Origin of the sequence: Colwellia sp. MB02u-6, from assembly GCF_014077095.1 — a bacterium.
Taxonomy (GTDB): Bacteria; Pseudomonadota; Gammaproteobacteria; order Enterobacterales; family Alteromonadaceae; genus Cognaticolwellia.
The window spans coordinates 1-57,671 of record NZ_JACGVG010000014.1; the positions used below are offsets into that span (position 1 = coordinate 1).

The 57,671-nt window shown below is 38.2% G+C and carries 41 protein-coding genes and 2 pseudogenes (1 of these 43 running past the window's edge); 12 read left to right on the plus strand and 31 right to left on the minus strand.

Going from position 1 to position 57,671, the window contains the following annotated elements:
• Nucleotides 1–427: 427 nt before the first annotated feature.
• From H4J46_RS00055 to H4J46_RS00070, 4 genes are all read right to left on the minus strand, one after another.
• Entirely contained in the window at nucleotides 428–883 is a 456-nt protein-coding gene (locus tag H4J46_RS00055; RefSeq protein ID WP_182231565.1) for a polymer-forming cytoskeletal protein, read from the minus strand.
• Nucleotides 873–1,913, minus strand: a complete 1,041-nt coding sequence (locus H4J46_RS17460; protein WP_182231566.1) for a M23 family metallopeptidase — start codon at nucleotides 1,911–1,913, stop codon at nucleotides 873–875. The genes H4J46_RS00055 and H4J46_RS17460 overlap by 11 nt, the downstream gene beginning before the upstream one ends.
• 876 nt (nucleotides 1,914–2,789) lie before the next feature.
• Nucleotides 2,790–4,973: a bifunctional diguanylate cyclase/phosphodiesterase gene (locus H4J46_RS00065; RefSeq protein WP_182231567.1), complete on the minus strand. Its 2,184-nt coding sequence runs from the start codon at nucleotides 4,971–4,973 to the stop codon at nucleotides 2,790–2,792.
• A 399-nt stretch (nucleotides 4,974–5,372) separates the two neighbouring features.
• Nucleotides 5,373–6,137 (minus strand): Crp/Fnr family transcriptional regulator, encoded by a 765-nt coding sequence (locus H4J46_RS00070; protein WP_182231568.1) that lies wholly within the window; start codon nucleotides 6,135–6,137, stop codon nucleotides 5,373–5,375.
• Nucleotides 6,138–6,474: 337 nt separating this feature from the next.
• Between H4J46_RS00070 and dnaK the strand changes: the two genes are divergently transcribed.
• The 8 genes from dnaK (at nucleotide 6,475) to H4J46_RS00110 (ending at nucleotide 18,545) form a co-directional block, all read left to right on the plus strand.
• Nucleotides 6,475–8,367, plus strand: coding sequence for a molecular chaperone DnaK (gene dnaK / locus H4J46_RS00075; RefSeq protein WP_182231569.1), 1,893 nt, complete (start codon nucleotides 6,475–6,477; stop codon nucleotides 8,365–8,367).
• Between the two features lie 471 nt (nucleotides 8,368–8,838).
• Entirely contained in the window at nucleotides 8,839–10,227 is a 1,389-nt protein-coding gene (locus H4J46_RS00080; protein ID WP_259365610.1) for an ATP-binding cassette domain-containing protein, read from the plus strand.
• A 655-nt stretch (nucleotides 10,228–10,882) separates the two neighbouring features.
• Entirely contained in the window at nucleotides 10,883–11,488 is a 606-nt protein-coding gene (gene betI / locus H4J46_RS00085; RefSeq protein ID WP_182231570.1) for a transcriptional regulator BetI, read from the plus strand.
• Complete coding sequence (gene betB / locus H4J46_RS00090) at nucleotides 11,479–12,942, plus strand: betaine-aldehyde dehydrogenase (RefSeq protein ID WP_182231571.1); 1,464 nt, start codon at nucleotides 11,479–11,481, stop codon at nucleotides 12,940–12,942. Before betI ends, betB begins: the two co-directional genes overlap by 10 nt.
• An 80-nt stretch (nucleotides 12,943–13,022) precedes the next feature.
• On the plus strand, nucleotides 13,023–14,708 hold the full coding sequence (gene betA, locus H4J46_RS00095; RefSeq protein WP_182231572.1) for a choline dehydrogenase: 1,686 nt from the start codon (nucleotides 13,023–13,025) through the stop codon (nucleotides 14,706–14,708).
• Nucleotides 14,709–14,892: 184 nt separating this feature from the next.
• Nucleotides 14,893–16,110: a BCCT family transporter gene (locus tag H4J46_RS00100; protein ID WP_182231573.1), complete on the plus strand. Its 1,218-nt coding sequence runs from the start codon at nucleotides 14,893–14,895 to the stop codon at nucleotides 16,108–16,110.
• Between the two features lie 19 nt (nucleotides 16,111–16,129).
• A complete protein-coding gene (locus H4J46_RS00105) occupies nucleotides 16,130–16,834 on the plus strand; it encodes a TorF family putative porin (RefSeq protein WP_182231606.1) in 705 nt (234 codons plus the stop codon).
• A 385-nt stretch (nucleotides 16,835–17,219) separates the two neighbouring features.
• Nucleotides 17,220–18,545, plus strand: a complete 1,326-nt coding sequence (locus H4J46_RS00110; RefSeq protein ID WP_182231574.1) for an aspartate aminotransferase family protein — start codon at nucleotides 17,220–17,222, stop codon at nucleotides 18,543–18,545.
• Between the two features lie 320 nt (nucleotides 18,546–18,865).
• Here H4J46_RS00110 and H4J46_RS00115 read toward each other — a convergent pair whose 3' ends face one another.
• Entirely contained in the window at nucleotides 18,866–19,735 is an 870-nt protein-coding gene (locus tag H4J46_RS00115; RefSeq protein ID WP_182231575.1) for an MYG1 family protein, read from the minus strand.
• A gap of 245 nt (nucleotides 19,736–19,980) precedes the next feature.
• Entirely contained in the window at nucleotides 19,981–20,763 is a 783-nt protein-coding gene (locus tag H4J46_RS00120; RefSeq protein ID WP_182231576.1) for a phytanoyl-CoA dioxygenase family protein, read from the minus strand.
• Nucleotides 20,764–21,206: 443 nt separating this feature from the next.
• Between H4J46_RS00120 and H4J46_RS00125 the strand changes: the two genes are divergently transcribed.
• Nucleotides 21,207–22,490: a lytic murein transglycosylase gene (locus H4J46_RS00125; RefSeq protein ID WP_182231577.1), complete on the plus strand. Its 1,284-nt coding sequence runs from the start codon at nucleotides 21,207–21,209 to the stop codon at nucleotides 22,488–22,490.
• A gap of 180 nt (nucleotides 22,491–22,670) precedes the next feature.
• Here the strand turns inward: H4J46_RS00125 and H4J46_RS17590 are convergent.
• From H4J46_RS17590 to H4J46_RS00140, 4 genes and pseudogenes are all read right to left on the minus strand, one after another.
• Nucleotides 22,671–22,856: pseudogene (locus H4J46_RS17590) on the minus strand (phosphate ABC transporter substrate-binding protein); the annotation flags it as partial.
• A gap of 450 nt (nucleotides 22,857–23,306) precedes the next feature.
• On the minus strand, nucleotides 23,307–24,104 hold the full coding sequence (locus H4J46_RS00130) for a hypothetical protein (protein ID WP_182231578.1): 798 nt from the start codon (nucleotides 24,102–24,104) through the stop codon (nucleotides 23,307–23,309).
• A 1,062-nt stretch (nucleotides 24,105–25,166) separates the two neighbouring features.
• Entirely contained in the window at nucleotides 25,167–26,294 is a 1,128-nt protein-coding gene (locus H4J46_RS00135; RefSeq protein ID WP_182231579.1) for an aminotransferase class V-fold PLP-dependent enzyme, read from the minus strand.
• Nucleotides 26,295–26,889: 595 nt separating this feature from the next.
• Nucleotides 26,890–27,426, minus strand: coding sequence for a hypothetical protein (locus H4J46_RS00140; RefSeq protein ID WP_182231580.1), 537 nt, complete (start codon nucleotides 27,424–27,426; stop codon nucleotides 26,890–26,892).
• Nucleotides 27,427–27,779: 353 nt separating this feature from the next.
• On the opposite strand from H4J46_RS00140, the gene H4J46_RS00145 reads away from it, so the two are divergent.
• Nucleotides 27,780–28,322: a TrmH family RNA methyltransferase gene (locus tag H4J46_RS00145; protein WP_182231581.1), complete on the plus strand. Its 543-nt coding sequence runs from the start codon at nucleotides 27,780–27,782 to the stop codon at nucleotides 28,320–28,322.
• 119 nt (nucleotides 28,323–28,441) lie between these two features.
• Here H4J46_RS00145 and H4J46_RS00150 read toward each other — a convergent pair whose 3' ends face one another.
• From H4J46_RS00150 to nhaA, 6 genes are all read right to left on the minus strand, one after another.
• Nucleotides 28,442–28,912 carry a DUF1499 domain-containing protein gene (locus H4J46_RS00150; protein WP_182231582.1) on the minus strand — a complete coding sequence of 157 codons (471 nt, stop codon included), beginning with the start codon at nucleotides 28,910–28,912 and terminating at the stop codon, nucleotides 28,442–28,444.
• A 220-nt stretch (nucleotides 28,913–29,132) separates the two neighbouring features.
• On the minus strand, nucleotides 29,133–30,359 hold the full coding sequence (locus H4J46_RS00155) for an FAD-dependent monooxygenase (RefSeq protein WP_182231583.1): 1,227 nt from the start codon (nucleotides 30,357–30,359) through the stop codon (nucleotides 29,133–29,135).
• A 304-nt stretch (nucleotides 30,360–30,663) separates the two neighbouring features.
• Nucleotides 30,664–33,228: a TonB-dependent siderophore receptor gene (locus tag H4J46_RS00160; protein ID WP_182231584.1), complete on the minus strand. Its 2,565-nt coding sequence runs from the start codon at nucleotides 33,226–33,228 to the stop codon at nucleotides 30,664–30,666.
• A gap of 897 nt (nucleotides 33,229–34,125) precedes the next feature.
• Nucleotides 34,126–34,989 carry a S9 family peptidase gene (locus tag H4J46_RS00165; RefSeq protein ID WP_182231585.1) on the minus strand — a complete coding sequence of 288 codons (864 nt, stop codon included), beginning with the start codon at nucleotides 34,987–34,989 and terminating at the stop codon, nucleotides 34,126–34,128.
• A 402-nt stretch (nucleotides 34,990–35,391) separates the two neighbouring features.
• The gene (locus H4J46_RS00170) at nucleotides 35,392–36,261 is read right to left on the minus strand and encodes a prohibitin family protein (RefSeq protein WP_182231586.1); all 870 of its coding nucleotides are present in this window, start codon (nucleotides 36,259–36,261) and stop codon (nucleotides 35,392–35,394) included.
• A 42-nt stretch (nucleotides 36,262–36,303) separates the two neighbouring features.
• A complete protein-coding gene (nhaA, locus tag H4J46_RS00175) occupies nucleotides 36,304–37,518 on the minus strand; it encodes a Na+/H+ antiporter NhaA (protein WP_182231587.1) in 1,215 nt (404 codons plus the stop codon).
• A 255-nt stretch (nucleotides 37,519–37,773) separates the two neighbouring features.
• Here nhaA and H4J46_RS00180 point away from each other — a divergent pair, with 255 nt between their 5' ends.
• Nucleotides 37,774–38,244, plus strand: coding sequence for an Lrp/AsnC family transcriptional regulator (locus tag H4J46_RS00180; RefSeq protein WP_182136577.1), 471 nt, complete (start codon nucleotides 37,774–37,776; stop codon nucleotides 38,242–38,244).
• A gap of 420 nt (nucleotides 38,245–38,664) precedes the next feature.
• Here H4J46_RS00180 and H4J46_RS00185 read toward each other — a convergent pair whose 3' ends face one another.
• The gene (locus tag H4J46_RS00185; RefSeq protein WP_182231588.1) at nucleotides 38,665–40,251 is read right to left on the minus strand and encodes a hypothetical protein; all 1,587 of its coding nucleotides are present in this window, start codon (nucleotides 40,249–40,251) and stop codon (nucleotides 38,665–38,667) included.
• Nucleotides 40,252–40,727: 476 nt separating this feature from the next.
• Between H4J46_RS00185 and H4J46_RS00190 the strand changes: the two genes are divergently transcribed.
• On the plus strand, nucleotides 40,728–41,003 hold the full coding sequence (locus H4J46_RS00190) for a hypothetical protein (protein ID WP_182231589.1): 276 nt from the start codon (nucleotides 40,728–40,730) through the stop codon (nucleotides 41,001–41,003).
• Between the two features lie 748 nt (nucleotides 41,004–41,751).
• Here the strand turns inward: H4J46_RS00190 and H4J46_RS00195 are convergent.
• The 14 genes and pseudogenes from H4J46_RS00195 to H4J46_RS00260 form a co-directional block, all read right to left on the minus strand.
• Nucleotides 41,752–43,980: a YjbH domain-containing protein gene (locus H4J46_RS00195; protein ID WP_182231590.1), complete on the minus strand. Its 2,229-nt coding sequence runs from the start codon at nucleotides 43,978–43,980 to the stop codon at nucleotides 41,752–41,754.
• A 570-nt stretch (nucleotides 43,981–44,550) separates the two neighbouring features.
• Entirely contained in the window at nucleotides 44,551–46,506 is a 1,956-nt protein-coding gene (locus H4J46_RS00200; protein ID WP_182231591.1) for a nucleoside-diphosphate sugar epimerase/dehydratase, read from the minus strand.
• 578 nt (nucleotides 46,507–47,084) lie between these two features.
• A complete protein-coding gene (gene galU, locus H4J46_RS00205) occupies nucleotides 47,085–47,969 on the minus strand; it encodes a UTP--glucose-1-phosphate uridylyltransferase GalU (RefSeq protein WP_182231592.1) in 885 nt (294 codons plus the stop codon).
• A gap of 21 nt (nucleotides 47,970–47,990) precedes the next feature.
• Nucleotides 47,991–48,995 carry an NAD-dependent epimerase gene (locus H4J46_RS00210; protein WP_182231593.1) on the minus strand — a complete coding sequence of 335 codons (1,005 nt, stop codon included), beginning with the start codon at nucleotides 48,993–48,995 and terminating at the stop codon, nucleotides 47,991–47,993.
• A 14-nt stretch (nucleotides 48,996–49,009) separates the two neighbouring features.
• Complete coding sequence (locus tag H4J46_RS00215) at nucleotides 49,010–50,176, minus strand: nucleotide sugar dehydrogenase (RefSeq protein WP_182231594.1); 1,167 nt, start codon at nucleotides 50,174–50,176, stop codon at nucleotides 49,010–49,012.
• A 15-nt stretch (nucleotides 50,177–50,191) separates the two neighbouring features.
• Entirely contained in the window at nucleotides 50,192–50,758 is a 567-nt protein-coding gene (locus tag H4J46_RS00220) for a sugar transferase (RefSeq protein WP_182231595.1), read from the minus strand.
• Between the two features lie 63 nt (nucleotides 50,759–50,821).
• Nucleotides 50,822–51,814 (minus strand): SDR family oxidoreductase, encoded by a 993-nt coding sequence (locus tag H4J46_RS00225; protein WP_182231596.1) that lies wholly within the window; start codon nucleotides 51,812–51,814, stop codon nucleotides 50,822–50,824.
• Entirely contained in the window at nucleotides 51,815–52,915 is a 1,101-nt protein-coding gene (gene rfbB / locus H4J46_RS00230) for a dTDP-glucose 4,6-dehydratase (protein ID WP_182231597.1), read from the minus strand.
• Between the two features lie 18 nt (nucleotides 52,916–52,933).
• On the minus strand, nucleotides 52,934–53,809 hold the full coding sequence (gene rfbD / locus H4J46_RS00235; protein WP_182231598.1) for a dTDP-4-dehydrorhamnose reductase: 876 nt from the start codon (nucleotides 53,807–53,809) through the stop codon (nucleotides 52,934–52,936).
• Nucleotides 53,810–53,843: 34 nt separating this feature from the next.
• Complete coding sequence (gene rfbC / locus H4J46_RS00240; RefSeq protein ID WP_182231599.1) at nucleotides 53,844–54,392, minus strand: dTDP-4-dehydrorhamnose 3,5-epimerase; 549 nt, start codon at nucleotides 54,390–54,392, stop codon at nucleotides 53,844–53,846.
• Complete coding sequence (gene rfbA, locus H4J46_RS00245) at nucleotides 54,393–55,268, minus strand: glucose-1-phosphate thymidylyltransferase RfbA (RefSeq protein WP_182231600.1); 876 nt, start codon at nucleotides 55,266–55,268, stop codon at nucleotides 54,393–54,395.
• A gap of 137 nt (nucleotides 55,269–55,405) precedes the next feature.
• A pseudogene (locus H4J46_RS00250) lies at nucleotides 55,406–56,605 on the minus strand (nucleotide sugar dehydrogenase).
• 58 nt (nucleotides 56,606–56,663) lie between these two features.
• Nucleotides 56,664–57,428 carry a glycosyltransferase family 2 protein gene (locus H4J46_RS00255; RefSeq protein ID WP_182231601.1) on the minus strand — a complete coding sequence of 255 codons (765 nt, stop codon included), beginning with the start codon at nucleotides 57,426–57,428 and terminating at the stop codon, nucleotides 56,664–56,666.
• Between the two features lie 90 nt (nucleotides 57,429–57,518).
• Nucleotides 57,519–57,671, minus strand: partial view of an adenylyltransferase/cytidyltransferase family protein gene (locus tag H4J46_RS00260; RefSeq protein ID WP_182231602.1) — the 3' end only. The gene runs 270 nt beyond the window's last position; only the last 153 of its 423 coding nucleotides appear in the window; its start codon lies off the right edge, out of view; its stop codon occupies nucleotides 57,519–57,521.

The window sequence follows — 57,671 nt, forward strand, 5'->3', positions numbered from 1 at the left end:
AATGAGCTAGCATCACCTTATCAGTATTATACCGATGAAGATTTAACCCATCGTCTGCTATATGTTGAAGCCTCGCGTGGTTGTCCGTTTAAGTGTGAATTTTGTTTATCGTCTTTAGATAAAACAACCTATTATACTATCCATGACCTATTATACTATCTATGATCTATTGTACTATTCATAATCGATACTGCTTAAAATAAAATATTGTCAGTTTATAGTAATCACCATTTAACTTTAAGTCGCTAAGCAATTTGGCTAAAATTAAACTAATATGCAAAATTAGTTGATTGAAATAAAAATATAACTCTATTTTTTGGCTTTTGCTAATACATTTAAATCTGTAAAAATAGACAAATTTTAAAATCTGAAGCAGTGTTTTTCAACGAATCAGCTCGTCGACTTATAACTGAGATTGAGGAGAAGTTTATTTTTCTTGTAGCATTTTTTCTGCACTGAGTTTGTCACTCGGTTTTGCGCTTTTTTTGGCCATTGCTAGCTCAGTTACATTTTCGCTTATATGATTGATTTTACCTTCGATAACAGCGCCAGCCTCTATGCTGATAACCTCATGTTGAATATTACCACGCACTTCTGCCGTTTTCTCTAGTATCACCTTCTGCGCCTTGATAGATCCGGTAACTCTACCCTTAATAATGGCTTCTTCAGCACAAATAGCTCCTTCAACTAAGCCATGAATACCAACCGTTAAATGCCTCACATGTATCTCGCCTTCAATTCTACCGTCAAGTTGGATCACTCCTTCGCTAGATACGTTACCAACAATATTGACGTCAGGACTAATAATCGAGGGGATTTTGTTACTATTTTTACTGAGTTTATTTTCTACCGCTACGTCTTTACTTTTGTTTTTAGAGAACATTTTTCAAAGCCTTAATGAGTGAAAGAGGGTTGATCTGTTTTTTATTAAAAAGAACTTCATAATGCAAATGGGTGCTGGTGCTGCGCCCACTACTGCCCATTAAACCTATAACATCATCCTTGCTGATTTCTTGCCCTTTCTTTACTTTTATTTTATGTAGATGACCAAAGCGTGTCATAAAACCATTGTGGTGATCAATTTCGATAAAACGGCCATAGCTACCGTTTCTTCCTGCCCGACGCACAGTGCCGTCAGCCGCAGCAAATATTTCAGTTTTTATCCAACCTGCCATATCAATGCCTTTATGCATTGCAGGGTGTTTAAGCATCGGGTCTTTACGAATACCAAAAAGACTGGAAATATAATAATCTTTTGCCGGAAAAATTACCGGTATATTACTTAGTGCCGCTTCTAGCTCGGTTAAACTGAGTAATTTCTCTATCAAGTTTTTATTATCAATATCAAGTTCTTGGGCTAGCACTTGGTTTAGTGGACCGCCCTGCCCTAAAGCAGGAGCTGTCCATTGCTTAAGCACAGATGCACTAGACACGCCCGCCAGTTTCATTGCTTGCTCAAGTACCTGCTTACGTTTGCTTATTTGCTGTTCTAATTGGTGATAACTAAATTGCTGTTTTTGCTTCAATTGGGCAATGTCAGTCTGGCTTTGCTGCATAACCGACCATATGGGATCATCAGTTTTACTTGTTGTTTCTGAGTTAAGGTCAATATCAGGAGGAGTTGCATCACTAGTTTGCCCAATAGTTTCATGCTTAGGATCAACTATGGCTGTAGGTAGTGAATCCAATACGTTTTGCAGTAATTCTTGTTGCTCTTGTACTTGTAGTAACTGCTGCTGCAACTGGCTCTGTTTGTCTTGATATTTCAACACTAACTGGTCTAAAGATTTTTGTGACTGGTACAATTGATCTTGGCTTTGTGACACTTGATCGTTAAGTGAAAAATATTTTAAGCTACTAAACGACAGCCAAGTAAAAGTTAAAGCAATCAATAGAACAAGGCTAAGTTGCACTTTAGATGAGGCTTTAATGTATCTTATTTCACCATTTTGACGAACAATAAACTGTCGTTTTGGAAATAAGTATTGATAGATTCGATTTGTAGTTTTTATAATTTTTCTCAGTGCTTGTTATATTATTTGCTAGCTGAAATAGTAAAACTCGACAAAAGCGAAAGAATTACTAAGGTATTGATAACAGCAGCATGAAAAAATTTTGCCGCATTACTAACACAACAGTTGTCAAAAAATCATTTATCCTAATCTGCGCCTAGACGCTATAATAATTCCTTTTAATTAGTGGCATGTCGAAAAATGATATATCGCGAGGCGTTTTCGAAGCGTCTAGTTCCTGCTTATGTTTAAACTATTGACCATCTTTGTTAACTCTTCTGACAGATAAGATGGCTAAATAAACATTTGTTCAGTTATACGTGCTAGTTCTATGTTTACTTATACATTTAACCATACACTTAGTTACATGTATAACTATAAAAGTTACATGATTAAACCGCTTTTTCTCTTCAGTATCAAGAATTTTTAACCTTAGGCTTATCACCTTGCTGTATTTTTTGCACTTAAGGCTTAATTCAAGAGACCTAGTTAATCAAACATATTCACTGTTTAGAGTGTATCAGTAAATTAAAACTGTTTCTTAAAAATAAAAAAGAGCTTTATAAACCTAAAAAAGACACTCAAAAACAAGAAGAAACCTGCTAAATAACAAGTAATTAAAGCGCTTGTGAGTGTGTAATACTTAAAGGTACTTCAGTTCGTCACTCAACAGAGCTATCTACAACAAGTCATAGTGCTTGTCGTCATCAACAGCAAAATAAAAATTTAGCATCAGTGGTTAAAGTGAACCGTGGATAATCCCAAGTAAATGGCTATTTATATCTCCCAACTCGCATCAGGATCCCAACTTGCCTCGGGCTTCCAATTAGCTACCCAGGCTTGAACATCACTGGTTAGCATAGGTTTGGCAATAATATTACCTTGTGCTAATTCACAGCCCAATTGTAATAGAGCCATGCCCTGTTCAATCGTTTCTACACCTTTTGCAATCACGCCACGTTTGAATGGTTTAGCTAAGGCTATTATACCTTCAACAATGGCGAAGTCATCGGCATCATGCAACATGTTTCGCACAAAGCTCTCGTCTATATTAATGACGTTGGCTGGTAATCGTCTAAGGTAAGTGAGGGACGAATAGCCTGTGCCAAAATCATCTAAGGCAAATTTTACACCCAAGGCCATACAGGCTTGCATGATTGTTGATACATGATAAACATCATCTAAAGCATTTTTTTCCAGTATCTCTAGCTCTAAATAGCCGGGTTCAACATCGGAGTGGGCTGCTAATAGTGCTGTTAACCTATGGGTAAAGTCAGGTTGCCGCAATTGTAATGCTGAAATGTTTACACTTGTACTAATAGGGAGATTAAGCCCTATTTTTTGCCACTGGCTAATTTGTGTTAGTGCGTTATCAATCACCCACTCACCAAACTCGATACTCATGGTGTTATTTTCCATGGCAGGCAAAAAATCAGCTGAGTTTAATAGCCCTCTTATCGGATGTTGCCAGCGTATAAGCGCCTCAACCCCTATTACCGCGCCTGTTTTCATATTTACCTTAGGCTGATAGTAGAGTACAAATTGATCATTATTTAATGCACTTTGAATAGCCTCTAGGCTTTCTCTTTGCACTCTCACAGCCTTATCTTGAGCCATATCGAGTAAGTGATAACAATTTTTACCTGATTTTTTAGCCACGTACATAGCTTGATCAGCATAGCGCATGAGCTGGTCGGCATCGACACCATCGTTAGGGTAAAAGCTGACGCCAATACTAGCTGATATATTTAAGACTAGCTTACCCATTAAAACCGGTTCAGACGCTGCCAATAACAACCGATCTAATACCGGTTTACAATCTTCAACTCTGGCTAGATCCGCTAATACGGCGACAAATTCATCACCGCCAATACGCGCTAAAGTATCAAATTCACGCAATACCTCTTTCATACGAAGTGAGAGCACTGTCAATAGTTGATCACCTACATCATGTCCATGAGTATCATTAACGGCTTTAAAACCGTCTAAATCTAGAAATGCGACAGCGAGTGACAGCTGATGACGGTCGCGCTGCAACATAGCTTGAGATAATCGGTCAGCAAGTAGCTTTCGGTTGGGTAGGTGTGTAAGTAAATCGTAATGGGCAATATGCTCTAATTGACTCTGGTATTCTTTCATCGAAGTGATATCTGTAAATAAGATAACATAGTTACTTATTTGACCATCAATACCTCTGACCGAACTAATGTTGAGCATTTCAGGATAAACGTCACCATTTTTACGACAGCTCCATATATCACCAGACCAAAAGCCATCATTCAATACGGTTTGCCATATATCGGCATAGAACTCTGGTGATTGTCGTCCGGATTTAAAAATACTTAAGTTCTGTCCAATGGCTTCTTCACGGCTATAACCCGTTACCGTCGTAAAAGTCGCATTGACGTCAATGATATTGCCTGTGGCGTCGCTGATGCAGGTACCTTCACGGGCATGGCTAAATACACTGGCGGTAATGGCTAACTCATCGGCTAGCTTATCTTTCTCTTGATTGGCAAGCATTAACTCACTTGCTCTCTTGTCTTTTTCCTTATTTTGAACAGCAAGTTCTTTATTAGCAAGGACTAACTCATCGGCTCGCTTATCTTTCTCTTGATTAGCAATAACTAACTCATTCGCGCGCTTATCTTTCTCTTGATTAGCAATAGCTAACTCATCCGCGCGCTTATCCTTCTCTTTATTGGCAAGGACTAACTCATCCGCGCGCTTATCTTTCTCTTTATTAGCAATAGCTAACTCATTTGCTCGCTTGTCTTTTTCCTTATTTTGAAAAGCAAGTTCTTTATTAGCAATAGCTAACTCATTTGCTCGCTTATCTTTCTCTTGATTTTGAAAGGCAAGTTCTTTATTGGCAAGGACTAACTCATGCGCGCGCTTATCCTTCTCTTTATTGGCAAGGACTAACTCATCCGTGCGCTTATTTTTTATCCAACCAAACATTTTCTAACTCCTGTTATCAAAAAAACATGTGCTAGATTTTGTTTAACCATTGAAGTAAATATTGATTTTCGGATCGCGGTCTGTTGTTTTTTATGAGCAACTTGAACGCTTTGTGTAACATTTCATCATTCTGAGTCTACTTTAAGTTGATTGAGAATAACGAATGTATCGGTGAATATCTGTTCAAAATAACCATTATTATCCATCTAGTTATTCTTCTAGTGTTATCAAGAGCCTTCACCTTAATAAAGATCACCCGCTTTAATGTACTAAAAATTAGCATAGAAAAAAGTCATAACAATAACCAGTAAAACCTTCTGCTCGATATTAAAGTGATAATGGCTTGGCTAAGTCATTAGTCATTAGTCATTAGTCATTAGTCATTAGCCGTTATCGCAGTCAGCGTTTAATAGATGGCGAATTAGTTAAGTCTTGACTGTATTTAGCCGCTTTTTCTAAAGCTTCTAAATCTTTAACAATCAGTTGATTACGTTTTTTATCAATGGTGCCAGCTTTTTTCCAGTGCTGTAATTGTTTATTGATTACTTGCCTGACTGAGCCTGTCATTCGCGCCAAGGTTTCATCGTTTAAGCCATTAACTAAATGATGCTGATGTTCTTCTGTTTTAGCGCCGGTATAAAACTTAATTTTATTAATATGCTCTAAAATAATACGGCTTAAACGCGTAGTAACATCGTGTAAAACTAGGCTACTGACTTGCTGCTCTTTTTCACGCATTTTTTTCGCTAAATAAGGCATAAACTGTTGGTTAAATTCAGGATAAGTCCACAGCCAATGTCGCATTGTTACCAGCTTTACTGACAGTAGTTTTATTGTGGTTAAGGGTGAAACAATAACATCATGCGGTTGATCATCTAATAACACCATTAAATCAAAACAATCGCCAGCATAAAGCATATCTAACGTAGCTTCTCGGCCAGTTTCAGGGTTACTTTGTTTAATTTCTAAACTGCCATCAATCACCACAAAAAAGCGCTGGGTTAATAAATCTGAATTAAAATAATCTCCTTTGCGCCATTCATCAAGCTGAAATTCTTGTTGAAAGTCTTCAATTAACTTTATGGGTAAGTCTGCAAAAATATTAGCTTGCCTGACGAGTACCAGACTGGCTTTTTGAGGTAAATGAGTGACATTTTTATGCATAAATAAATAGCTTTAGTTGTTGCAATAGCAAGTATTTTTATTCTAACCAGTTATCGCTATATAGCAAAAGCTAATATTGCTTTACAAACATTTTATCTTAGCTATTTACCGGGTTAATTTGCTGATTTTTGTCTTTAAAAAAAGTAAAAAATAAAAAATCATCGCTACTGTCATATTTGTGACAGAAGCATTTTATTAGCTTGCGTAATATAGCGCCACTAACCAAACACCTTGGGTTTATTCAAGGTTTTTTATATGGTCTAACTGCTTACTGGTAATAGCCATAAAGCATCAGACCTTTTTTATTAAGTACTTTTAAAAAGAATAGGTGATTATTATGTCTAAGACTATCGGTATTGATTTAGGTACAACAAACTCGTGTGTCGCTGTTATGGAAGGCGGCGTGGCAAAAATTATTGAAAATGCAGAAGGTAGCCGCACCACACCATCCATTGTTGCTTATGCCAACAATGAAACATTAGCCGGCCAACCCGCAAAAAGACAAGCGGTGACTAACTCAAGCAATACATTATTTGCGATTAAGCGCTTAATTGGTCGTAAGTTTGATGATAAGGAGGTACAAAAAGATATTAAATTAGCGCCTTATAAAATTATAAAAGCAAGTAACGGTGACGCTTGGGTTGAAGTTAATGGTAAAGCTTTATCCCCACAGGAAGTGTCAGCACAAATTTTACGTAAATTGAAAAAAGATGCTGAAACTTATTTAGGTGAAACAGTCACAGACGCGGTTATTACTGTACCAGCCTACTTTAATGATTCACAACGCCAAGCAACTAAAGACGCAGGTAAAATTGCTGGGCTTAATGTTAAGCGTATTATTAACGAACCTACCGCTGCGGCATTAGCTTACGGTGTCGACAAAAACAATAAAGCTGACCAAAAAGTGGTGGTTTACGATCTAGGTGGTGGTACTTTTGATGTCTCTATTATTGAAATATCTAATGTCGAAGGAGAAAAACAATTTGAAGTATTAGCCACTAATGGCGATACCTTTCTAGGCGGCGAAGATTTTGATTTACGCTTAATCAATTACCTTGCTGATGAGTTTAAAAAAGAAAGCGGAATTGATATTAAACAAGACCCTTTAGCGTTACAGCGTATTAAAGAAGCCGCGGAAAAAGCAAAAATTGAATTGTCGTCAGCATTACAAACTGACATAAATTTACCTTACGTTACCGCTAATGCGAGCGGCCCTAAACACTTAAAAATACAAGTGACTCGGGCTAAATTAGAGTCATTAGTTGATGACTTGGTCAAAAGCACCATAGCACCGTGTGAGCAAGCATTAAAGGATGCTGGTTTAAGCAAAGCGGATATTAGCCAAGTAATTTTGGTTGGTGGTCAATCACGCATGCCAAAAGTACAAGCAGCAGTTAAAGACTTTTTTGGTAAAGAACCACGTAAAGATGTTAATCCAGATGAAGCCGTTGCCATGGGTGCTGCCATACAAGCCGGTGTGTTGTCAGGCACAGTGGGTGATGTGTTGTTACTTGATGTTACGCCATTGTCACTGGGTATTGAAACCTTAGGCGGAGTAATGACCAAGCTTATTGAGAAAAATACCACCATACCAACACGGGCCTCTGAAACCTTTGCAACGGCAGAAGATAATCAAGCCGCCGTAACGGTACATGTGTTACAGGGCCAACGTGAAATGGCGACAGACAACAAATCGTTAGGTCAATTTAACTTAACCGATATTAATCCTGGCCCACGCGGTTCAGTGCAAGTTGAAGTTACCTTTGATATTGATGCAGACGGTATTTTAAATGTCACCGCGAAAGATAAAGCAACCGGTAAGGAGCAAAGCATTAAAATTACCGCATCAAGTGGCTTAACAGAAGACGAAGTTAATCGCATGGTAAACGATGCACTGAGTCACGCCTCTGAAGATAAGCAAAAGCGTGAGTTAGTTGAGCAACGTAACCAAGCGGATCAATTAATTCATACTGTGCAAACATCAATGGCAAGTTTGAGTGATGATCAGCAGACTGAGCTTAAAACTTTAATTGAGCAACTGAAAATGGCTGTTAATGGTGATGACAAAGCCGCGATTGAAATGCGACAAAAGAACTTGCAAGCAGCATACAGTAAAATTATGCAAGCACAAAAGGCCCAAGAAGCACAACATCAAGGTGAGGCGGCCAACGATGAAGCTAAAAGTGAAGATGTTATTGATGCTGACTTTGAAGATGTTAGCAACGGTTAATCGATAAAGCCACATTCATTATAGGCTACAGGTTAATTCACTCACTAGCTAAAGTCTAAAAACAAACCCCTAATATTTATGATTAGGGGTTTTTTATTGCTGATTATACTGTCGATTATACTGCCAACTCTATTACCAATGCTTTTGCTGATAAAATAGATAACCAAGCTGACTAATTCCCTGAACATTTCACCTGCTACAATAAGCTAATACTGGGTTGTTTATATATATATTTTACCTGTATATAAAGCAGAGCCACTCATTAATAAAACCGCTATAAGTCACTGTTATGCGATGATGATTTTTTTCTTTTTGTCTCTCGATGAAAATTCACACGGCATCAAGGTCTGTGTCGAGTGAAGTTACGTGATGGGAATTAACCTCTGAAATAAAACAATATCTATTATTAGGCTTGCAAAGTACAAAGTGGTAGAAAATAATAGCGCATACTGTTTTGAAAAGTTGTTTATTTTGAATAAATTTGAGATTAAAAGCTATTGTCATACAAAATTAATGATCGAGACTTGGCCTATTGGTGAATCTAAAACTTGGTGTGTCATGGGCACTAATGACTCAGGAAAAAAGCAGCTGGCTCAATTGTTATCTGATGAATTAACCCCACATTCTGTCGAGGTAATCTTGTTACCTGCGCCAAATGAAATCGCTATTATTTCTTTTGAGCAACAACAAAAAATTTATGAACACGAGTTAAAAATCGATACTAGCAACTTTAAAGATCAGCAGGATATTGGCACACCTGTGCAAGATTTTTTACCACAAGATAAGCTAAACCATCCACTGATCAAGCGGGTAGGATTAGCGCATTTATTAACCTCAGGTTACCGTCAATTAAGCTCAGGTGAAGGGCGAAAGCTGCTTTTACTTTCAGCGCTATTACATGAAAAAAAGCTGATTGTTTGTGAAGACCCTTTTGACAGTTTAGATCAAGAAAGTAGTGAAACCTTATCAATATTGTTTAAAAATATTATCCAAAATAGTGATATAACCGTCATTATTTTATTAGGAAATCGTCGCGACATTCCTGAATGGTGTGAGCAATTAGCGATAATTAAACAGGGTGACTTTAGTGTTATTGGCGCTCAACATTGTGCTGATACACAAGCTAAGCTTGATGATTTTTTTAAAAATGATAATGAGAAAATAACCCTGCCCGAACAGTTCTATAACACGGCGTTAAATCCGCATGATTATTTGGTCAAATTAGTTAATGGCACAGTGCGCTATCAAAATAAAACCATTTTTCAGGGGCTAAATCTCACCGTTAAACCACAGCAACATACCTTAATTACCGGTCCAAATGGTAGCGGTAAATCAACGTTATTACACTTAATAACCGGCGAATGTACACAATGCTATAGTAATGATTTAACCCTATTTGGCCATCAACGGGGTAGTGGAGAAAGCATTTGGCAACTAAAAAAAGACATGGGCATAGTCACGCCTGAATTACATCGTCAATATCGAGTAAACTCAAATCTACTGACAGTGGTACTGTCCGGTTTTTTTGACTCTATCGGCTTGTACCAACAGCCTGAAAAATTTCAAACAACATACGCTCAGCAATGGTTAAAAAAGGTTGGCTTAAATAATAAAGATAAAATATTATTTAACGATTTAAGTTTTGGTGAACAAAGATTAGCCCTTATTGTTAGAGCGCTAATCAAGGCGCCCTTGTTATTAATCCTTGATGAAATAACACAAGGTTTAGATGAATTTAATCGCCATCGTATATTGAAAATCATTAAAATGATCATGAAAGAGAGTAACTCCACCCTACTATTTGTCACGCATAGAAAAGACGAGTTGCTCGACACGTTTACACAACACATTAAACTCTAAATTCTAAACTTTTGGGCTTTATCACTTTTATAAAGCCCAAGCAGCAAGGTTTAGATAGAATAGCGTGACGACTTTTACTTTCTGTTGCGCTTTTAACTTGTTGAGACACAAATGTACTCATTATTTTATTCAACGCTACCTTTCTTCCGCTGGCATCTTTCTCCCGCTGGCATCTTTCTCCTGCTGGCATCAAAGGCGCAGGAAAATTTTAGCCCAGTCAGTTCTAGTGATAGCCATTGGATTAAGTGTGCTACTTTTTTGTCTGGAAAAAGGGCTAAATACTAGAGATAAAATGTAGCCTGTAGTTATTCATCTTATAAATTATCTAAGGTCGTATTTTTTCATTTTAACCCTTTAAAATGAGCCGATAATTAATCAAATTGCTATTACATAGTCCAAACCACCTTAAGTAAAAATAACAACATCTAGGTCAATTTACCCAAAAATTATCATTAGACCCCTAAGCTTTAACGCTACTTATGCCATGTATTTTATAGCCATCATTACTCAGCTATAGCACAGTAAAAACACCAAAAACCGCACATTTCGGTACCTGCCGCTATTTTTATTATTGCAAGCAAGTTTGATAACTTCATCAAAAACCGTTAGTATAGATATTAATTGAACGTTCAATCAATAAAAAATAAAGAAGCCTATGCCTAAAGTTGGAGTGAAACCCATACGTAAACAACAACTCATTAATGCCACGATAGAATCGATTGGCGAGTATGGTTTACAAAATACCACCATCATTACCATTAGTCGTATTGCCGGCCTATCCTCGGGTATTATCAGTCATTATTTTGGTGGCAAACAGGGCCTAATTGAAGCCACTATAATGCACCTTTTAGAACAGTTAAGGTTAGCCTTGCTTGAGCGTGTTTCTAGCCAAAAACTTGATGCAACCGAGCGACTTAAAATGGTGATAGAGGCAAACTTCACCTCATTTCAACGCTCTACTCCCACCATAAAGGCTTGGCTGAGCTTTTGGACCGAGTCAATGCATGATCCAAAGCTGAAAAGATTACAAAATATCAATAGTAAGCGCTTGTATAGCAATCTGCTGTTTTCATATCGTCAATTACTAGCAGAAGATGTAGCCAAAATAGCCGCGATGAAAACCGCTGCAATGATTGATGGTTTGTGGTTGCGCTGTGCATTAAGTCCAAGGCCTGATACAGAATTTATCCAAGCTGAACAATTATGTAAAAACTTTATCAACGAACAAATTAACCAATATGGAGATATTACTTGTCATTAATACGTTATAAAAATTATGTCGATGGTACATATATAGAAAATGCGAGTGGTGAAACATTTGATGTGATTAACCCAGCAACAGGCAAAGTTATTTATCAAGTTGAAGTTGCCGATGAACAGGTTAAAGAAAAAGCGATAGCCAGTGCAAAACTTGGTTTTGCTACTTGGTCTGCCATGAGTGCTACACAACGTAGCCGAATTTTACTTAAAGCTGTGGCATTATTACACGAGCGTAATGACGAATTAGCCAAAGTTGAAGTACTTGATACTGGCAAACCATGGCAAGAAGCATCAGAAGTTGATGTATTGTCCGGCGCTGACTCTATCGAATTTTTTGCTGGGCTAGCGCCTGGCGTAGAAGGAACGCAACAAGCTGTTGATGGCGACTTTTACTATACACGCCGTGAACCATTAGGTATTTGCGCCGGTATTGGTGCTTGGAACTACCCATTACAAATTGCTTGCTGGAAAGCAGCGCCAGCATTAGCTTGCGGTAATGTGATGATTTTCAAACCTTCTGAAGAAACCCCGTTGGGCGCATTAAAGCTGGCAGAAATATTTACCGAAGCAGGATTACCCAACGGCGTATTTAACGTGGTTCAAGGCGCTGGCGAAGTAGGCGCTTGGTTAACCCATCATCCAGAGATTGCTAAAGTTTCTTTTACTGGTGAAGTCGGTACAGGTAAAAAAGTGATGGCGGCTGCAGCGAGTACACTAAAAGATGTCACTATGGAGTTAGGCGGTAAATCACCTCTGATCATTTTTGATGATGCTGACATCGACAATGCTGTTTCTGCTGCTATGTTAGGTAATTTTTATACCCAAGGTGAAGTGTGCACAAACGGAACGCGCGTATTTGTACAAGAATCACTGTATCCAGTTTTTATAGAAAAGCTACTCGAACGTACTAAAAAGAATATTGTTATTGGCGACCCAATGGACCCTAACACTAACTTTGGTGCCCTAATTTCAGCTAAACATATGAACTTAGTACAAGAGTACATCGATATTGGTATTAAAGAAGGGGCAACACTGCTGCATGGTGGCACATCACTTAAGCCAGATAATGCACCTGATGGCTACTTTGTTGCACCAACTATTTTTGGTGATTGTACCGACGAGATGACCATTTGCCGTGAAGAAATTTTTGGCCCTGTTATGAGCGTATTAACCTTTACCGATGAAGACGAAGTAATCCGCCGAGCCAATGCTACAGAGTTTGGCTTAGCCGCAGGCGTATTTACCCAAGATATTACGCGTGCGCATCGAATCGTTCATCAGATAGAAGCCGGTATTTGTTGGGTAAACAGCTTTGGAGCCTCACCTGCGCAGATGCCTGTTGGTGGCTACAAAAGTTCAGGTGTCGGTCGAGAAAATGGCCTTTCTACGCTGAATTATTTCACCCAAATTAAAGCGGTGTATATCGGATTACAGCCACTCGATAGTCCTTTTTAACGCACAGAACAACGCAAATATTGTTCGATAGTTAAATCGTAAAAAGGTCTTCATGCAGTAAATTATTAAAAAGGTTTAAAATGAAAAGCGAAAAATTTGATTACATTATTGTAGGTGCAGGTTCTGCTGGCTGTGTCTTAGCAAATCGTCTCAGTGAAGACAGTGATAACAATGTCTTGCTCATTGAGACTGGCGGCAGCGATAAAAGTATTTTTATTCAAATGCCCACTGCATTGTCTATTCCGATGAATTCAAAAAAATACGCTTGGCAATTTGAAAGCCAGCCAGAGCCGTTTCTTGATGATCGACGTATGCATTGCCCTAGAGGTAAAGTTTTAGGCGGTTCGTCTTCAATCAACGGCATGGTTTACGTACGTGGACACGCAAAAGATTTTGATGAATGGCAACAACATGGCGCACATGAGTGGGATTACGCTCATTGTTTACCTTATTTTAAAAAGTCGGAAGACTGGGCATTTAGTGCCAATGAATATCGTGCTAAAGATGGCCCGCTGGGTGTAAACAACGGCAATGAAATGAAAAACCCGCTCTACAGAGCTTTTATTGATGCCGGAGTAGAAGCCGGATACTTTGAAACTCAAGATTATAATGCCGGTCAACAAGAGGGTTTTGGCCCGATGCACATGACGGTTAAAAACGGTGTGCGTGCGTCAACGGCAAACGCTTATTTACGACCAGCAATGGTGCGTAACAACTTAACAGTTATTACCCATGCGCTGGTACATAAAGTGCTACTTGAGGGTAAAAAAGCCGTTGGTGTTAGGTACGAGCACAAAGGTAAAGTGGTTGATATTTCAGCACATAAAGAAGTTATTTTATCGGCTGGTTCCATTGGCTCACCCCACATTTTACAACTGTCGGGTATCGGCCCTAAAGCCGCGCTTGAAGCCGCTAATATTGAAGTAAAACACGATTTACCAGGTGTTGGCGAAAACTTGCAAGATCACCTAGAGTTTTATTTTCAATTTAAGTGCAAACAGCCTATTACCCTTAATGGCAAGTTAGATTGGTGGAGTAAACTGCTGATCGGTACACGCTGGATATTAAGTAAAAAAGGCTTAGGTTCAACCAACCATTTTGAGTCTTGTGGTTTTATTCGCTCTAAAGCCAGCGTTGAATGGCCCGACTTACAATATCATTTCTTACCAGCAGCCATGCGTTATGACGGTAAAGAAGCTTTTGCAGGTCACGGATTTCAAGTGCATGTTGGCCATAATAAGCCTAAAAGTCGTGGGCAAATCAAGGCAATATCAAACGATCCTAAGGTACACCCAGAAATTCGTTTTAATTACCTTGAACACGAAGCAGACCGTGAAGGATTTCGTGCCTGTGTTCGCCTAACCCGTGAAATTATCAACCAGCAAGCGCTTGATAACTATCGCGGCGAAGAAATTCAGCCGGGCCTTCATGTGCAAACAGATGAAGAAATTGACAGTTTTGTGCGCCAGTCTGTTGAAAGTGCCTACCACCCTTCTTGCTCATGCAAAATGGGTACAGATGCAATGGCTGTGGTTGATCCACAAACGCGCGTCCATGGTATTGAAGGATTGAGAGTGGTTGATTCGTCAATATTCCCAACAATTCCTAACGGTAACCTTAATTCACCCACCATTATGGTTGCTGAACGTGCCGCCGATATTATTCGTTCTCGAGCACTGTTAGCGCCATCTAACGCCGCAGTTACCATAGCGGGTAACTGGCAAGAGCAACAACGTTCAACTGCAGCAAAACGCACTACCAACTAAAGTGTAATCATCAGTGTTCTAACTAAGATTAATTATCATCGCCAGGTAATATGCCTAGGTATATTACCTGGCGAAATAATTGATCATTCAAACCTAAAAGCTTGATATTGAACACTATAACTAGAAGAAAGAAATGGGAGTTAATTATCTTAATATTGATTAAAAACGTAATAAGGACACTATCATGACCACATGGTTATCAGCAGGAATGTTATTTACCTTTTCCGCAATCGCATTTATATTATATCGATGGGGCAATATTCGCTGTGTTGGTGTAACACCCGTTAAAACCTTCACCTTTATTGCCATTTTATTTACCTCAGGACTCGATGTGGGACTTATTATGTTCCCATTAACTGAGTTTGCCGGCTACGCTGATTTAGCCACCAGTCCTGAATATGGTTTCACCAATCCTTTAGCTATTGAGTTTGGTTTTTGGGCCTTTCTTATTTGGAGCTTTTACTTTCTCACCTGTTTTTACTTTTGTGTTATTGAACCGCGTGTACGATTTTTTGAAATTCCGCTGGTTAAATTCATTAATAACGTTGTGATTATTGGCACCTGTGCATTTACCGCTTATTTATTACTGTCTAACTTACCTTGGTATATGCCAGAACTTGGTGATGGTGAGTCTGTTGTTGGTAGTTTTTACTTAATTGTATTACTGGTGATCGCCTTTGCGGTGTATTCAAGTACCAACATACGTTATGTGCGCATTTTGAGCCTATCCACCACTTGGCTTTTTATCGCGTTAATTGCCGTGATGTGGGGCGGCGCATTTTTTGGTGAAAACTCAAGCATTGGCGATTTTGCCAATACCTTTTCCATGTTGGGCGGCTACTTTGGAAGCATCCACGAATTTGTGCTGCCAATGAATGCTTATCATGAGTTCTACCTTTACTGGTGGTTTGCATGGAGTATTATGATTGGCCAATTTACTGCCCGTTTTGTCAGTGGTTTACGCACTTATCAAGTACTACTGGCGATGTTGATCTTTCCGTCTATTCCGATCGCCGTATGGTTTAGCGTCTTGTATTACTACAGCCTAAACGGCATAGAAACTACTGGTTTCTATAATCTTGCCATGGCATTTGTTGGTATTACTTTTGTCATTAACTCTCTCGATTCATTGATCCGCTTATACACAGACAATTTGAAGATAGGCGTTGCGCGTATAGGTAGAGTTAAATACTTCTTTGGTAATATTATTGCCTTGAGTTTACTGACCTTGCTATTCAAATTAGATTTCTTGCAAATCCAATGGGTTGGCGCTGTAGTTATCGGACTATTCTTTACTTGCTTTGGTTATATTCTGTTAAGAAAATTTAACGAAGTAGCGGCAATAGAGAGTTCACCAGAAGAAAATAAAATCGACTTTACCAAACTAGAACAAGTAACCTAATTAAATGAGTATACAAATAATGAATAAAAGTATTATTGCCTTAGCAACAAGTTTTTTACTAGCCACTTCTTCAGCAGCATTAGCTGATGTATCGGCAACAGTTAATTTAACGTCTGACTATACCTTTAATGGTGTTAGCCAAACAGGCAATGATCCTGCGTTACAAGCAAGTTTAGATTACGCAGGCGCTGACGGTTTTTATACTGGCGCTTGGGCATCAACTGTAGATTTTGGCAACGCTGACGACACCAATGCTGAATTGGATGTTTACGTAGGAAATTACTTTCAACTTGACGAAAAAACAGGCCTTGATGCGGGTATTGCTTACTATACCTACCACGGTGATTCGGCTTCAGATACTTATAATTATCCAGAGGCTTATGCCAAGTTTAACTACACTTCATCGCTAGGTAATACCGAATTAAACTTTTGGTACAGCTGGGACTATTTTGGTCTTGATGCTGGACATTATATCACCATGGTTGCTCATACTTTTGAAGTAGCGCCAGGTCATAATATTAGAGCCAGTTTCGATCGTTCAACGTCAAGCGATGTCAATGAATGGTCGTGGAATGGTAATGACGCTTACAATCATGCTCGTGTTGAATATATGACTAGTTATGAAGGCTTTGATTTTAACCTGGCACTTGAAGATACTAACATGAATATTGATAGTGCAGATTCACGCATTGTTTTCTCTGTATCTCGTACCTTCGGTTTATAGTAACTAGGTTTACAAGACTTAAGTTGATCATCTTAAGTTGAGAATTTTAGCGAAAAAGGATTAATTTTATAATAGTTTTTCGCTAATTAAAAAGCCCTTACCTGTGACAGGTAAGGGCTTTTTTTATTCACTTATTTTGCTGTTAATACTAAAGTGTCGCTTTGGTTAACTGCTTAAAATGAAGTAATAAATTTAGCTAAATTTTGCACTGAGCACTTGAGCCGTAAACTTTGGCTAAAACTTTGGCTAAGAATAAGTCACCTTCACTCTTATGTCTCGAAAAAGTGTAAGTAGCGCTTCCTGACTTGGCACTATCCCTGTATTATCTCGAGCATTAAATTTATAGTCCAAATATTAAAATAAATTAGTTTGATTGGAACCTCTTATGACCAAAAAAAACAAGCCCAATAGTACCAAAATGCTCGAAAGAGCCCACACCAATATGCCGTTAGGTGTTGCCGATAGCTACCGTTATTGGGGAGAGGAAAATACCGTATTTTTGAGTAGCATGAAAGGCTGCACAGTGACCGATTGCGACGAGCAGACCTTTGTTGACTTTCGTTTAGCCTACGGCCCTATTATTTTAGGCTATCGTGATGAACGCGTCGATAACGCCGTTATTAATGCAATTACTGATGTGGGTACTATTTCTGGCTTTTCAACCGGGCTTGATTCTGACGTGGTTGAGTTAGTGAAATCACTTTGTCCTAACATCGACAAAATGCGTTTTGCCAATTCAGGTACTGAAGCGGTTATTGGTGCTGTTCGCACGGCTAGAGGTTATACCCAGCGAAATAAAATTGTTGTGGTTGAAGGCGGTTTTCATGGGCTACATGATGAAGTTATGTGGAAATCTGACGTGGATAACTGGGATGCTGACGATATAAACTCGCCAGAAATCATTCCTTTTGGTGCAGGCATTCCACAAAGCACCCGCGAACATCAAGTAAGTGTGCCGCTAAATGACTTTAATGCCATTGACGCTGTATTTGCCAAACATGGCGATGACATAGCCGCCATTTTAATTGAACCTATTATGGGCAATTGTGGCTCTATTGCATCAACGCAAGCCTACATGCAAAAACTACGTGATATCTGTGACGCCAACGGCGCTTTACTGATTATGGACGAAGTAAAAACTGGTTTTCGTGTCGCTAAAGGTGGCGTTCAAGCCTTATATAATATCCACGCCGATATCACCACTTACGCTAAAGCCATGGGCAATGGCTATCCTGTTGCTGCTTTTGGTGGCAAAGCTGAGGTAATGGGCGCTATTTCTTTTGACAAAAATGGTGTGACTCATGGCGGAACTTATACCGCTAACATGGTGGCATTAAGTGCGGCAAAAGCAACATTAACGATACTCAAAGAAACTGATGCGCTTGAAACTATTGACCATGTAGGGCAAAAAATTCAAACATTACTTTCTCGTGTTTTTAGCAAGTTTGATATTGAACATTGTTTTGCCGGCCCAAATGCTATGTTTGGTGTGCACTTTGGCGCCAAAGTACCGCAAAACTATCGTGACTGGAAAAAAACTAACAGCGATTTATATACGCAATTCGCGCTTAATTTAATCGACAATGGTGTGATGTTAGAACCTGATTCACGCGAACCTTGGTTTATTTGTGAAGCTCACCAAACAATAGACTTTGTTTGGTTAGAACAAGTCGCAGAGCAATCTATGCAAGCCGCGATTAACCCACAGTAAAGGCCTTTTAACGATATAACAAAAAGCGCTAAGGCAGATAATGACCCAGTAGTAAGGCACGAAAAGTAAATCCTTGTGCAACTGTATTTAAGCTAATTTATTTACCTTAAATACAGTTAATACCAATTTCATTAATTAGGTGGTCTACTTTATATGCAGGAAAAATGGCCAAATATAAGGAATTTATTTAATAACTAGTTGTTCTAATTATTAAATAAATAACGCAGTAGTGGGTTATTTTAACCAGTAAAAATGATCAGATAATTAGTGAGATTGGTATAACTTAACCTCTTAAGACTTTATGTTAACAACTGCTACGCTTATTCTGCTAGTGCTATAGCGGCCATTTTCATCACACTTTCAAACGATTGTGCACCGGCAATAAACAAACCATTATGACAAAACATAGCGTCATCAATACCGCTGACTTCTTGTAGTGCTTGGTCCGCTAAACCCGCCCATGCTTTCGGCAATGGCTTGCGATCTTCAAATGAGCCTAATTCAACCGGTACCGTTTGAATTCTAAAGGGTCCAGAGCCCGACGGATAAATCACATACAAGGCTTCTTTAGATAACGTGTGAACCGTTGTTTTCCAAGGGGTGTATTTTTCTAATACGATAACCCTTGGGTCTGCTGCGTTCTCAACAGCTTTCGCCACAATTGATTTAGCATTAATGCCACCGCTTGCAGAAGCAATAAAACGGGCTAAAACTCGCGAGGCAAACTCCACTGCTTCATCAAAACAAAGATCAAAATGACTTTCTTCTTGCCACGTGGGGTTAAACATTGAAATAGTTTGGCTCAGGCTAATACCGGTTGAAACCCCTTGAACATGACCACAATCAATAGCGTCGATGGTTGATACCAAACCGGTATCAATCGACTTAGCCACATCTGCATCACCTTGGCATATTTCTAGACCATATTTTTGCCAAATCAAACCAAATGAAGAATAAGGAATACCATTTTCACGCTCACCTGCGCCGCCACGTTGATGATGATCAAAACGGCCTGCATCTGGATTATATTCACCCCCTACATCAATCACAATGTCAGCCTTGGCGATAACGGCTAAATCTCGTGTGCGTATAAGAGTAAAAGCAGGAAGAATGCTTTTAAGTGCAGCGATACTGAAAACATCATCCGCATGAAAATTACCGTTATGAGTTACTATTATTTTATCATTCATTGTTTGTTTCATGCCGTTTAAGAAGAAATAGGAAGTTGCTGAGAGTTAAAGCTTACTTTTTGCAAGTCGCTAAAAAGTAAGGGCCGAATTCTATCTGAATACCACTGATAACAACAGCTAACTTTAACGCTATTAGTAGTGCATAACGGCGTGTAAATCAAAAGTCACGCGTTAAGCACTGACCTTAAGTGCTTACTTAACTCGTACTGAACTCGTACTGTACAGCTAAGGGTACTTTTAAAATATCAGCCGTTCGATTTTAAGTTAAGGGTATTAATAAATAACCTTGGGTCGTCAATTTTATCCAGCATTAAGCTATCAGGCAAACAATCGTCATCAACATAATCTGCAAAATCGCCCGCTGAATCAAATACTAAAATATCTAACGCTAATCGCTCTAATCCGTATAAACCACGGTGGATCATATCAGCCGAAAAAACTAACAAATCACCCGCCGCTAGCTTAATTTTTTCACCACTAGTAAGGTCGTCACTACTAACGCTGCCTTTTTCTTCTTGGCGGACATTAAATTCTTCATCATTATCCCAGCGCTTATGAGTACCCGGTACGAGTTCCATGCCAAGTTCATCAAATAATGGCACACGAAGATGTAATACTTGTGTCTGCTCTATAGCAAGCTTTTGCCCTGCAACATCATGATCATATTGACAATCTCTATGCCAAAAATCTTTTTGCTTAGGGTTAACTGGATTAAAAAATAATTGTGTATTCATAAAGGCAGGATTATTCGCGACAATCGCCTCGACAACCTTCATGATTTTTTTTGAACTGATAAAATTAAACAGCTGCACCCTATCATCAAAGGCTAAATACTCACTGCCAGTAATTAACGAAGAGTTGAAAGCCTCCTCCTGATAAAATTTTGCATTGTCTTGTTGCCATAACTGGTGAAACTTTAATACCACGGCTCTAAGCTCTGCAATTTCAGCCACCGTGAAATAATTTCTAATAACAAAATAACCTTGCTGGTGATAATTGCGCTGCAATTGACTCCTATTTTCTACCATGAACTGACATTGCCTTTAGATTAAGATTAGAACTGTATTTCCAGCCTGATATACCACAAGGATATAGCCAGGCTATGATCCAGCTATGGTACGGCTATATCAGATAACTAGTGGTTAACATGATTAGCCTTATGCAGGGAGAAATTACTCAGGATGAAATTATACCAATTCTATTAAATTAATGCCCTATTCTGTCAATAATATAAAGTACCATTTTTAGCTCACTTGCCTTTCCTATTTAAGCTTTATTTTATTATTAGACCTCTGAGTGGAGTCGCTAAAAAGGGGCTATTAAACGGCCTTTATTTTAGCCTTGTTATTTGGACTCACCGGGGTGCCCTAGTGAATTTATTTACTTTTACTTTTATTTTTTCAATCTAACGATGGTATTATATTTTTCAGATTCATTTTCAACTTTACTTTTAGCTAAGGAAGCTTCATTCATGAACTCTTCAAACCCTTTTGTTAAAAAAAATGTTAGTTTTTTTAGTTATCAAAAATTAATCATCATCTGGCTATTTTTCCCTATGCTGGCCAATGCGACGATTGCCGATGAAAATTTTCTCCAGTGTAAAGTTAATTTATCTCAACGCGCTGAAAATAAAGGATTTTCTAATTATATAACTGAAACGGTTATTGATAATATCTCCCCTATTAAGCGCGTTATTGCTTTAGATAAAAAACAACCTGAGTTTACGCAAACCTTTGAGCAATATATTAAGACTAGAGTGAGTGCTTACCATCTTCGTGTAGGTAAAGAAAAGTTACTAAATAACAAAGCGTTATTTGATAAGTTAGAAAAAGAATACGGTATTCCTCGCCAATATCTAGTGTCTTTTTGGGGCTTAGAAACTGTTTTTGGCAAGCACAAAGGTAAAATGTCGGTATTGAATGCCTTGGCAACCTTAGCTTGTGATCAACGCCGTAGTGAGTTTTTCACCCTAGAATTATTAAATTTATTCACCTTAATAGAGCATAAGCAGGTCTCTGTTGAGCAACTAAAAGGCTCTTGGGCCGGTGCTATGGGTCATATGCAGTTTATGCCAACTGCATTGTTAAAATATGCGGTTGACGGTGACAATGACGGTAAAGTAGATATTTGGCAAAGTGAGGTTGACGCTTTAACCACAGCGGCTAATTATTTAAATAAAATAGGTTGGCAATCGAAAGAGCGTTGGGGCAGAGAAGTTAAATTACCGAAAAAATTTGCCTTTGATAAAGTCGCTTTTGATCAATATTACCCGCTTAATTATTTTCAGCAGTTAGGTGTTCAACAAACTAACCAGCAAGCCTTACCCGCTTATGATATTCAGGCTGAGCTTTATCTACCCTCAGGCCATAAAGGGCCAGCATTTTTACTCTACCCTAATTTCAATGTCATTATGACGTGGAATCTTTCAAAAAGTTATGCGTTATCCGTTGGCATATTAGCTAATAAATTAGTTGGCGCTAAAGGCATCGAACTTTTTAACAAAGCACAAAATCAGCTCAAACCCTTTAGTGTTGTACAAATGAAAAACCTCCAAAGCCAACTTAATAGCTTAGGATTTAAAACAGGTAAACCGGATGGTATTTGGGGACCTAAAAGTAGAGATGCCATTCGCTCATTTCAACTACAACATCGACTTATTGCTGATGGATATCCAAATAAAGAACTTTTTTCAACCATTGAGTTAGTGATCAGTAAAACTGAGCCGGTAACACTAAGCATTAATCAAGAGAGTTAATTAGTGAGTTACTGTAGCGTCAATTAATGTCATGAAAACACAAAAGATAAATAAGGTTCGCACTTGCCTTTGTCGGTCGGCATTTAGTCCAACCTAGATGTGACCTGCAGTAAACCTACACAGTCACTACGGGTGATTACGCTTAGCGTTTTATTTTGCAATAGCTCGTAAACCTATATATTAACTAAATAGCGTATCGTGATATAGACTTAAATAAACAATGTCATACCTGCCCATCGCTACTCTTTTTTCAAACTTGGGAATAGTAGGTGCAGTGGCAAAACAAATATTTCTACCTGTTTTTTTGGACAAAAAAATTTCCAATGGCAGCCATACTTTAGCTAAATTCAAAGCAGGTTGTTGCGGTGCTACGCCTAAGCTTAATACTTTTTTCGCTTAGACCGTATGGATAGCAAAAAAATTGTTAATAATATTATGATCTTTTTCATATAAAAAACCTTTATTTTCAAAGGATAGCTATCTTAGAGGATGGTGGCATAACGCTTGAGGCTTATAACTTGTCTCTGGTCATCAGTAAAGCCAGATCGCGAGCATATAGTTGTGATTGGCGTATATCCAAATCATTACTCGACGAATTTTCACCACCGGTCGGCAATTCAATATGAAATTGTACGGCATTTTTTATATTGACATTTTTATATTACCGCCATGATTTTTAATAATAGTTTTAGCTAAACTTAACCCAATACCTATACCTTGATTGCTAGAGCACCCTTTATCACCACCACCTATGAAAGGTTCAAATAAATGAGAAGATAAAGCTGAAGGTAAATTCAAACTCTAAATACAACAGTGCTATTTTTTAAAAAGCCCCCGTAAAAAATCAAGTTCTTCATTAGCTAAAATTAATTCATTGGCACGCTTAACTTTCTCTTGATTAGCCAACACTAATTCATTGGCGCGCTTATCTTTCTCTTGATTAGCTAACACTAATTCATCGGCGCGCTTATCTTTCTCTTGATTAGCCAGCACTAATTCATTGGCGCGCTTATCTTTCTCTTGATTAGCTAACACTAATTCATCGGCGCGCTTATCTTTCTCTTGATTAGCTAACACTAATTCATCGGCGCGCTTATCTTTCTCTTGATTAGCCAAGACTAATTCATCGACACGCTTATCTTTCTCTTGATTGGCTAGCGCTAATTCATCAGCGCGCTTATCTTTCTCTTGATTGGCTAGCGCTAATTCATCAGCGCGCTTATCTTTCTCTTGATTGGCTAGCAATAATTCATCGGCACGCTTATCTTTCTCTTGATTGGCCAACACTAATTCATCTGCACGCTTATCTTTCTCTTGATTGGCCAACACTAATTCATCGGCACGCTTATCTTTCTCTTGATTAGCCAAGACTAATTCATCCGCGCGCTTATCTTTCTCTTGATTGGCTAGCACTAGTTCATCCGCGTGTTCATCTTTTTCTTGATTAGCTCGCTCTAATTCATCGACACGCTTATCTTTCTCTTGATTGGCTAGCACTAATTCATAGATACGCTTATCTTTTTCTTTATTTTGCAAGGCTAGTACTTTATTGGCGAGGACTAATTCACTGGCTTTTTTTTCTTTCACTTTGTTTTGATTATGCTGTTTATCCATATTTTTAACACAAATAGTCCTCACCATTTTTATATTTTAGTAAAAAATCACGTGAATTCAAGGGGAGGATCACATGATAAAATTCAGCTTAAAAGCCTCAATATCGTCTCAATTATCGTCTCAACTAAAGCGATGGTGATCACTGATGTATAATAATTTTTCAATAAATATGATCCTGACCACACCGATGTAGTACATGTTGTAACGTCTTTTAACTAGATTAATTGGCAATATTTTTACTTTTAACTCAGTCAGTTAAGGAAATCAATAGCAGTTCTGAATATTCCGTATATTCTGATTTTTTCGTATAAGTTAAAGTCACGATAATTAACTACATCAGTCAACTCTGAGTATTAACAGCAAGCACAATAAATTAAAAATTAACATCCCATCTACAAGTGTACCTCGGCTAAGAAACATTAAAAATTAAGCTGAGTATAAGTTCACAGACGGTTCAAGAATTTTGTGCTGTTATTACTCAATAAAAAGCCTAACTAAGCAGCGCTTGGGGGGGAATAAATCGTGGATAGAATCAGGCATATCATATAATAGTGAGATTTATTACTTTAGCCAAAATCATTAAAATCTTGATGATTAAGCATAGTGGCCTTATCTGATATCACTAAGCTTAAATGGTTAAGCTAAACGTTTTTCACAATAGCTTACGGTTAGTCATCACTTACAGCTCAGGGTTTTAAAAGAAAAAGCCTAGATGATCAATGGGCATAAAGCAGCTTGTAGAAGTTGAGCAAGAGTCTGAATTGATGTTTAAGCGCTATAGTGCTTTGCTTATGGCCAATACCCCCTATTTTATCTCCCGCATATAACGCCTAGCTAATTCAATTAATAGCAGATAATTTGTCAACCCAAAAGGCATCATCTTGCTAATATTAATGATGAATATCTAACTTAATTAAATTAAATTAAACTAAATTTAGTTGAATTAAGTTGATCTAATTGACTAATTTCGCTCAAGGTCAATACTTCAATGCTGGACGATTTATCATCAATATCATGGATAAATGCATAACAAGCGCCCAAAGTTCATACTACAAGGTATGTTTACAAGATACGTGCCAACGCTTGTTCTAGTTGCGCAACAGTTCGATCAATATTATGCAGTTTTTCTAAACCAAACAAGCCAATGCGGAAGGTTTTAAAGTCAGCGCGCTCACCTACTTGTAATGGTACGCCAGCGGCAATCTGTAAACCAACAGCGGCAAATTTCTTACCGTTTTGAAATTCATCATCACTTGTAAAGCTTACGATCACACCGGGTGCGGTAAAGCCTTCAGCGGCAACACTGTTAATGCCATGTTGGGTAAGTAATGCGCGAACACGTTGACCTAAATCAAGTTGTTCTTGGCATACTTTGGCAAAACCATAGCTTTTGGTTTCTTGCATAATATCTCTAAAACGAGTCAAGCTATCAGTTGGCATAGTCGCGTGATAAGCATGACCTCCATTTTCATAAGTCTCCATGATTTGTAACCATTTTTTCAGATCACAAGCAAAACTATCACTGGTGGTTAACTCTATTTGTTGACGCGCTCGCTCGCTGAGCATAACTAAACCACAGCATGGTGAAGCACTCCAACCTTTTTGTGGCGCACTAATCAAGACGTCGACACCGGTTGCTTGCATGTCTACCCAGATAGTGCCTGACGCAATACAATCAAGCACCATAATACCGCCCACTTGGTGCACGGCTTTTGCCATTGCTTGAATATAGTCATCAGGTAACATGATACCAGCAGAGGTTTCTACATGCGGTGCAAACACGACATCAGGTGATTCAGCTAAAATAGTGGCCACTACGTTGGTTATCGGTGGCGGAGCAAATGGTGCTTGGGCATCATCATGGGTTTGTTGCGCTTTTAATACGGTTTCGCTGCTAGGGATATCTCCCATTTCAAAAATTTGGCTCCAGCGATAACTGAACCAGCCATTACGAACAACCAAGACTTTTTTGTTACGCGCAAATTGACGAGCAACAGATTCCATACCAAAGGTGCCACTACCGGGAACGACAATAGCGCTATGGGCATGGTAAACGGATTTTAGATCGGCAGAAATATCTTGCATGACCTGCTGAAATGAACCAGACATATGGTTTAAGGAGCGATCAGTGTAAACAACGGAATATTCTAATAATCCATCAGGGTCAATATTGGGTAACAATCCAGGCATATCAGGCTCTATTAGTGGTTATTGATAGCATGATATTGCCGTATATTGCGCTAGCTATCAATGCATTTTACACAAAGTTGCTGTTAGATAATTCACTAAAAAATAACTAAACATCCGGCTAAATTTTATAGCGACAGCATGACTACAAAGCTTTAAGTGGATAAAAATATTTAACTATTAAGATGAAATAAAAGCCGTGGTTATAAATAAAGACCGGCCAATGAAAATATTAATTTAAAGATGACAATTAAACACTCATTTAAAAGCTAACCTATAATCACCTTTTATGCGTTTACTGATGAGTCTGTTAGATAATTTCAATATAAAATACTAAATATTAAATATTAAACATATTTTAGGACCGGACAGGTAATAATTAAAGCGTATGAATAACTCTGCTCCCCATTAATACTCACCCTATTAATACTCATCCTATTGATAATAACTTCGATAGCAAAGCTCAACATTTGACAAAAAAATCAAATCACTAAAGTCAGCTGAATTAATACCTGACTTTAGAGTTAGCAAGGGCTGCTTAGTCATTATGCACTTCAAGGCTGAATCTGCCCCTTTTGTATAATCAAGTGTTTAAACCTTAATGAGTGATTGTTACAGAGCCACCTACTACATCAAAATTATTTTGACCAAATGTAGCTAGAGATGGGCAGTTGTTTATTACTCCCTTCAACACAATAAAACCACCGGGTTCAATACCAGCATAAATGCCTGTGCCAGCGACGATATATAATGTTTCTTCAACCTCAAAAGGTATATTACCTGCGCCGTTTTCACACGTTGGATCACCGGTATAAACCATAGTAATCGTGTCATTTGCTGTATATAAGACACCCGTGCGCTCTTTGTTAACCAAAGTATGATTTATGGTAAAATCAGCATTCAAAAGTCCTTTACTGATACCTTTTAAAACAAGTTTATCGCGGTCAAAACCTGCTCCTCTAATGGGTTTTAACACCACTCTAAACTTACCTAATTGCTCAAACTGAGATACAGAAAATGTTTCTGCAAAACCCCGTTTGACATCGTATGTCACTGTATCATGAGTTTTTTCCACTGCTAAGACAGAAAGACTAGACATAGATAATAGCGCCACACTAACTAATAATTTTTTCATAATAATAATATCCATTTGTTATTTATGTTGGAGCCCTTTTGGGGAGTAGGGGTCTAAAAGTTTGAAATAATAATTAACGAATAAAATCCTCTTACTTTGACTGGTCAATAAATCCTAGTAGAGGGCTTAGCATTTTTCAATTAACAATCGATGTCTGGTTAATTTTCTTTTACTGCTTGAGGTAAATTAGCTTAATAGCTTATAAACATTAATTTGATCTTCGCTAGATAAAGTCGCACAATCCGCGGCTCAGCTATAAACTCAGAAATAGGGGCATTAGGGGGAAGCATCAGTACTTAGTCATAGTAAGTCGTCATAGTAAGTCGTCATAGTAAGTAATCAGAGTAGAAATCATGCATTCAAAAATACAACTTAGCAAAGAAGACCTTAGAATAAGCAAGCCAACTCGAGATGAATACTTAACCAAGCCAAAAATTCCTTTAATTGTGGTATTAGACAATGTCACTAATAGCTACAACATTGGTGCTTTTATTCGCTTGGCTGATGCTTTTGCTATCGACAAAGTTATTGTTTGTGGCGCGCTAACTATTTCAGATAAAAAGATGAAAAAAGCCTCTAGAAATGAAGCTAAATGGGTTTGCGTTGAATATAGCGATAATACCAGCTCAAGTTTACAAACTTTATTGGATGAGGGGTATTCAGTTTACAGTGTTGAGCTATGCCATGAGTCAGTTGATTATACTGATGTAACTTACCCTGCTAAGTGCGTATTAGTCTTAGGTAATGAACGTAAAGGCGTGAGTGAAGCGGCATTAACACTAAGCCATCAACAAATACACATCCCCATGTTTGGTATGGGTAACTCACTCAATGTTTCAACCGCTGGCGCGATTGTTTTAGCCGAATGTGCTAATCAAATAAGAAAAAAACGATAAGACTAGCGGCTGTCAAAGCATGCTATTGAGAGCCAAATACTGGGAAAATGTTACAATCAATGGGAGTCTGAAGCTATGACTCTGACACCATTGATATTATGACTCTGACCCCATTGATATTACATTGATTCAGAGCCACTGAGATTAAGTTTTTCAAATTTAAGTCTAATTGTTTCAATACGCTCTCGATTAACGTTAAAGTCTGAATAACCCACTCTAGAGCCTGAGCGAATATGTATGCTGGTACCTTTAGACTTTGTTTCTGGGAAGTAAAATTCTACATCATCAACAAAGCCAAACACTTTAGAAGTAAACTCAGCCCTAACATAGTTATTTTCGGTCACTGTAACCTTTGAATTTTTTAATTGATTAACAATGTCCACAATATCTTTTTTTATTTCTAACCTCTTGCCATTAATAATAATGGGCTTGATATAGTGCTTTTCATTATTTGAAAAGCTATTAACACAATTAGGTTTATCTGGACATTGGGTTAATTGCCCATTCTCAACACCTAGGTTTGGTGCTTTTACGGCGCAACCAGTTAACAATATAAAGCTTGTGAAAACAACTTGGGTGAGTTTATTCATTGTGCAGATCCCTTAAATTAATAAACTTATATAAAATAATATAAAATAATAATAATGTTAAGCGCGCAAGTTAATCATAAGATTAAAAAGCTTATGACAAATATACCACTTAAAGCATAATTCTCTTCTTTGAAACGTACGAGCCAGTTTACATTACTCGGTTTTATTATTTATTGTAGCACGCTAACGACATTGATTTTATTAACACTCTATCAGTTATCTATGACTCTGATCCTATTAATGCTGGTCCCATTGATAACTGCTCAACGATATTATAGGCATAAATAGCGTCAAGCTTGTTCGCTGCGATCCTATCACTAAGGCCAATACGGGATAGTCCTGAAACCAGTGCCAATTTGGCCTGTTCCATTGGCGAACTCATATGATACAAGGCGGCATTTTTACGCGCATTCAGTTGAATATTACGAGTGCGTGGTAAACGAATATTTTGATAGCTTTGTAACGCGTTTTCAATATTGGCATCACGAGATAAACAATAGGCTAAGGCATAACTATCCTCAATGGCCATCGCTGCACCTTGAGCTAAAAATGGCAACATGGGATGGCATGCATCACCTAAAAGTGTAACCTTTCGATCTGACCATAATTCAAGGGGTTTTCTGTCGAACAACGCCCATAAAAAACACTGCTCTGTTGCACTTAATAATTGGCTTACCTCAGGATGCCAATCACTAAAAGTCTCTCGCAATTCATTAATATCACCAGGCTCATTCCACGATTCTTTTTGCCAACTTTTACGTTCTTGCACGGCAATAAAATTGATTAAGTCTCCGCCACGCAGGTAGTAGCTAACGAAATGTTTGCCCGGTCCTACCCATAGGTTGGCATTAGGTTTAATTAATCCTTTGGGGAGTTTACTTGCTTCGACCACACCACGCCAAGCGACTTGTCCAGTAAACTCAGCTGATTTTTTTCCTAACATACAGGCTTGGATATTTGATTTGATACCATCTGCACCGATTAACAAGTCAGCGACTATACTGTCATTATTGTCAAATTGAATGGTGAGATTTTGTTGGGTTTGCTGGTAACTTTGAATAGCTTTACCTAAGTGAATAGTTACTTTCATATTTACACAGGCATTATATAGCGCCATCTGTAAATCAGCACGGTGAACATGCAAGTAAGGTGCGCCATATTTTTGTGCAGCATTATCCCCCAAAGGTACAGTAAAGTATGATTTGCCCGTTTGATAATGACGCATCACTGCTGCATCTGGACTAAAAGCCTTGGCTTTAACTTCGTCTGCTATACCAAGTTTTTGTAATACATGCATGGCATTAGGGCTAAGCTGTATGCCAGCGCCTACTTCGCCCAGTTGAGGATTTCGTTCGTAAACAGTCACCTCAAATTTGTTTTTAGCCAATGCTAACGCGGCGCACAAACCACCAATACCAGCACCAGCAATAACAATTTTTTTACTCAAAATAATTATCCTAGGATCTAGACTTACCTACCCCTCAGTGCGGTCCAATATCAATAAAAAAATCAACAACATCAATGGCCCCATTAATAGCTAACTCGGTTAATAATTGAGGTAAGTCAGTAAGCTTATTAAAAATCATTGGGAAGTAGTGAAGAATAAATTGAATTCGTTAATTAACAAGCTAAAAATACGCCTCTACATTCGTCAACCTACCTTAAACGCTTATGCCATTAATACTTGTTAATTATATCAATGTAAAGAAAAAGCTTGAGCAGCGAATACCACTCAAGCTGTTAGATTACGACTAAAAAGTTACACTAATTTTTCCATAAACATATCGACCGGTAAAGCCAAAAGGCGAAAAGCCAGAGTAAGAAAACAATCGAGAAAAGGTGGTTACATCTTCAACCAACTCACGCGTTGTATCAGGGTAAACATCAAAAATATTATTCGCCCCTAAAGTAAACTTAACTCTTTCTGTTAGCGCATAACTCACATCGAGATCAGTCACCCACTTTTCAGGTAACACTTCATTGCGAGCAGGGTTGTCAGATGGGTCTTGTGTTTCACCATAACGCGTTGTTCTTAGCGTGGCATACCAACTGTCTTTATTCCAGGTCGCACTAAGGTTCAATTTACTTTTTGGTGAGCCAACTTCAAATCGACGCAATTCATTACCAGAAAATAAATTATCCTGATCAAATCCTGCATTTTGTAATACCGTTGGAGGATTGATAACATGAGTTACTTCATTTTTATTGTAGTTAAAACCGGCATTCAGTAATAAATTACCCATCTCTGCCATATCCATAGAATAGGTTGCAACTACATCAACACCTTTAGTTGTACTATCGATAGCATTTAAGAAAAATCGTGCCCGGTTGGCACCACTACCTGCTAATAAAGTCTCAACTTCAGGGCCTGATAAATTGTTTGATAAGACAATGCGATTGTCAATATCAATGCGATAATAGTCTACCGACAAGCTAAATTCAGCCAATGGTGTCCAAGTAAAGCCGCCGCCAATACTCATGGCATCTTCAGCGTCTAAGCCCGGAGAACCTAGCGCCTTAGCTACATTACTGTTTGGCGAGAATGTACCTGTTTCTGTTGGTACAGCATCAACGAAAACAGTGGAAATAGAGGTGAAATATTGTTGCTGTAAAGAAGGGGCTCTAAAACCTGTTGAAGCCGAAAAGCGCAGTGCAAACTCATCAGTTAATGAGATCCTGTTGGCAACTTTACCACTTACCGTAGAGCCAAAATCAGAGTAATCTTCATAACGTGTTGCTACTGTTAAATTCCATATTTCAGTAATATCAGCTTCTAGATCAATATAGGCACTGACATTATGACGGCTATTGTCGCCTGCTGATGCAGGTGTAAATCCAGGAAACACTTGTGAGCCCGCAGAGCCAAATGGCCCATTTATCGGATCAGTTACCGCACCGCCACGACCAAAAGTGCCCTGTTCGTAAGATGCTGCTTCACCGGCTTCAATTTGATAGCCCTCGTTTCTATATTCAAAACCAAAAGCAACATTGAGACTACTGTCAAACATATCGACATCGACTTCTTTGCTAAAGTCTGCATTTAATGTCAGTTGATCATAAGTTAGTGTACCGGCATCAAATTCAGTCTGGCTCGACGGACCCAATGAGGTATTTAAGCTATTAGTGACACCAAATTGAAACTCATCTTTGCCGTAAACTGCTGATAGATCATAATTATAATCATTGATATAACCGCGTACTCCTGCAGCTAAAGAATAATCAGCAATATCTGAAGTAATTACCGGTAAAAAACCATCGGGGTAAATACTTTGTATATTACGACTGTCTTGTGCTCGGCGATAAAACCCACCTCCCTCACCTTCTCGGCCGCTATAAGAGCCAAAAGCATAAAGTTCAGCATTTTCGTTAAGGTAATAGCCACTGTTAACAAACAGTGCGATGTCATCCACCTCGCCATTCCCGTAGGTATGATTATATCTATTAGTGGTTAATTCGCGTGGGTCTAGACTACCATCATCAAGTCGTGCGTAATTTTCTCGTTGGTCATAATCAGCTCGATTAGCCGAATGGCGATTACGAAGCTCTGCTGATACATTAACAAAACCATCTTCACCCAGCGCAAAACCTGAGTTAACTCTTAATGTTAATGTTTGACCATCAGTGACTTTGCGATCGCCACCCTCAACAAACGCTAAGTTACCATCATCACCAACACCCACTGACTTTAAAGTGGCCACTCCATCCATTGTAGAGACATTAGCACCATAGGTTACCGATGCTGAGCCGCCACTATTAGCATTTTTAAGGACAATATTAATGACGCCAGCAATGGCATCTGAACCATATTGAGCCGCAGCGCCATCACGTAACACTTCAATTCGTTCAATGGCATTAGCAGGAATGGCGTTCATATCGACAGCTGATGAACCTCGTCCAGAAGAACCATTTAAATTTAATAAAGCGCTACTGTGTCGACGCTTACCATTAATTAATACTAAGGTATGATCTGGTGCCAAGCCTCTTAATTGTGCAGGTCGAACATGGTCTGTACCATCGGTAATTGAAGGTTGAGGAAAGTTAAAACTGGGTAGTAATGTCCCTAAAATTTGATTGGTTTCAGTAAGCCCCGTATTCATAATTGAATCAGCGTCTATAATGTCGATGGGGACAGGGCTATCTTCAACACTTCGCCCTAATCGTCTTGAGCCAACAACACTAATGGTTTCTATATTTTCATCCACCTTAGCTTCTTCTGCCAAAGCACTGGAGGTAAATGCCATTGCTGATAAACCAGATAAAGCGATAGCTGATGTAATTAAGCTTAGCTGTGATTTAATATTTTTAGTCTGTATCATTGTATTATTCCCATAGTAGTTAACTCTCCATTTTGTTCTATTATCAATTAATTGCTTTTATGTTATCGACTTGTCTATCAATATCAATGGGGTCAGAGTTAACAATATCAATGGGATCAGCGTTAATGGTTTTGATTAATTATTTATTTACTTCCATGATATATAAATGATTTTTTATCACCCCCTCATTAAGGAACTTGCTATTTGAGCTTTAAATCGTACACTACCAAGCACCTAAGCTTTAATTGTTGCTGCTTTTATTTCAAGCAAATTTTTTGGCGATATCTGCTGGTAAAATAATGCATAATAAGTCTGTTGTCTCAACCCACTATTTATTCCTAACATTTAATAACAGTTTTAATAACAGTTTTAATAACAGTTTTAATAACAGTTTTTATGACAAAAATGAGGAGTAATTAACGACTCGCTTTTCCTCATGCCTTATGCTGAAAAGTTGAGCATAAATAGGCGCTGGCTGCTAAAACCATATTAGCTGGTTCCACAAAGTGCCTGTTCGGCCATAAAACTAATTAATATAGCGCACATAGTAACACCCCAGTAATTGCATCCATTGACTGACACCTTTTTCAATCGCGGGGGTAAATCATAAATGAACATGATTCGTCATCAGCACATAAGCATGCACTTTGACCTGAAATTTTTAAGCATAAGAGTTTAGTTGATTGAGGTAAGCTTTATAGTCTTGTCCGGCAAAAAGCATAATTGACGATTATTGCTGCGTTGAACTAGATATTGCGGAGTATTAGGTAAATTAAAACACGGCAGTCTTGCTATATTGTTCACTAATCCATGTGCACTAAATTAGTGTTAAATCTAGTTCGCTATTAGCCAAGTCTCAATAAGTCTGATCCCATTGAGGCTTGCATTGAGACTTATTTATCGACAGTTTGCATTTAAAAATTCTTCGGTGACGTTAAGAAGCTTTGAGCGGTTATTATTAAAACTATGATCGTCTTTAATCAATCTATAATTTACATTGTTACCTTTGACTTTACGCATGGCGTTAGCTAGGGTATTTATCTCTGCGATAGGGATCACGTCACTGTCTGCGGGAATAAATAGTATCGGACGAATACCAATTTCGTCAGCTCTGGTGATTAAATCTAATTGCGCTCCCTTCTCGACTAACTCTCTAGTGGCAACCTCCCCAGACCACCCACGCAGCATAAACAACGAGTCTGCATACGCAGCCCACATATTTTTAACTGTTTCATCGTCACTTTTAAATGTAACGCCAATATTTGCCCCGTCGTACACCACACCACAAGCAACTTCAGGATTATCAAATAAGCCTGCAACAGCCATGTGTCCACCCATGCTGTGCCCAATATAGGATATTTTATTAGGATTTATTTTAAACTTTTCGGCATTGTTGGGTTGTTGAAAGAATTTCGTTACCGCGGTTACATCTTGCTCCGAGCCAGTAAATGAAAAATCACCCTCTGCCCCCCAAGCTCCTCTATAATGGAAAAATATGACATTCCAGCCAGCGTCTCGCATGCCTTGTGCGACATCCAAGTTTTTCTCATTTCCAGGATAACCATGTAATAATATAATGGTAGGGTGAGGCCCTTTACCCTGCGCACCGTAATAAATAGCGGGCAAACGTTTACCATCAGATAACAGGGTAACTTCAGCAGAGTTCTTTGGATAAAGCTCTACTTGCGCCTGTTCAAGCTTGGCGTGAACACCGAAAGAAACACTCAACAGTAGACTGACTAAAACATAACGATAACTCATGGCAATTTCCATTAGCAGAATTTTAAATAGCAAGACATCAAATAGTAAAACATCAAATATGACACAGTAAATATATGTTTGACTATATCTAAGTAATAATGAAAAGTAATTATTACTTAACAGCTCATCAAGGCTGCTAAATAATATCTCACAAAGCCTGTTGCCGGCTCAAATAACTATCGCCTATCAATTATCTAGCTTAGCTTTTTAAGGCTAAAAGCACGGCATAAGACTGCTGAGATCAGCCTATTAGCATTCGTGAGCAGCCTAATATATGACTCATTATTTTTTAATGGTAGCTTTCACAAAAAACGGCGATTATTACATCGCCGTTTTAAAAAGTCATTCAAGCTATTAAGTATCCGCTTTGACTTTGACTCTAACTCTGACTTAGCCTATAGCTTAATCTTTAGTGTTTCTCATATCTAAAATCGGCATATTACTGCTACCTAAAATCGTTGCAGGTAATTTACCATCCCAATTTTGTGCTTCAGTCAATTTAACAATTAACGGATTATTACCCAGTGCTTTCGCTTTAGCCGTGATAGCCTCGGCTTCTGCCAAACCTTTAATTCGAATAGACTCAGCTTCGGCAATGGCGACTAATTTAATACCATCTGCTTTGGCTTTAGCGGTGTTTACGTCGCGCTGTGCTTCAAGGTTCTGTCGGGCTAACTTGTGCTTTTCCGCGTCTGCTAGGTTTTTCTCGGTTTGTTTAGTTTCAATTGAGGTTAAATACTTCGCGGGCAGTTGAATATTTTCAATTTGAATATTGTCGACAGTCACTGGAAACTCTTTCATTTCTTCAATGAAGTTAGCTTCAATCGCTTGAATCGCCCCCGCTCTGTCTTGAATAAGCTTTTCCGCGTCATATTGTGGAATAACATCTTTTGTCGCTGATCTAAAGCGCGGATCTAAAATGCGGTTTTCAAATTGTGACAAGCCGCCATATTGTCTAAATAACTCCAATGCCGCCGCTTTATCGACTGTCCAGTTCACTGATACACTAATAGTTACCGGCATTTGCTCTTTGGTACTTGAGGCCATTTTTTCTTCATTTTTACGGGTTCGCACTTCTATTTCTTCAACGCTATCAATAAAAGGTACTTTAAAATGTAGCCCCGGATTTACCTGCTCTTTTGCTTCACTAAAGCGTTTTACAATGCCGATATGACCTTCGTTAACTGTATACACAGAGCCAATACCAGCAACAACAACGGCTGCAACAACGACAAGCGATTTTACTGGGATATTAAATTTTTCTATTTTCATGAGTAAACCTTTTTTATTTTCTATAGAATTTATTATCTGCATTTATTCTTTTATATCGTCACTTTCTTCACTTTCTTCACTTTCTTCAACATTGTCAACACCACCTTTAATAATGAAGTAACCAAAAACACCTGATATCAGTGAGCCAATCACAATGCCTAACCGGTCTTGAAACATAAGGTTAACCCCATTACCTTGCTCGAAGGCTAAAGAGCCAATAAACAAGCTCATGGTAAAGCCCACACCACATAATATGGCCGCGCCATAAAGCAAGCGCCAATTTACCTTAGCAGGCAGTTTTGCCCAACCCAACTTTATCGCAATAAAACAAAAGCCAAACACTCCAAGTTGCTTGCCAACAACCAAGCCAACAATAATACCTAAAGGTACAGGTGCCATTACTTGCTCAATACCAACACCCGCAAAGCTTATGCCCGCATTGGCAAAAGCAAATACCGGTAAAATAATAAAGGCAACCAGCGAATGCAAATTATGCTCTAAAGACTTAAGCGGTGATGGCTCATCTTCTTTACCTTTAATTGGAATAAAGAACGCTAACACCACACCGGCTAATGTCGCATGTACACCCGACTTTAATACCGCTATCCAAAGTACAACACCTAAGAAAATATAAGGTGCGGTATTGGTGACGCCACGTTTATTCATGGTAAATAAAATAGCAATAATACTGGCGGCAAAAACTAAGGATAATAATGAAAGTTGGTCTGTATAGAATAAAGCAATAACGATAATCGCGCCTAAATCGTCAAATATGGCTAACGAGGTTAAAAATACTTTCAGTTGTAACGGTACCTTACGTCCAATAATCGACAAAATACCTAAGGCAAAAGCGATATCGGTAGCGGTTGGAATGGCCCAACCACTAATCGCATCAGGATCATTATAATTAAAGGCGACATAACATAAGGCAGGTATCAACATCCCCCCTAAAGCACCTATGGCGGGTAATGTCACTTGTCCTGGTTGTGATAAGTCTCCTTCTAAAAATTCTCGCTTAAGTTCTAAACCCACAAGAAAGAAAAACAACGCCATTAGGCCGTCATTTATCCACAATAATAGTGGCTTAGCTATTTCAAAACTGCCAACCGCCACTTGAACGGGAATGTTCAACAGCATGTCGTAGTAGACCATAAACGGCGAATTGGCGATAATCATCGCCGCTACGGCAGCAAACATTAAAATAATGCCACTGGCCGCTTCAAGTTTTAAGAAATCATTAACACTTTTAATAATCATTTGTTCTCATTAATTTATTGTCGACATGACATAATATGTCACATAGCGGGTTTTTACAAATTTGTTAAGGTATTAATTTGTAAAAGTTTTAATTTACATCAGCGTCATTGAGTGGCAATAATTCGGAAAGATGCAAAAATATCGAAAATAATTCATCTTTATAGTCAGCTCACTGGTAATATTGCATTTAATAAGTGTAATATGTAAATAGAAGAAAAGAAAACTAAGTAAATATTCCCAAAGGCTGATGTATAAATGAAAAAACTTGATGACATAGATTTACGTATTCTCACCTTGCTTTATAAAGATGCTGATATTACCAACAAAGAGTTAGCATCACAGATAGGTATAGCGCCCTCAACTTGTTTAGAGCGTGTTAAACGCATGAAAAATAATGGTGTCATCAATAACGCTTTTATTGATATCAACTTCAAGAGTATTGGCGGCAACATTGAAGCCATAGCGGCAATAAAGTTACAACCCTATTCAGAGTTAATTGTCAATAAACTCAGAGATGATCTCCTTAAGTTACCTGAAATTGTCAGCTTATATCACATGGGCGGCAGCTATGATTACTTTATTCATATGTCGGTAAAAGATAGTGAACACTTACGCCAATTTGTTTTTAATGCCATTACCTCTCGTGAAGAAGTCACCACAGTAGAAACGTCACTTATTTTTGAGCATAGCCGCAGTGGCGTATTACCCATTTTTGATGATGAGTAATATCTGAGTATCAACAAAGCCAAAACATTAAGTCTCAGCGACTGTTTACTCGTCAATATAGTTTATAAAACTCGCTATTATTAAGTTTTTTTAGACGCAGCTATACCTAAACGCCTTACGCTGAAACAGTACCACACTTTCAAAATAATCTACCAATCACGTTGCCTGCATGGATACAGGTACTTGGGTTATGTCTGAAACAAATAACCCGTGCCTGCATCGATGCAGGTACTTGGGCTATGTCGGGAACAAATAACCCGTGCCTGCATCGATGCAGGTTCTTGAGTTATGTCGAAAAAAATACCCCGTGACTGCATGGGCAGTTATTTGAGTAAAAATTTAATAAAAAAAAGCCGCATTAAGCGGCTTTTTTATCTAGGGTTAGCCCTATAGTTACTTACTCGTTAGCAGTAAAGTGTACTATGAACCGCCTGTACTGCCTGTACTACCTGTTGCTGTATCACAAACAATAGACTCTGTTTGTGCTTCATCAGTGCCATCTGCAGTAATTGTATACGCTTTAGTACCTAAGCTTGCAAGGCTACCTTTATAGGTAACGCTTACGTTATAAGTTGAATCTTCAAGAAGGTTACTTAAAGCGTACGCACCCTCACCTTCATCTGTAGCCACTTTTTTAGACTTACCAGCTAAGCTATATTTAACTAACGCGCCAGAAGCACCGACAGTTGAGCTGGTATCGTTACTACACTGCGCTACTAACGAAAGTGTTTCATTAATAACCGTTGGGCCAGCTAATGTGGCGTTAATATCACCACATAAGTCAACTTCTGACGTTGTTTTAAACCATACAGTGCCATTGCTATCAGTAATGGTTAAATTCGCTGTAGTATCTGCAGCAATACCTCTTTTAGATAGCTTGTTTTGTTTTACAAATACTGGATCATTAGCTTTAAGCTTGTTAGAAAAACTAACGCTAGCTGATGAAACATCAACATACAAACCATCAACAGGTATTGCATCACCTGAAGTTAAAATGCGCATAGCTGAAGTACAGCTTGGGCTACTTGTCACACCCGCAAAGGTAGTTAAGTGATCCGTTGCAAAACTAGCATTGTAATAGTTTTCTGCTGCGACTAGGTTACCCACGACTAATTTTTCAGATTCAGTTGTCCAGACGCCGGTATCTTCGTTTTGCGAAAGCAGTGTTAGCTCTTCACCTGTAGTAAAACCTTTATCTTCAGGTATTGCCATTTCAATAGTAATTGGCTGAGAAAATTTCTTAATCTTAACGCCATTATTATCAAGCATTACTACGCTTACAACACCTACTGGTGTTAGCGTAGTAGCTGACTCAGTAGTATTTAAGCCTTCTGGCGTAATTGCTGCACCAGAAGATGTACTAGTATCTGCAGTAACTATCGATAATGTGACACTGTCACCAGAAATTGCATTGCCATCGGCATCTTGTAATATAGTGCCCGCGGCAACCGTTACATTTGCTACTGCTTGACCTTCGGCTACACTGCCAGTAATTTCATTTGGAGTAGTACCATTTGCTACAGTTTCAGTAACTTCGGCAGTTGCAACACCCGCTGTATCTTTTGAGATCAGCTTCAATTGCACATCTAGGTTACCTTCGCTTAAGTCTTCAAGCTCAATAACATAGCTTTTAGTAATATAGGTATCAGCGGTAACAACAGCAGTTATTTCTGAAACACTAGCACCACTTTTCAGCTGAAAAGTTAAACTACCATCAACAGACTCAATAGTAGCAGTAACATTACCATCGATATCAACGATGTTTGTTGACGCTATACCATTTTCGAAAAATGAAATGTTAGCAGCAACAAGGTCAGTGCTTTCAGCATCAATAACGTTAACGTTTGCAACAGGAGCTAATGCTACTGGCGCTGCTGGCGGAACGATAACGGCTGGCGGCTCAACCGGTGGTGGCGCATCAGCGTCTTTTTTGTCGCTAAAGCAACCTGATAATGCAATAGCAGATGCTACTGATAAAGCTAATAGTGATTTTTTGTTAGTAAACATAGAGAGTCCTTTTTGATTCCATCATAGTGTTATTTTTTAATACTGCTTCATTGTGTTGATATTTAATACTGCTTCATTGTGCTGCTTTTTAATACTGATCAATTGTACCTTGTTGTATCCTGCGGTTAAACATAGAGCTTGTTAATTTTTTGCTAAAAGCTAAAATTTATAGCTTTAAACTTTCTTTAAAAAACGTAGGGGCGACTTCAGTCGCCTTTATTGGCCGAACAACTGGCCAATACCCATATTTTATATTTGCTTTGTACCAAGGCGAATAAATTCGCCCCTACAAAAGGCCTTAACCAATACATATCTGATAGGCGAATGAATTCGCCCCTGCACCGAGAATGTCGTAAAAAAACGTAGGGGCGACTTCAGTCGCCTTTATTGGCTGAACAATTAGCCAATACCCATATTTTATATTTGCTTTGTACCAAGGCGAATAAATTCGCCCCTACAGGTAGCCTCAACCAAAAATGTCGTTAAAAAACGTAGGGGCGACTTCAGTCGCCTTTATTGGCCGAACACCGACCAATACCCATGTTTTATATTTGCTTTGTACCAAGGCGAATAAATTCGCCCCTACAGGTAGCCACAACCAAGAATGTCGTAAAAAACGTAGGGGCGACTTCAGTCGCCTTTATTGGCCGAACAACTGGCCAACACCCATATTTTATATTTGCTTTGTACCAAGGCGAATAAATTCGCCCCTACAAAAGGCCTTAACCAATACATATCTGATAGGCGAATGAATTCGCCCCTACAGGTAGCCACAACCAAAAAACGTCGTTAAAAAACGTAGGGGGCGACTTCAGTCGCCTTTATTGGCCGAACAACTGACCAATACCCATGTTTTATATTTGCTTTGTACCAAGGCGAATAAATTCGCCCCTACAAAAGGCCTTAACCAATACATATCTGATAGGCGAATAAATTCGCCCCTACAGGTGACCTCAACCAAAAACGTCGTTAAAAAACGTAGGGGCGACTTCAGTCGCCTTTATTGGCCAAACAATTAACCAATACCCGTGTTTTATATTTGGTTTATGCCAAGGCGAATAAATTCGCCTCTACAGGTGGCCTCAACCAAAAATGTCGTTAAAAAACGTAGGGGCGACTTCAGTCGCCTTTATTGGCCAAACAATTAACCAATACCCGTTTTTTATATTTGCTTTGTACCAAGGCGAATAAATTCGCCCCTACAGGTGACCTCAACCAAAAATGTCGTTAAAAAACGTAGGGGCGACTTCAGTCGCCTTTATTGGCCGAACAACTGACCAATACCCCTGTTTTATATTTGCTTTGTACCAAGGCGAATAAATTCGCCCCTACACGTAGCCACAACCCAAAAACGCCATTAAAAAACGTAGGGGCGACTTCAGTCGCCTTTATCAGCTGAACAACTAGCCAACACCCCTGTTTTATATTTACTTTATGCCAAAGCGAATAAATTCGCCCCTACAGGTAAACCTCAACCAAAAGATAACTACCCTTCTGCTTTTACTTATACTCCATATAAGCATTTTTCAATCGGGCTAAATTAGCATAAATATAATCGCTCGACATACGGCCTTGATTTAAAAAACTACGGTCTAAGCTAATTGCAGTGCCTGGTGTGTAGCCCTGGTTAAATACCAAGCGGTTATGCGACTTGCCTATTTGCGTACTCGCCGTATGGCGCCAAGCTTCTTTACCCTTTATTTGACCATATCGGGTAACGGCCATATCTTTGCGTGAGCTTAGCGGAATACTGATAGACACCCCAGCTTTTTGCGCGCTAGTATTTTCGTAAAACAGGCCAATGTAACTATCACCAAACCAAAAACGGCTTTCTAGTTTTGCGCCAGTATCTTTACTCCAAAACTCACCTGCCGTAGCATGAAAAGTAATATCTTGCTCTACCCAGTTATATTGATACGACAGGGTTTTATAGTCGCGGTTACCATTATAGTTTTGGTATACAAAGTAGCCCACATTAGCAGTTACCTTGTGGCGCCCTGCAGGACTTAACCAAGCGGTTTCATTAATAATACCGCTGTAATCGTAGGTTTCTTGAAAGTAACCTACTTGAGTTTGGTTGTATAATCCAAAAGGTAAGGCAAAGGTTTGATAAAACACCGCACGGTCAACCCCAGTATGTTCACGATAATGTTTAAACGGGGCGGTTTTTTCAAAGTCGTCACTGTTAGCAACATGTACTTGGCCGCTAACACTTACACCACCCCCTTGCCATAAGGGTAAATCAATATCAGCGCGTAGCGCTAACGAAAAATCAATAACACCCAACTCGGTAGCATAAGTGTTTGTTAGTGCTGGGCTTATGGTCACCCGGGGTTTAAAGTAAGGCGAGTTTGCTCGTGTAAGTCCAACCCAAGTTACCCCTTTGGGAATAGCCGTTGCACCTTGGTGTATAGCTAAATCTGGATTTTGCTGGCCGTTAATAAAGGCGCGGTAATTATCAACTTGCCCGAGTATACTCATTAATGGCGTGTCGTATTTTGCCAGCTGAATAGTAAACTCAACACCCGGCTCGGTTACATGCTCAACGATACGGCCAAGTACTAAACCAAAGGCATCAATATCGTTACGGTTAAATACCGGATTTTCAAACTGAATAATCAACTGCTTTTGTTGATTATAACCTACCAGTATGTTTTCAAAGCCATCAGCAGCAAGTGCCGCTTTTAGCGAAAATGCTTGAGTATTTAGGGTCAGTTTATTTAAGGTAAGAGTATTTAAAGCGGTATCGGCTGCCGTTATCGGGTAAGCCGAAGCCTGTGCTGCAATTTTCATGGTATTGTGGCTAGGGGTGTTCTTTGATGCCGCAGTAGTTGCTACAGGTGCACTAGTCACTATAGGTACAGGTGCAGCATCCCTGGAAGCCGAAGTAAAAAAACCTGGCGGTTTATTTTGTTTTACACCGTATGTAGCAGCCGCGTGATTTGGCTGCACTTGTGCTGCGCTTTTACTGTTAACTGCTGGCTGATCATAGTCATCAAACAAGGGTATGGTAAGGTTAAGACCCCAATAGGTGCCCTGCTCATCATAATCGCTATTACTATAAAAGCGACTGGTTAAGGTCAATGTACCCACATCAAACAGCCATTTTTTGGGTAAGGTAATACGAGCCGCGGCATTTTCTGCCTCACCATCATGCTCTACCTGTAGGCTCAACCAATCATATAATTGCCACTCAACACCGGCAAATACACCATCCATTTGCCCAGTTAAACGCTTACTATTAGCCAACCCGGCACTAAAATTAAAGTCACCTAACTGTTTAGAAGCCACCGCATAATAAGTTGCGTACTGATTCGCAGTACCACCAATATCTTTGCCCCCTACCGCTAAACTAAACCAGTCATTAGGGATAAACGGAAGTTGATACTTAGCATTAAATGACAAATCCCTCACCTGCCCCTTACCCTCGCTATAAAACATATTATCGTTCATTGAATTAGCAGCTACTTGTCCACTTACTTCAAAGCCCTCAAATAACCCAGCGCTAAATATAAAGTTGTGACCATCTATATATTTATTACCGCGAAAATCAAGTTGGTTATTATAGCCAATATCAACAGTACCTTTAGCCTGCGTCAGTGCAGATGGGGTATTTATTAGCCCGGTATAGCCATTTAACGATTGAAAGCTATTTAACTTATCTGCCGCCATAAGAGGCGCGCTTAAAGCAACTAAACCGCCCAAAAATACTGTATTTAATTTAGTCATAGTCATAGTCATAAATTCGTGTTGACTCTTTTATTTTTAGTGATTGTCAATGCGACATGAATGCAGCATTAATACAAAATCAATCCATTATTCACTCACGACTTGTGTGAGTATTTACTACACTTTGAATAGGCAAACGTTATTAGCGCTGTTTTTCAAGGTGGCTAGCATAAACAGCTTAAATTATATTAATGACAAATAGAAATAAATTAATAGTGCCAAGGCTAAAAAAACAAAGCTTTTATACGCTTATTAGCGCGATATTTATATCCAACCGAAAGCAATTAATCCCCTCTAAAGCCCAGAGCCTATTGATAATGACTTTAATTAAAACCCATTGTCACCATAAGAAATAAACAAGGCTAAATTAGAAGTTAATGAGAAAGCATAAGCATATCGTCTATTACTCCTATTACACCTATAAAGCACAGCACCCTCATAACCTCTTTTTCTATATCGCTTTTTTCGGGCGATGCACACGCTATAAAACCGCACTTACAGCAAAACTAAACACCGAACTTGGCCTAATGTCTTGCTGAAAGCTGAAATCTGACAGCTATCAACTATTTGTTAGTTTTTCAAATTAACCACATTACTCAAAACCTTCTCCTCCACCACATTTTCAGACCTAGCATTCCACACTAAATCACAAATACCATCGGTAGGGTTAAAGCCTGTAGGTGCGTCGAGTAATAGCTGGCGAATTGTTTCATGCTCAAAGTTATGACAAGCAATATCTAAGGCATCAATAAATACATTGAGTGCTTTAAGCGGCAGCATAACTTCGTTGGCGGTCATTATACGCTCATGGGCGGTTTGCGATACGTTATTGCCTATTAGCAGTTCTTCATAAAGTTTTTCACCTGGACGAAGGCCGGTGCATTTTATTTCTATATCGCCATGCGGGTTATCTTCTGTTTTAATTTCCAGGCCCGACAGCCTGACCATTTTAATGGCTAGGTCTTTTATTTTTACAGAATTGCCCATGTCGAGCACAAACACATCACCACCTTTACCCATAGCCCCTGCTTGTATTACAAGTTGGGCGGCTTCGGGTATGGTCATAAAGTAACGCGTAATATCGGGGTGAGTTAAGGTAATTGGGCCGCCTTGTTCTATTTGGCGACGAAATAGGGGTACTACAGAGCCCGAAGAGCCAAGCACATTGCCAAAACGCACCATACAAAAACGGGTATTATGTTTGCTACCTTGCTCTTGTGCTAAGCCTTGCAGTACGAGCTCGGCCATACGTTTTGTAGCCCCCATAACATTGGTGGGGCGTACGGCTTTATCGGTAGAAATAAGCACAAAGGTAGCCACTTTAGCGTTAACAGCAGCCTTGGCCGCATAATAGGTACCAAAGACATTATTACGCACCCCTTCAACTACATTGTGCTCAACTAAGGGTACGTGTTTATAGGCTGCGGTATGGTAAACGGTTTGCACACCAAAGGTCAGCATAACAGTTTCAAGGCGGTTAACACGCTGCACTGAGCCCAGAATAGGAATTAACTCAATGGCTAGTGCTTGGCGAGTAATGTATTCAGCTAATTCTTTTTCAATAGAGTAAAGCGCAATTTCACTACGCTCAAAAAGCACTAACTTTGTTGGTTTTATTTTAACTATTTGCCGACAAAGCTCAGAACCAATAGAGCCCCCCGCACCGGTAACCATAACGATTTTATTGCTTATATTTGCGGTCATTAATTCGGGTTTAGGCGTTACAGGGTCGCGCCCTAATAAGTCTTCAACACCAACATCTCTAAATTCAGACAGCTTTGCTTTACCTTCAACCACATCAGCCATACTTGGAATAGACAGTACTTTAATCGTTAGGGACTCTAGCTGAACCAATACCTGTTTACGCCTTGCACGTGTAGCACTCGGCATGGCCAGTAACACCTTAGTGGCTTTACGTTTTTTTATTAACTCATCTATGTTACTAAAAGCACATACGGGTATACCCTGTATTATTGAGCTATGTTTGTTTACGTCGTCGTCAATAAACACACTAACAAAATATTCAGGGCCTGCATTTAACGCCGTAGCAAGCTGCCTACCGGCAGAGCCCGCACCATAAATAATCACCGACTCTTTATTACTGGTGGTCATTTTGCCAATAAGTGCCCTGACTAATATGCGAGAACCGCCCACGGTTAATAAACATAACCAAGCAAAAATAAACGGCATAGTGCGCGGTATGCCCACACCGATAAAAAAAGCTAATAACACCAGCACAACGGTTGTTATTACTGTACCTAATACAATGGCCCAGAGTGCTTGCGAGTTCATGTATCTAAGCACGGCACGGTATAAGCCCAAGCTAATAAATGCATATAAACTGATGGGTATTAATAAAGCCAACAACAACCAGTTATCGGCATTTTTTAAAGGCTCAACACTATCAAGCCTAACAATAAGCGCTAACCAAAAAGCCATGGCGATAAAAAGCGAGTCGATACACAAAGTAATCACGCGCTTTTTTGCCCGTGATGCATTGATAATTGAGCGGATAAAACTATCCATTACAAGTTCCTTTTACTACTTAAGGTGCTAGGTTCAGGTTCTAGGTTCTAGGTTCTACAAAATTTTGTCATCTATCCAGCTAATTAAAGCCCATTTGCCAAAGGAAATATAAATGGCAAACAGGGCAGGAAAACCACTACCTAAGGCTATAGCCCAAACCGATTGTATACTCATATCGTGCAGTACTGCACGATAAAGGCCAAACTTTACAAAAACGATTAAACTTAGCGGTAGAGCGCAGATAAAAACGATCCAATAATTTTATCAAATAAAGGCGTATAGCTATCAAGGCGCGTAAATAATGCCAGCCAAAAAGCACACAGTAAAAATACATAATCTATCAACAACAAAATGGCACGTTTGTAAGGGCGCGGCAAACTCAAAACAGACTGAATTTAAGACACTTAAATTTCATTTTCATAGCTAGCTATGCATTAAGTTTTTTATATGACTAAGTGGATGTGTATTATACATATAAAGAAGAAGGTTGTTGCATATTTATACAGCTTTATTACTTTGCTATTTCTATCAAAGCTCTTGGTTGTCATACCCGATAATCCACACTATATTATAGATACTTATCCTATCAATTCAGACAAATAAGCTTTAAAATCATCACCTAATTCTGCATGACGTAATCCATACTCAACATTAGCCTTCATATAACCAAGCTTAGAACCACAATCGTGAGACTTACCTGTCATATGAAAAGCTTCTACGGTTTCAAGCTTCATTAGCATTGCGATAGCGTCGGTCAATTGAATTTCATCACCTGCACCAGGGGGCGTAAATTCAAGTAAATCCCAAATTTTATTTGATAATACATAGCGTCCAACCACAGCTAAGTTTGAAGGCGCTTCATCAATAGGTGGTTTTTCAACAACAGCAGTCATTGCTTTAGATTCACCCGGTACTAATTCATAGCCAGCGCAATCAACTACGCCATAACTACTTACTTTATCCATAGGAACAGGCTCAACCATTATCTGACTATAACCTCCTACTTCCTTATAACGGGTTAACATTGCCGCTAAGTTTTCCGTTTTTAAATCCGCTGTTGTATCATCTAAAATAACATCTGGAAGTACAACCACAAATGGTTCATTACCAATAATAGGCCGAGCTTTTAATACCGCATGCCCTAAACCTTTAGCCTCACCTTGACGAACATGTAATATAGTGACATCTTTAGGGCAAATGGCTTGAATTTCATCTAATAATTGGCGTTTAACGCGTTTTTCTAACGTTGTTTCTAATTCAAAAGATTTATCAAAATGATTTTCAATGGCATTTTTAGAAGAATGCGTAACTAACACTATTTCTTTAATACCTGCAGCAACACATTCATTAACAATGTATTGGATCATAGGTTTATCAACAATAGGCAACATTTCTTTTGGGATAGCTTTTGTAGCGGGTAGCATACGCGTACCTAAACCTGCTACTGGGATTACTGCTTTCATTATTGCAACGTCCTTTGTATTTTATATTTTATAAAAATCTTTATACCAAGCTACAAGCTCAGCAACACCTTCTTTAACAGATATCTTAGGCACATAACTTGTCGCCTTAAATAAGTCTTGGGTATCAGCATAAGTTTGATATACATCACCTGGTTGCATTTCACGGAAGTTCTTTTTCGCTTCAATTCCTAACTCATCTTCAATGGCTTTAACAAAATCCATTAAGCTAATTGGTGAGCCGTGGCCAATATTATAGACTGAATAAGGCGCTGAACTTGTTGCAGGGCTACCTGTTTCAACTTTCCACTGTGCATCACATTCAGGAATGACATCAGCAATGCGAATAACCCCTTCAACAATATCATCTACATGAGTGAAATCACGCCACATATCACCATTATTATTGATGTCGATGGTATCGCCATTCAATATTTTTTTAGTGAAAATATAAGGGGCCATATCAGGACGCCCCCATGAACCATAAACCGTAAAAAATCGTAAACCTGTTGTAGGTATATTATATAAATGAGAATAGCTATGTGCCATTAACTCATTAGATTTTTTAGTTGCCGCATAAAGTGACACAGGATGGTCAACTGTATCTTTAGTTGAAAATGGTACTTTATTATTTAAACCATACACAGAAGAAGATGATGCATAGATCAAGTGCTTCACATTATTATGTCTACACCCTTCTAAAATATTTAAGTGTCCAATTAAATTACTATCGGCATAGGCCATTGGATTTTCTATAGAGTAACGTACACCTGCTTGAGCGGCTAAATGCACAACTTTATCAAACTGTTGATCCGCAAATAACTCGGCCATTACAATACGGTCTGCAACATCCATTTTGATAAAGCTAAATGAGGCATGCTCTATTCGTGTTAATCGTGCTTGTTTTAATGCAATATCATAATAGTTATTGATATTATCGATGCCTACTACATCGTGCCCTGCAGCACACAAGCGTTCAACTACCGCACTACCAATAAAACCGGCGGCACCGGTTACTAAATACTTCATTTTAAATTCCTTTACTAATCACTACCGAATAAATCACGTGTATAAACTTTATCAACCACATCTGATAATTCATCAACCATTCGGTTAGACACTATCACATCAGACATAGCTTTAAATTCAGACAAGCTTTTAATCACTTTTGAATGATAGAATTCATCTTCTTCCATTACCGGCTCATATATGACGACGTCAATACCCTTAGCTTTAATTCGCTTCATAATACCTTGTATTGATGATGCTCTAAAATTATCTGATCCCGCTTTCATAATTAATCGATAAATACCAACAACGTTAGGCGCTTTTGCAATAATTGAGTCGGCAACAAAATCTTTACGCGTGCTATTAGCATCTACAATCGCGCTAATAATATTATTAGGCACATCTTTATAATTCGCACGTAGTTGTTTGGTGTCTTTTGGTAAGCAATAGCCACCATAGCCAAATGAAGGGTTGTTGTAATGATTTCCTATACGGGGATCTAAGCTGACACCTTCAATAATATGGCGAGAATCTAAATCATGCACTTCAGCATAAGTATCAAGCTCATTAAAGTAGGAAACTCGCATCGCTAAGTAGGTATTAGAGAATAATTTAACCGCTTCAGCTTCTGTAGATCGGATAAACAAAACATCAATATTTTCTTTCCAAGCGCCTTCAACCAAAAGCCCCGCAAATTTACGAGCGCGGTCTGAATCTTCCCCAACAATAATACGTGATGGGTAAAGGTTATCATGAAGTGCTTTGCCCTCACGTAAAAACTCAGGGGAAAAAATCAAGCCTTCGCAAGCTAACTCTTTTCGAATACGGGCAGTATAACCTACAGGTACCGTTGATTTAATCACCATGCATGCAGATGGATTGATTGCCATAACATCTTTAATAACAGACTCTACTGAAGCCGTATTAAAGTAATTAGTTTCTGGATCATAATCAGTCGGTGTTGCAATAATTACATAGTCTGCTCCCGCATAAGCTGCTTCTTTATCTAGAGTCGCTGTAAAATTAAGCTCTCGATTAGTCAAAAAATCAGATATTTCAGTATCTTCAATGGGTGATTTACCTGAATTTAGTAGCGCTATTTTTTCAGGAATAATATCAACAGCAATAACTTCATTGTGTTGTGCTAATAACATAGCATTTGATAGACCTACGTATCCTGTTCCGGCAATAGCAATTTTCATAAAATCCGTCTCTCATTAATCTTTGGTGACTCTATCACCACTACCTGAACCGGTAATAGTCTGGAGTATATATTTAAAATAATAACGTATAGTCAAAGTTAAAATCATCTTTTCATCAGTCTTAGCCAGTAATACAGGCGTAGACATATCTATTTCATTGACTTGAGCAAGGCCTGTGATACCAGGACGTACTTTATAAACGCCATGTGAATCACGCTCTTGAATTAACTCTGCTTGGTTAAACAAGTTAGGACGTGGGCCCACTAAACTCATTTCGCCTTTGAGTACATTCCACAGCTGTGGTAATTCATCAAGTTTAGTTTTACGTAAAAAGCTACCAAATTGAGTAATTGAAGCACTTGAAGCTAAGTGACTTGCCACAGAAGCAGTACCAACCGTCATAGTTCTATATTTAATCAAATTAAAAGGTTTCTTATTTCTCCCTACTCGTTCTTGAATAAAAATAGGAGAACCTGTATCAAAATATCCAATAATGGTTAAGATAATTAAAATAGGAAAACCAAATATAAGGCCAAAAAAAGCAAAAATAAAATCTAATAATCGAATAACAAAAAAGGTCATGAAAGTGTTCTCTAATTAAAACGGAGTTGTTTAAGGTTAAATATCTGAGCTTAAAGTTTAGGGCTAAAATTTAGCTTTATGCTTTAGAGCTAACTGTTTTTTGAAAGCTTTTGCTGTGGCTGCAAAACCTTGTTCAACAGAATATGGTGGTTGCCAATTCAATGTGTTTTTTGTGTGTTTTATATCGACTTGCAAAGAACCACATAACCTATCAATAATAGCTGTTTTACCCAATATTTTTCCAGCTAAAGAGAAAACAGTATTCGGCACTGGTAACATAAAACTACACTTACCCAAAGCCCTACTTAAACCTTGTACAAAAGCTTTAGTAGATAGATCATCATCATCTGATATCAAGAATGTTTGATTAGCAGCATTTGTGTTGTTAATACATTCAATAATTAAGCTAATTAGGTTTTCAACATAAACCATTGAACGATGATTATTATTAATACATCCAAAAGGTAAAGGCACTCCCGTAGATACTAGTTTAAGCATAGCGGCAAAGTTTGCTTTTACGCCTGGTCCATAAACAAGAGGAGGTCTAATAACAACAACATCCATTCCAGTTTCTTCTGCCAGTTTTTTCAAGCCTTCTTCAGCTTCAGCCTTTGATATACCATAATGGTCTTCAGGGTTAGATGTATCAGATGATTGATAAGGTAATCGTTCTGTAGTGCTTTCACCGTTAACTTTGATAGAGCTAACAAAGATAAAACGTTTAACACCCGATTTAGAAGCAGCCTGTGCTAACTGTAATGTGCCGCCTACATTTACTTCACGAAAGGCTTCGAGAGGATCTTCATCAACCTCATTCATTACATGTACACGGGCAGCACAATGAATGACACAATCAATATCTTGCAATTTATCAGACCATTCTGTTGTTGAGTTTATATCATCAACAACAATATGTCTGAATTCATCAAATGAAGTAGAGTTTTTACGAAGAACAGGAAATATATTACTCTTTGTAAATTCGTTACTTAACTTTTTGATTAAAGGCTTGCCTAAGAAACCAGTAGCCCCCGTTAATAATATATTTGATTTTTTCATTTAAGAATACTGCCCCTCAACCCAGTCCTGATATGAACCATCCATCACAGCTTTCCACCAAGCTTCATTATCTAAATACCAACTTACGGTCTTAGCAATACCTGTTTCGAAAGTCTCTTTCGGTTCATAACCTAATTCAACCCTAGTTTTTGTAGCATCAATAGCATAGCGTCTATCGTGACCAAGCCTATCTGTTACATAAGTAATTAAAGACTCTGTATTAGCTTCTATTGCTGCAAGTGCTTCAGGGAATCTAGTTGCAAGCTCTGAGGATTCTGCAAATCGAGTTTCAACTAACGCACAAACTTCTTTCACAATATTAATATTGGCCCATTCATTGTTACCACCAATATTGTAGTTCTCACCTATGCGGCCTTTGTTTAATACTAAATCGATACCGTAAGCGTGATCTTCTACATATAACCAGTCTCTAATTTGCATGCCATCACCATAAATAGGTAACGACTTATTATGCAATATATTGGTGATTACTAAAGGGATTAACTTTTCAGGGAAATGATAAGGACCATAGTTATTAGAACAATTACTTGTTGTCACATTTAAACCATAAGTATGGTGATATGCTCTTACTAAGTGATCACTTGCCGCTTTACTTGCTGAATATGGGGAATTAGGGGCATATGCAGTATCTTCGGTAAAAGCAGGATCCGATGCAGATAACGTACCATATACTTCATCTGTTGATACATGATGGAATCTATGTTCAAAAGGTTTGTCTCGGTCATCAAGCCAGCACTTCTTAGCCGCCTTTAATAATGAATAAGTACCTAGTATATTGGTTTCAATAAAGGCATCAGGGCCAGTTATCGATCTGTCCACATGAGATTCAGCGGCAAAATGCACTAAGGTATCAACTTGATGATCTATCAGTAATGTTTCAACCAATGCTTGGTCACAAATATCACCTTTAACAAAACTAAAGTTTTCATTGTTTTGAACTACAGCTAAGTTCTCTAGGTTTCCTGCATAAGTTAATGCATCAAGCACAACAACGTTATCTTCTGGATATTTACTTAACCAGTAATGGACAAAGTTAGCGCCAATGAAACCAGCACCACCAGTAACTAATAATTTTTTCATATTTATACTTTCTTTTATTTAGCTTAATTCTAATTTTAGAACATCTAACATTTTACTCAGCTGCTTACGCCAATGCATTAATTCAATGTTAGGAAACTGTTCTTTTAAAGTGCTTTTATCTAATACGCTATAGTTGGGCCTAGTAGCTGGAGTCGGATAGTCTTTAGTGCCTATTGCCTTAATAGGTATTACTTTATCTAATAGGCCCTTTTCAATAGCTAACTCTTGAATAGCTACAGCGAAGTCATACCAACTTGCCACACCATTGTCCGTATAATGATGTATACCCCGGGTATTGTTCATTGCCGCATGCAAGCAGATCTTAGCTAAACCGCCTGCAAAAGTCGGTGTTCCTATTTGATCTGAAATAATACTGAGTTCAGGTTTCTCAGCCATAAAACGAATCATTGTTTTCACAAAATTATTGCCAAACGTTGAATAAACCCAAGATGTTCGAATAATACAACTTTGTTCTGGTAAGTATTTCTGAATTAACTTTTCACCTTCTGCTTTACTTGCACCATACACACTTATTGGATTTACTGTATCGTTAACGGAATAAGGCAAGTTGCTTTTACCATCAAAGACAAAATCAGTTGAAACATGAACTAACTTTATCTTTACATTTGCGCACGCCATTGAAAGATTGCCAACAGCTTCTGAATTTAAAAGGTAAGTTTGTTCTGGTTCAGTCTCAGCCAAATCAACAGCAGTATAAGCAGAAGCATTGATTACTGCATTTGCAGCCAGGTCTATTAATTTCTCAGATATAGAGTCTACATTGAGCAAGTCAATATCTAAACGCCCTAGACAAATGATATTAGTATCATCAACTGAAAGTTTAGCGATTTCACTTGCAAGCTGGCCGCTTTTACCAATAACAACAATATTCATTTAAATAACCAATAGACAGGAAAGGAGTTAATCATTAAGAAAACGTAGGAGCGTCGGATAACAATACGCCTGTCTTATCTTTTTCAGATAAAGACGGTTGCACACCACCTTTTAATGGCCAATCAATACCTAGCTTTGGATCGTTCCAGCATAAAGATACTTCATGCTCTGGAGTATAATAATCAGTACATTTATAAACAAACTCAGCCGAGTCACTCATCACATAAAAACCATGTGCAAAGCCTTCTGGCACCCACAATTGTTTTTTGTTTTCAGCAGATAACACAACACCTACGTGTTGACCAAACGTAGGAGAATATTTACGCATATCAACAGCAACATCATATACTTCACCAGCTATAACTCTAACTAACTTCCCTTGAGTATTTTCAAGCTGATAATGTAACCCTCTTAAAATACCATGTGCTGATTTACTATGATTATCTTGAACAAAATTACGTTCGCAGCACTCAGAGTTAAACTCAACTAGCCGAAAGGTTTCCATAAAAAAACCACGTTCATCACCAAAAACATTAGGTTCAAGGATCACAACATCAGGAATTGACGTTTTGATGTACTTCATTTAAAAAATTCTCTCATCAATAATATTTATTAAATATTCGCCATAACCACTTTTACGAAGTGGCTCAGCCAATTCACGTAGTTCATCAGCCGAAATCCAGCCATTACGAAATGCTATTTCTTCTGGACAATTAATTTTCAACCCCTGACGTTTTTCAACTGTTGAAATAAATTGAGCGGCAGCTAATAAATCATCGTGAGTTCCAGTATCAAGCCAAGCAGTACCGCGACCCATAATCTCAACGTTAAGTTCTCCAACTCGCAAATATTGCTCAATAACCTCAGTAATTTCTAATTCGCCACGATCAGAAGGTTTAACATTTTTAGCAAACTCAACAACCCGTGAATCAAAGAAGTATAAACCAGGAACAGCATAGTTGGATTTAGGCACTACTGGTTTTTCTTCGACAGAAATTGCTTTACCTGAAGCATCAAACTCAACCACACCGTAAGAGCTAGGGTTTGCTACGTGATAGCCAAATACCGTACCACCAGCACCACGAGTACGGGCACTAACTAAAGATTTAACTAAATCATGTCCATAAAACATGTTATCGCCAAGAACTAATGCTGCGCCATCACCACAAAGAAAGTCTTCTGCAATAATAAACGCTTGAGCCAAACCATCTGGGCTTGGTTGAACAGCGTAAGATAATGAAACGCCAAAATTTGAACCATCACCAAGCAACCGTTCAAAACGATGAATCTCATCAGGCGTAGAGATAACGAGTATTTCTTGAATACCGGCTTGCATCAGTGTTGACAATGGATAATAGATCATTGGTTTATCGTAAACAGGCATAAGCTGTTTACTTACAACTTTCGTTAATGGATATAAGCGAGTACCACTACCGCCAGCTAAAATAATTCCTTTCATAATTAAACCTCTACTTTTAAATTGTAATAATCGCGATACCACTTAACAAACTCAGCAGCGCCGGTAACTAAATATTTCATATTTCTTCCTTAAAGAAAATCCTGACATAGTCAGGATTGCTCAACAATAATTTAAATCTAGTCGTTATCAAAAAAATCGCGTGTATACACTTTGTTACCAACATCAGCTAATTCTTCGACCATGCGGTTTGAAACAATTACATCAGAAATAGATTTAAATTCTTCTAAGTCATTAATCACACAAAATTTAAAAAACTCAGAATCTTGCAGTACTGGTTCATAAACAACGACTTCAATGCCTTTTGCTTTGATACGTTCCATAATCCCTTGTATAGAAGAAGCTCTAAAGTTATCTGAACCTGATTTCATTACTAGGCGATAAACCCCAATAATTGTCGGTTTTCTTACAACAATAGAATCTGCAATAAAGTCTTTACGTGTACGATTGGCATCAACAATTGCATCAACCATATTATTAGGTACAACAGCATAATTAGCTAATAGCTGCTTGGTATCTTTTAGTAAACAGTAACCGCGATAACCAAATGAAGGATTATTATAATGACTTGACCTATACGAGGGTCTAGACTAACACCTTCAATAATTGAACGAGAATCTAAGTCATGTACTTCTGCATAAGAATCAAGTTCATTAAAATAAGCAACACACATCGCTAAGTACGTATTAGAAAATAACTTAACGGCTTCGTCTTCAGTAGAGCGGATAAAGAGTACATCTATATCTTTTTCCAAGCAGCTACAACTAACAGACCAGCAAACACACGAGCACGCTCTGAATCTTCGCCGACTATAATACGCGATGGATGAAGGTTATCGTATAAAGCACTACCTTCACGCAAGAACTCAGGAGAAAAGATTAAACATTCACAACCTAGTTCTTCACAAATGCGTGCTGTATAGCCAACAGGAACAGTTGATTTAATTAACATACAAGCAGTTAGATTAATCGCCATTACATCTTTAATTACAGATTCTACAGTTGACGTATTAAAGTAATTAGTTGCGGTGCGTAAACAGTTGGTGTAGCAATAATGACATAATCTGCACCGCTATAAGCTGTTTCTTTATCTAAAGTAGCTTTAAAGTTTAGCTCTCGATTAATCAAGAAGTCGGATATTTCAACATCTTCAATAGGTGATTTACCTGTATTTAATAACACTACTTCTTCAGGAATGATATCAATAGCAGCAACTTCATTGTGCTGTGCCAATAACATCGCATTTGATAAACCTACATAGCCGGTACCTGCTATTGCAATTTTTTGCCGTTTTGAACGGTTCCATTTATACTTCTTTATTCAAATAAAATGTATGGTCACTAATTTTTTTGATAAAATGATGGGTTTCAACATCAGTTTACAGGTTTTTATTCTTATTCCATAGAAAGCGAAATAAACTCATTAAATACCAACGAAAATGTTTTGAAAAAACATTTCGATTAGCATAAGCTCCTTTATGGACAGCGTGAATGTTTTTATAAAAAACTACGGGTTGTTGTTGTTGTTTTCTAGATCTAAAACAAATATCAACATCCTCGAAGTACATAAAATATTGAGAATCAAAACCACCTAACTCCTTATATAATATGGATTTAAAAATCAGAAATGCACCAGAAGCCCATTCAACCTGCTCTCTATTTTTAACGAATTTTTTATTATAAGAGGGGTTTAATGGTTTCCTTAATATAAGAAAAAAAATACCTAACCAGTTAGGGAAATAACGTAATGAATTTTCATAAGAGGTTAAAGATTCATCTTTAAACAAATTAACTGTTAATAAATTATTAGATTCATACTCTAACTCATTAATTAGGTTTGTAAAGTTGCTAATATCAATTTTAACATCTGGATTAATGACTAAAAACCAATCATCATCTTGCATACCATTAGAGATGCAATGTTTAAATATTTCATTATTATTATCCCCAAACCCTATCCCTAGCGGCAAGCTTATATATTCAAAGCCTACATTCTTACAAAATACCTTTAAACTTTCACTACCAAGATTATCTTTTATACACACATGAACATTATTTAGAAGGCTTATATCACATAATTCTTTATTTTCAATTAAGAAACTATCATGTCCATGGCTAACTATTGCAATATAAAAATTTTTCATAGATTTTATTTATACTTAATTTATAGGATTGAATACTATTAATAATTATTACCCAAATTAATTCTATAGAGGATAACGAATAACACTACTCTATGATTCATCTATTTTAATTAGTACACTTCTTAAAAGAGTACTTGAAGTGTGGCTGGTGTATGGGAAATAATATATATCAACTCCTAGTTTAATAAAGTCTTTCTCTATTAGATTCCATTTCTCTGTATTCTTCCAATCATCCCCAACAAA

What these genes read in the sequence shown, in the direction of transcription:
- H4J46_RS00115 (WP_182231575.1), bottom strand. Translation starts at nt 19,735, where the DNA reads ATGAATGATAAAATAATAGTAACTCATAACGGTAATTTTCATGCGGAT.
- H4J46_RS00120 (WP_182231576.1), bottom strand. Translation starts at nt 20,763, where the DNA reads ATGGTAGAAAATAGGAGTCAATTGCAGCGCAATTATCACCAGCAAGGT.
- H4J46_RS00195 (WP_182231590.1), bottom strand. Translation starts at nt 43,980, where the DNA reads ATGACTAAATTAAATACAGTATTTTTGGGCGGTTTAGTTGCTTTAAGC.
- nhaA (WP_182231587.1), bottom strand. Translation starts at nt 37,518, where the DNA reads ATGATTATTAAAAGTGTTAATGATTTCTTAAAACTTGAAGCGGCCAGT.
- H4J46_RS00160 (WP_182231584.1), bottom strand. Translation starts at nt 33,228, where the DNA reads ATGATACAGACTAAAAATATTAAATCACAGCTAAGCTTAATTACATCA.
- H4J46_RS00150 (WP_182231582.1), bottom strand. Translation starts at nt 28,912, where the DNA reads ATGAATAAACTCACCCAAGTTGTTTTCACAAGCTTTATATTGTTAACT.
- H4J46_RS00180 (WP_182136577.1), top strand. Translation starts at nt 37,774, where the DNA reads ATGAAAAAACTTGATGACATAGATTTACGTATTCTCACCTTGCTTTAT.
- H4J46_RS00210 (WP_182231593.1), bottom strand. Translation starts at nt 48,995, where the DNA reads ATGAAGTATTTAGTAACCGGTGCCGCCGGTTTTATTGGTAGTGCGGTA.
- H4J46_RS00185 (WP_182231588.1), bottom strand. Translation starts at nt 40,251, where the DNA reads ATGTTTACTAACAAAAAATCACTATTAGCTTTATCAGTAGCATCTGCT.
- H4J46_RS00055 (WP_182231565.1), bottom strand. Translation starts at nt 883, where the DNA reads ATGTTCTCTAAAAACAAAAGTAAAGACGTAGCGGTAGAAAATAAACTC.
- H4J46_RS00070 (WP_182231568.1), bottom strand. Translation starts at nt 6,137, where the DNA reads ATGCATAAAAATGTCACTCATTTACCTCAAAAAGCCAGTCTGGTACTC.
- dnaK (WP_182231569.1), top strand. Translation starts at nt 6,475, where the DNA reads ATGTCTAAGACTATCGGTATTGATTTAGGTACAACAAACTCGTGTGTC.
- H4J46_RS00190 (WP_182231589.1), top strand. Translation starts at nt 40,728, where the DNA reads ATGTCGTTAAAAAACGTAGGGGCGACTTCAGTCGCCTTTATTGGCCGA.
- galU (WP_182231592.1), bottom strand. Translation starts at nt 47,969, where the DNA reads ATGAAAGCAGTAATCCCAGTAGCAGGTTTAGGTACGCGTATGCTACCC.
- H4J46_RS00200 (WP_182231591.1), bottom strand. Translation starts at nt 46,506, where the DNA reads ATGGATAGTTTTATCCGCTCAATTATCAATGCATCACGGGCAAAAAAG.
- H4J46_RS00145 (WP_182231581.1), top strand. Translation starts at nt 27,780, where the DNA reads ATGCATTCAAAAATACAACTTAGCAAAGAAGACCTTAGAATAAGCAAG.
- rfbA (WP_182231600.1), bottom strand. Translation starts at nt 55,268, where the DNA reads ATGAAAGGAATTATTTTAGCTGGCGGTAGTGGTACTCGCTTATATCCA.
- betI (WP_182231570.1), top strand. Translation starts at nt 10,883, where the DNA reads ATGCCTAAAGTTGGAGTGAAACCCATACGTAAACAACAACTCATTAAT.
- H4J46_RS00105 (WP_182231606.1), top strand. Translation starts at nt 16,130, where the DNA reads ATGAATAAAAGTATTATTGCCTTAGCAACAAGTTTTTTACTAGCCACT.
- H4J46_RS00065 (WP_182231567.1), bottom strand. Translation starts at nt 4,973, where the DNA reads ATGTTTGGTTGGATAAAAAATAAGCGCACGGATGAGTTAGTCCTTGCC.
- H4J46_RS00225 (WP_182231596.1), bottom strand. Translation starts at nt 51,814, where the DNA reads ATGAAAAAATCAAATATATTATTAACGGGGGCTACTGGTTTCTTAGGC.
- H4J46_RS00220 (WP_182231595.1), bottom strand. Translation starts at nt 50,758, where the DNA reads ATGACCTTTTTTGTTATTCGATTATTAGATTTTATTTTTGCTTTTTTT.
- rfbB (WP_182231597.1), bottom strand. Translation starts at nt 52,915, where the DNA reads ATGAAAAAATTATTAGTTACTGGTGGTGCTGGTTTCATTGGCGCTAAC.
- H4J46_RS00140 (WP_182231580.1), bottom strand. Translation starts at nt 27,426, where the DNA reads ATGAAAAAATTATTAGTTAGTGTGGCGCTATTATCTATGTCTAGTCTT.
- H4J46_RS00170 (WP_182231586.1), bottom strand. Translation starts at nt 36,261, where the DNA reads ATGAAAATAGAAAAATTTAATATCCCAGTAAAATCGCTTGTCGTTGTT.
- rfbD (WP_182231598.1), bottom strand. Translation starts at nt 53,809, where the DNA reads ATGAATATTGTTGTTATTGGTAAAAGCGGCCAGCTTGCAAGTGAAATC.
- H4J46_RS00130 (WP_182231578.1), bottom strand. Translation starts at nt 24,104, where the DNA reads ATGGATAAACAGCATAATCAAAACAAAGTGAAAGAAAAAAAAGCCAGT.
- H4J46_RS00110 (WP_182231574.1), top strand. Translation starts at nt 17,220, where the DNA reads ATGACCAAAAAAAACAAGCCCAATAGTACCAAAATGCTCGAAAGAGCC.
- H4J46_RS00215 (WP_182231594.1), bottom strand. Translation starts at nt 50,176, where the DNA reads ATGAAAATTGCTATTGCCGGAACAGGATACGTAGGTCTATCAAATGCT.
- H4J46_RS00125 (WP_182231577.1), top strand. Translation starts at nt 21,207, where the DNA reads ATGAACTCTTCAAACCCTTTTGTTAAAAAAAATGTTAGTTTTTTTAGT.
- betA (WP_182231572.1), top strand. Translation starts at nt 13,023, where the DNA reads ATGAAAAGCGAAAAATTTGATTACATTATTGTAGGTGCAGGTTCTGCT.
- H4J46_RS00255 (WP_182231601.1), bottom strand. Translation starts at nt 57,428, where the DNA reads ATGAAAAATTTTTATATTGCAATAGTTAGCCATGGACATGATAGTTTC.
- H4J46_RS00165 (WP_182231585.1), bottom strand. Translation starts at nt 34,989, where the DNA reads ATGAGTTATCGTTATGTTTTAGTCAGTCTACTGTTGAGTGTTTCTTTC.
- H4J46_RS00100 (WP_182231573.1), top strand. Translation starts at nt 14,893, where the DNA reads ATGACCACATGGTTATCAGCAGGAATGTTATTTACCTTTTCCGCAATC.
- rfbC (WP_182231599.1), bottom strand. Translation starts at nt 54,392, where the DNA reads ATGAAGTACATCAAAACGTCAATTCCTGATGTTGTGATCCTTGAACCT.
- H4J46_RS00135 (WP_182231579.1), bottom strand. Translation starts at nt 26,294, where the DNA reads ATGCCTGGATTGTTACCCAATATTGACCCTGATGGATTATTAGAATAT.